A 46,081-nucleotide genomic window follows, 5' to 3' on the forward strand; every position below is an offset into this window, starting at 1 on the left:
GCTTCATGCACCACCCCGACTTCTGCCAGGCCGTGGAGAGCCTCGCTCAGCTTCGTCTCATCGAGACGGAGGATCCACGCCATATCTTCTACGGGCGGTAGTACACCATCGTTCCCGTTCCTGCCCGCAAGCAAGAACAGCTCTATGGCACGCCGGAATAACCAGTCTGGCATACGTCCCATTTTGGGATCGTCAAGTATCTCAATGTATAACTTTATCCATCGCCTCATATCACCCGCCTACACCACCCAAACCTGACCGGGCAGAACCTTGCGGTTCTTGATCACGATTACCGCCAGCTGCTTTGCGCGCGTGTAAATTTCTTTAGATACATCCTGCGCGAGCAGAACCATCTGCGGCTTCCCGTACCGCTCGCGGTGCATTACCAGCACCGCTTCGATGTTCCCGTCAGGTATGTCATAGACCCGCCAGATCGGCGTGATCATCCCGACAGATAATCCATTGTTACCGGAATTTATCGCACTTCCGCCGCCGCGGCCGTGCCGTTCGGTCTGCCTGACCCGGCGGCTGCGGCTTTTCTGTGCCGCACCACGGCACTGCGGCCCCAAACCGGCGGCTATCGAGACGGGATCGGTGAGCGGTTTTCCGCAGCGTTTGCAGCGCGGTTTGCTCATAGCAACCTCATCTGAAAACTGTCCCCAAAGATGCGCTCGGCTGATTGATCCATCGCCCGTAAGGTCTCGCTCATATCGGCGATCTTGGCGGCAAATTCCATCTTGCGGAATTCTTGATATTCCTCCAGCGTGTCCGCCCAGTAATAACCGCCGTCCTCGCCGGGTGCAGAGCAGATCAGGTATCCCTTCCGGCGCAATTGCTTGATCATTTCACGCACCTGCCGCTCGCTGGCCGGCTGCCCCAGCCGGCGCACCATCGCCGTCAACTCATTGCGCCCGATGGCGTTTCGCCGCCCGCGCCGCGATTCGAGCACGCGTAAGATAGCGCGCTCAAGACCGGGCGGCATTTTTTCGATAATTTCATCGTACTTCATTTCGGCAGTACTCCGATTCCACTTACGCCCATCCGGCTCATTTTCAGCATGGCTACTTTTTCGCGGTCGATGTAGCGAATAATGGCCGTTACGATCATCCGCTCCAGCCGGCCTTTAGGGACCGGCAGCGCGTAATAGATATCATTGAGCATAATGGCGCGCATGGCCATGTCTGCTTCGTCAAACGCCTGCTTGCGCCGCAACACGATCCAAACCGCCACCAGCATCCAGAGCGGCAGGTAGAACACGGCAAAAAGCGATTTCATTGCTGCACCTCCTCAAACCCCGGCAGGGGTTTATCGAAATCGAGAATATCCGCAGGAATAAGAATGGGGGTAATCAATGACCGGCTTCCGTGTGCAACCGCCGCCATCATCTCACTCAACAATACCGTGGTGATATTGACCGGCAGTGTCTTCGGGTCCACTTGCCGGAAGCCGTTGGCTTCCATCCACTTGATCAGGTCACTCATCCGGAAAACATTCACGCCGTTCGCGTTGACCATCCGCAGCAGATCGTCCACAACGTCGCCGGAGCGGTTGATCACCGCAAAAGCATACTGCCCGCGGTGCGGCCAGATCATCACGTAGAGGTTATGCCCCTCATAAACTGCCGTCCCGCTGCGCCCCGCTGCTGCTGCCCGCATACCCGCTACGGTGGAGTAAAAATCGAGTGGATAAACGCTGGCACAGGCAAGCGAGATCAACGCAAGCAGCAATACAAAAATAGATAACCGTTTCATTTGTTTTGCTCCTTTCTGTTTTTGTGGTTGGGGGCTGGCTTTCTACCAGCCCCCTGCTGCCCCGCCGGCCGAGGAGGGCGGCCGGCAGTAACAACCTCGATTTGTTCGGGCTCATATGCCCACAACACCCAGATGCCCCCGTGGGACAAGGCGCGCATTTCCTCCGGCAGCTGCGGGTCGTGCGGATCGTGGCTGACCAGTATCCGCCCCGGCAGGCCGTCTTTTTCCACCAGCCTGCCCTGCACCAGCCCCGGGCCGTTTGGGGTGCGCACTATGGAAAGAAATTGAATTTTAGGTTTATCGGTCATGATTGCTCCGTTTTGGGGGCGGAAGTCGCTTATACCGCTAATTGCCGCAACGCGCCTCCGCCCCCGGGAGGTGGGGTTCACCGGTGGGGGGGACACCGGCTAATTGGCGGGGCAGGATTCGAACCTGATTTGCTGGTCTGGTCTGCGGCCCCACCAGTTTGCTCATTTCAACAACTCCTGCTCACTCTCTGGATCGATTTCTTCCTCGTTCTGTTTTTCAAGGGCGTTAGCAATCCGATAAAGCGCAACCGCAATCGCCTCCAGAGCCCATTCGATAGCAATGCTGCCACTGTTTGAGTGTGTATTTTCGATTAATATTTCGTTCAACTCACGATTGATTTCCATCTTTCCTCCTCATCTCAAGATAACTTACAAAAACAACAATTGCCAGGGATGCCGCCGGCAGGCTGCACAGCGCCGCGGTAAAAGCTACCCACTCGTTCATGATTCAACCTCCGCCCGTCTCTCCGGGCCGTCACACCACTTCAAACACCGCAGGTGTCGCGCGGGAGGCGTCCCTTGCCCTGTCCGCCTGGTCAAGCGTTCTTTCCGCTTTGTCCCCCGCCATTGCAGGCGGAGTTGTAGTCCAGCCGGGCGGGACTTGCACCCGCCCAGGCCACTCTGGCGGCTGGATCGAAAGGAGGAGAAGATGAACGGAGTGTCTGGCACACCACCCCGCGCCGTTAGTCCCGGTTGCGCGACAAGATCGCCTCGATCTCGTCGAGGGCTTCCATATTCTCCGCCAGTGCCGTTCCGGCTTTTGCCACCAGGTTGGCCGCCCGCTGGTGCGGAAATTCCTCCACCAGCCGTTTGAGCGATTCGCGGATCACCCGGTTTGCCAGCCGCGCACGGCTCAATTCTTGTCGGAATACATAACCGCCGATTTTCTTTTCGGTCATAAACACCTCCGCTTGTCTGCCAAGTGCGCGCTTGATCAAACAAACGGCGTCTAGCCGCCCCGTCGCACAGCCGGTCGAGGTTCTGCCCGACTGCCGCCCGCTGTGCAAATTCACCCATTTTGCCTCCCGATTCAATCCTGTACTTGATTCGCAATGGCTAACCAATCACAATAAGCGTGATGATCATTGCGATTAAGCCAAAAACCGCGAGAAACCAGTTTTCCCAGTCCTCGCGGAATGAATATTTATTCGACTTCATGAGTGACCGCCTCGCCCTCAACCGGGCTGGTATTCCCGTGCCGGCGCAGCCATTCAAGCCGGATCAGCCGCCGCACCCATGCCGAACGATTGTCGTAAGCATCCTCCACCATCATCCGGTCGATCATGCGGGCGTCTTCCTCAGTTACATTCACATTGACCTGCACGAATTCGGGCATGTTGACTCCTTTCTACAAAATCACAAAGCGGTGATGTCCGGCATAAAAAACAACGCGCCAGCGGTAGGTCTTCCAAATAACCAATACCAGCGCTCCGATCTTCAACTGCATGATTTTTTCTATTGGGTTGATAAAAATATCGGTGTTCATGTTTTCTCCAAAAGTTAGAATTTTCTAAATAAACGTCAGATACATCTAACATTATAGCACCTTATATGAAAATGTCAAGCGTATCTTACAATAAATCAGGAAATTCTTGCATCGTTGATGACATAATGTTAGGTGTGGATTACAATTTTTCCGAATGGTTGTTGAATCAGTTAAATTCACGTGGGTGGACACAAGCAGAACTGGCTCGCAGAGCAGGCGTTAGCCGAACAGCAATAAGTGATGTAATCTCTGACAAACACTCTGCTGGATTTGAACTTTGTCTTGCCATTTCTCGTGCGCTGAATCTGCCGCCCGAAACCGTCTTCCGTGCCGCCGGTCTCTTGCCGCCGGTTTCGCCGGCAATTGCACTCTCCGAAGAGGTAATGTATCTGCTGCAAAAGTTACCGGTGGAAGAACAAGAGCGTTTTCTTGCATTGTTAAGGTTTGAGGTGGAAAGACAAGCAAAAAAACCTCCAACAAAACCGCCAAAGAAAACATCGCCAACGAGCCGGGCAGAAAAACCGGCTCGAAGTGCGTTAAAAGAAGAATAGAACACAAATTCTATAAATTTGAGGGAAAAGCATTATAATGAATGTAAATATTCTCCACTGGAAGTAAACCATGAAAGACAAAGTTTCCCTCACCCTTAATGGTGAAATTCCTGTCAATCTTTTTGCAGAAGCTATATCCGGCTTATCCGGTTTGCTTCATGCTCTTACTGAAGAGATCGCCGCTGGCAAAACTATTGAGTGGCAGATTATAGAGCTCAGCGCCGGCAGCGCCACGGCTGTCATTCAAGGAATTGCTGATACCGCCGAAGACGTGGAAAAAATTACTACCGCATATGCTTTCATTGGTCGGCAGTTGCAAATTGGCAATACGATTCCTTATTCTCCAAAAGTTATTCAATCTGCAAGAAAGATTGCCAGCATTCTTGACGGAAAAGTTTCTTCCATCGAATTCGGCATTGATGGCGAAATCTATCACATAACCCAATCTGGTTTTCAAGAAAAACCAATGACCAAAGCCTATTCTTACGGCGTTATTACGGGAAAGGTAGAAAACCTGATTGGACATAAAACACTAAAATTTACTCTTTACGATAATCTTTTCAATCGTGGTGTTACCTGTTATGTAGAAGAGGAAAAACGCGAGTTATTAAGAAATATCTGGGGTAAAACCGTATCGGTTACCGGCTATATATACCGTGACATTATTACAGGTCGCCCTCTTGAAATTCACGACATTGAAACTGTTGAAATTGTTCCTATGAGAGAACCTGGTGCTTATAAAAAAGCTCGAGGCGCTCTTTCCTGGAAACCCGGTGACGAAACTGCAGATCAAACCATACGGCGATTGAGAGATGACAATTAGTAGACAAAATCTATACTGGGATTCTTGTGTGTTTCTTAGATACATCAATAACGAATTAGATAGTACCATTATTGAAGAATTGATGAGACGAGCCGAATCGAAACAAGTCAACATTTTTACATCCACAATTACTATAGCCGAGGTAACCCACGCAGCCCAGGAAAGAAATCAATCTGCCCTGAATTCAGTCATTGAAGATGTATTACAAAATCTGTTCGGTCCTCCTATCAAACTGGTAGATTATTCAATAACCATTGGTTATGAAACCAGAGATTTCATTCGCACTGCGATGACTCATTCTAAAAAGATCAAGCCAATAGACGGTATTCACCTTACTACTGCATCCTGGATTGATCGTTACATTGCTCGGTTGGACGAATTCAACACTTATGATCAAGTCCTCAAGTCGCTCTATCCCGATATCATATCCATCAAAATTATTGAACCACATGTTGATCAATTACCTTTATTCAACAATCCGCTCCCATAACCTAATCAAGCCGGTATTGGATCTAAACCTGGCTTACTGGCAAGAGCGGGAGGCGCTTTCAGAACAAATCAAGCTCCTGGAAGAAGATTGAGATTGAATTTATCTAAATCCTTTGTTCAATGATGCAGGTCTTGTTTTATATGACTGCCAATAATAAAAACCCCCAAAAGGTGACCTATGACAGAACCCTATTACGACAACAAAGCACAATATGACCGCATCCGCGGTTACATCATTCCCGGCGAAACCATCTTTGCCGTTTATGACTGCAAAGGCGGCGGCACGGGGTTTGTCGGCATTACGGATCGGCGCATCATCTTTTACGATCAGGCCTTCCTGACCAAAAAGAAATCAATGGTTTCGATCCCCTACAATCAGATCATCGGCATTGCCTCGGTGGATGAAGGAGTCATCTTTCAGACCAGCGAAATTACCCTGCTCACCGCCGCCGGCAATTACACTTTCCAGTTCCGCGGCGCCGATAAAGCCCACAATGCCTACAGCTTCATCATGAATCAACTGCTTGGACAGGCACATCCCCAATTGAAGGGATAACCTATCCCCCCAGCCCCATGATCATATCTCTAACGTCATCACTGACGAGCTTCCCGTAAATCCCGTCAGTGATACCCATATTGGAGTGCATCAGATTCTGGCTGATCGCCTTCATCTGCGCCGGCGTCCTGGCCTGCTTGAGCGCGTAAACCGCGTGCCCGTGCCGGAATTTGTGCGGCGATTTATAAGCCACACCCGCGCGCTCACATAAGACTTTTAGATCATCCCGCAGACTGTGGCGCACCTCAAGCCGCTTGCCGGTCGGCTTCTCGGTGGTGATCTCGCCGAAGCGGTCCAGATGGGCATACCAGTACGCCTCCGGCGGCAAGCGTTTCCGTAGAAACGCATCCCATTCCTGCACCACTTCAAGCAAGTCGGGAATGTTCAGCAGAAACGTGACCGCCGCCTTGCTGTTTTTGGTGTGCACGCCCTTTGCCGGCAGCTGCAACACGCGGAGGTTAGCCAGGTCCACGCACTCCAGCGGCAGGGTCACGAATGCCCCAACCCGCATCCCGGAAAGAAACAGAAACGCAACCGCCGCCCGCATCCGGCGCTGGGCGGTCGTATCTGCCGGGCAGCTAACCAGCTTGCGCACCTCTTCCAGGGTATAAAGCTCGCGCGATTCCAGCTGAGCCTGCTCACTGCGCCCCCGCGACGGGCGCAGACTCTCCACCCAGCGCGCGTCCATGTTTTTGTAGCGCCGCGGGTACTCGCTTTTGGCCCAGTTCAGGAACGCCCGGCAGGTTTTCATCATCGCGTTGAGATGCGCCGCCGAGAGCGGCTTTTTATTTTTGCCGATCAGCGCCTCGCAATAAACCGGAAAGGCCGGCCTGATTCGGCCGCACTTGCTGAACGGCTTTTCATCTGCCCATTCCAGCAGGTGGCGCAGACGCGACCAGAGCGTGTTGATCGTCCCCGGTGAGAGCTGGCGCACGCTGGCCTGGAAGTCCAGGTAGGCTTTCACATCGAGGTAATTCTGTCTGTGGATCATGAAGACTTAATGAAGCGGTGGATTTTACCGCCGCACTCCGGGCATGTGCCGCTGAGTTGGACCACATTCTGGCGCCGGCTGTGTGGGCGCATCTTCGGCGACTGCACCATCACCACGCGGTTGCAGCGCATGCAATACGCGTGCCCGGCCGGCATGGGGGGCTTGCTTTTGCCGCGCCGGGTGGTGGTCAGGTAGTCGCGCGCCCATTGCGCAAACTGCCGTCCGTTGATCCACACCTTCCCGCCGGCGTCCAGTACCACCGGGGCACCGGCCGGTATATACGAGCGATAGACCGTATCGTGAGAGACCCCCAGTTCCTCTGCCAGTTCGGCAGGTTTATAGAGCATATTGAGCAGCCGTTCCAAAGCGGCCGCCTTCGATCGGTTCAGTCGTGGCGCTGGCACACCACACCTCCGTAGGATGTATTTTAGATCGCCCTGTGCGCGCAGCGGCGATTCATGATAAAATTATAGCACGCACGGCAAAAAAAGCCACTTAAAAGTGGTGATTAACAGGCTAGATATTCCAATCCGTGAGGTTCGGGGGTTCGAGCCCCTCCGCGCCCACCTTCACAGGGATTCCATCCCTGTACTCCGCAACGCACCTGATGGATCCCTGGGTGCGTTTTGTGTTTTCAGCAGGAAGGTCAGATATGGTTACACTCCCCACATTTCTACCCGTTGCCGAAGCCGCCCGCAAGTACGGGCTGGATGAGGCCCGCTTGCGCGCTCTGATTGAGAAAGGTAAAATCAGGGCTGGAGTGGTTGCGGGAGAAATGGTCGTGAGCGAAGAAGAAGTACGAGGACAAGCCATTGAGGAGAAAGGTCTCCACAAAGAGGATTTGCCGGAGTATCAGAAACATGCGCATTTGAAAGGGCAGGCAATTTGGATTAGAGAAGCAGAAAGAAGTTACGGAGTACCAGCAGAAACTTTATCCACATGGGCTAAAAAGGGATATATTAGAATAGTTGGTAAAAAAGGAAACAAAGTTTTGCTGGATGAAGCGGATGTTGCTTATTGTTCAGATGTATACAGAAAATCAGGCAAGCAAGGACGCATTCTGTTCAATCCAGATGGAACTCCTTATAAACCTAAAACAACTTCACTTGTGATGTAACTTAATTAAGAGCGCAGTTTTGATCTGCAATATTTATTTTCTTAATTGTCAGAAGTTATTGACGCTTCTGACAATTAATGCTATACTCCTCATAGCACTTTTACAAACCAGCGTCCCGCTGAATGCCTCAAACACAACGCCCCGGCGAAAGGGCGTTGTGCGCCCGACCGGGGCGTTCCGTGAGCCGTGCGGTAACACGCTCACGGTTGAGGCAAGCAGACCGTGACTGCTCACCCCATCCGCGATTGTAGCATGAGATGACAGCCCTCTGCAAGCCTCTCACAAGGAATGTGATTTGCAGAGGGCTTTGTGTTTCCCGTGCGGTGTTGGCTCAAGGCCTTTCAGGCGGCAGGTGCGTTGTGGCGGGTTCAAGTCCCGCCCGCCTGAATTCCGGTTTTGCCATGCTAACGTCGGCTGAGCAGGGAGGTGGGAGCGGGGCTGAGTCATCAGCACCCGGCGGGGTAAGGGACGGGGAGCCCTTGCCTGACGGTGCGGCAGGTGAGACCATCGGAAGCCTGCCGGGGGACGTGACAGCCGGGAGAGACCGGCAAGCACCTTGACAAGCGACATGGTAATCCTCTGTTTCCAACCGCCATAGACGGGCAGGATGATCCCCGATCCTGCGGTGGGTGCAAGTCCCGCCCGGTTGGACTGCCAAACCTGTCGGTGTCGTTGCACCATCAACGGACAGGTGCAGCCCGGCACACCCTAACCAGTGTCGGGAAACAGGCAGGGTGACGGCCCGGAGAGACGGGCGCGAGGGCAATCCCTCTCACTTGATCAAGCGGGAGTAGCTCAACGGAAGAGCGGCGGCGTCATGAGCCGCAGGGTGAAGGTTCAAATCCTTCTTCCCGTTCTGTGAAAACGAGGTTTCTCATGTGTGAGCATCGAAGGAAAGTTGGCGACAATTACGGACTGACCTGCCTGGACTGCGGCGAGGTGTTGGAAGGCTACGGCTATTGGGGACAGACCGATACCTGCCGTCACGTCTGGATGAAAAGCGAAGGCGGCTATGAGTGCCTGTACTGCCAAGAATGGCTGAACGAGGAAACCCGGCAGATGTTTCATGGGGGTGAGCAACCATGAAAATCAGAATGCCGTTAGAAGAAGCCGAACGAATTGCGCTGAAATACGCCGAAATGCTTGCGCCGAAATGCGAGCGTATTGAGATCGCCGGGAGTATTCGGCGGCGTAAGCCAATGGTAGGCGACATTGAGATTGTGGCAAAGCCGCTGATGTCCACAGACTTGTTCGGCTTTTCCACCGGTCATCAAGACCTAACGCTGCCCTTGCCAACAAGTAAAAACGGGCAGAGGTACAAACAATATCTTCTGCCGGAAGGTGTAATGCTTGATTTGTTCATTGTCCTGCCACCTGCCCAGTGGGGCGTGATTTTCGCCATCCGCACGGGTGGGGCGGAGTTTTCCCGCAAACTTGTCACGGCGAAACGATACGGTGGTTACCTGCCGTCTGCTTACGTGGTGAGAGACGGCGCGGTTCATCGTGTTGATACCGGGGAGATGATCCTTACCCCCGAAGAAATTGATTTTTTCAATCTCTGTGAACTGGACTGGATCAAACCCGAAGAAAGGAATTGAACATGCTCGAAGTACAACTGATCGGCAATCTGGGCAAAGACCCGGAAGCGCGCTACACCCCGGACGGCGTGCTGGTGTGCAGTTTTCCGGTAGCGGTCAAAACCCGCAAGGATGAAACGGTGTGGGTGGAAGTGAGCGCATGGCGGGAGTTGGGCGAACGCTGCCACCAGTACCTGACGAAAGGGCGGCAGGTGTTCGTGCGGGGCGTTCCGGCGGTGGAAGCCTTCACCCGCAGAAACGGCGAGCCGGGAGCCAGCCTGAAAGTGACCGCCCAGGTGGTGCAGTTTCTGGGCGGTGGCAAGACGGATGAGAACGGCGGCGAAGAGATGCCGTTCTAGTGGTTGCAGACAATTCAATCTCGATCAACCGGTTCGACCGATGTCGAAAGGGCGGAGCGTGGGCGATGAAATGTGAAAACTGCGGTGAAGTCATCGAAGGCAAAGCGGTATGGCTGAAAGAGGCGGACGGGACGCCGCTGTGCGTCTGTCGGGACTGCGCCAACCCGGACTTTGGCGGGCTGACCGATGAAGAACTGGACAACCTGATTGCCCTCGAAGCCGAAGTACGGGAGCGAGAAGAGCGCAAGTTTGAAATCCTCTTCCGCTTGGAAGGGCTGAGGGCGGATGATCCGCTGTGGGCGGAACTGGCGGAACGCCTGGGGGTGAGGTGAGGCATGACCCGCCGTATCTGGCAAGCCCCGCCGGGCTACTACTGGAAAGTTATCGTTGACCCGACCCGCACGGGAGACGAACCGGGCATGTTCTACGGCGGACATTTCCGCTGGACGGACATCGTTCTGCCGGGCTGGGACGAGGAGAGCAAGCGCATCCCCTGCCCGTGGCCAAGCGGGACGGTGTTCGAGAACGTCAAGACCGGCGAGCGGGTGGTCGTACGCAAGGGCAGGGTCATCCGGCTGGAACAGAACCGCACGATGGAGATGGTGAGATGGACGGCTGTATCCTCGGACTGATTTTGTTTCTGGCGGTGGTACTGTATTTCACGCTTGGACTGCGGGTGACGGCGGAGTTGACCCCACCGGCGGAGCGGCATGTGGACGCCCGCAGCAATGACCCGGCGGAGACCTACCGCAGGGTGATGGGCGTGGCGGATGAGGTACACAGCCGCTGGTACGAGGGCAAACACCCTGATGAGGTGATTCACCTGCACCTGCCCAACCGTGCGGAGATGGCGAAGCACGACACGGACGTGCGGATCAATTTTCGCTGGCTGGAACGGGACGCCGGGGATGTGGATGTGGTACTGCACTATGAGGGTGAACCCGCCGTTGACCGGCGAGTACGCTGGGACAGGGTGGAGCGCAGCGCAGACGGCAGTATCCGGCGTGCCGAATGGCGGCACAGAGTACCCCGAATGGGGCACAAAGAGGCGGGCTGTCTGCCGCTGCTGGTTGTGGCGGTGTTGGTGGTCGTGGTGGGAGTTGTTCTGTGGTGAAGCGGATGACGGTTGTCGTGTTCCTGTTGCTGTGCGGGTGCGTGAGCGCACCGGCGCAGATTGTCCCGCCCGACCCGGCGGCGTTGCGGGCAACCGCCCAGGCTGCCGAGGCGTTAGCCGGGCAGGTGGAAGAACAGGCACGGGCAACCCAATCTGCCCAGGAGACCTACCTGCGGCAGACCGCCGAAGCGGTGAGCATCGAAGCCACCCGGCAGGCGGTCAGCGTGGAAGCCACCAAACAGGCGTTACTGGTCGCCGAGCAGACCTACCGGATGACGGCAACCGCCCATGCGGTGGAGCGGGAGGCGGAGCGGGAAGAGCAAGCCCGCCGTCAGGAGGGTGTGCTGCACCTGCTGGCGCTGGTCGTCCTGCTGCTGACCCTCTTATCCCTCGGCGGGGTGTTGGTGCTGCTGGTGTGGAAAGCGGGCAACGAGTGGATTGGCTGGCAGTCGCGGCGCAGGCAGTTGGTGGAGAGCCGGGCGGGGACGCTGCTGCTGGTGGCGGAGAACGGCCCGCCGGTGCGGGTGCAGGTCATTCAACCGGCGTTACCGGCGAGGCTGCCGGTGGTCGAGGACGAGGAGACCGAGACCGAGCCGATCCCGTACTCGGTGGACGGGGAACTGGTGGGCTTCATCCAGCGCAGGGGAGACCCGCAGCGGAGGCTGGTGTTGAGACTGCTGCGGGAGAGCATCCAGGCGGTTGGAGCGAGAAGCAGCCGCTTCCCGGCTGGCGGGAGTTGGGATGGAGTGCGGAAGTGTGGACGCAGGCGGTGCGACTGCTGTGGCGGTATGTCGAAACCCAGCCGGGCAAGGGTACATACCTGACGGGGGAGTACCCGACCTTGCAGGAGTTGTACTATGCGGTAGGAGAGAAGCGGGCAATCCTCTCCCCTGCCCCGCAGGAGGTTGATTGATTGTTCGGCGAACAGAACGGCGAACAGAACAGAACAGGATGGAACAGAGCAGAACAGGGCAGAACGATGGAACTGGATAACGAACTGGTCAAATTCAATCCGTACCGCTGCAAGGCGTTAGGCTTGACGGAAGTCGAGGCACGCTGTTTGAACTTCGTCCGCATTCACACACCGCTCACGGCACGGCTGAAGCAGAGTTTTCCGGTCGTGTACGAGAAGTTAGAACGGCGTGGGCTGATCGAGAACATCGGCGGCGAGTGGCGGCTGACCGAAGCCGGGCGGAGCAAGATACGGGTACTTTTGATGGGCAAATGAGCGATGCGGCGGTTTGTGTTGATACGGGAGAGCGATCCCAGCGGCGTGAGCGGGACGGGTATCGTGGCGGAAGGGGTGGAGTTTTCGGATGGGATGGCGGTACTGCACTGGCGGCGAGAGCCGTATGGGTTGAATGTGTACCTACGGGTTGAAGATTTACTCGCCGTACATGGACACGGCGGGATGAGTTATATCCGGTGGATAGACGGAGATGGACATGGACAAGAGCGAATGGAGAGTATATCGAATCGAGGACAAAGAGGATTGGGAAGCGGCGATAGCGTTGTACGCCAAACGCAAGGGGGTGAAGCCTCGCTATGCACGGGTGAGTGAGAAAGCACCGGCGTGGCTGCTGTCGCTTCTGGAAGAAGCTGACGGGTTGGAGATTGAACGGGCAAGCAATCTGCTGCCGCTGGATGTCTGGCTGACGCATGAGAAGAAGGCGGAGCCGCAGATGAGTCTGTTCGGGGAGGCGGGATGAAGGTCTTTTCGTTCATCAACCAGAAAGGCGGGGTAGGCAAGACGACCTCGGCGATCACGCTGGGGCATGGATTGGCAATTGGGGGATACAGGGTGTTGTTGATTGATGGGGACAAACAGGGTCATGTCGAAAGGCATTTGAAAATACCCAAAGCGGGGGGTTTTCGGCGCTGGTTTTATGAAGAAGAACCGATGGAGAAACACATCGTTGAGGCGCGTCCGAATCTGTGGGTATTACCGGGTGACAAGAGTACCAATCTGGTGATTGGAAAGTTGAGGGATGAACCGCTAGCAACGCCGTTGTTCGTGCGGCGGATTCGACAGGAAGCGGAAAGTTTAGGGATGCAAGTATGTTTGATTGACTTGGGGCCGGGGCTGGATCACTTACAAACGGCGGCGATGATGGCATCGGATTATGTGGTGATACCGGTATCGCCGCGCTTTCTGGACATGGATGGGGTGGCCGAAGTAACCAGCACGATGGCAGAGTTGAATTACAGCAAAGGGAAGAGTTGGGAGCGGTTCATAATCTTACCGACCATGTATGTACGGGTATGGCGGGAAAGTGGGACGCGGCTGAAGGAGTTGGTGGACACTTTTGGGTCATTGGTTTGGCCGCCGATACCGAATGATCCGCGGGTGGTGGAGTCGGCTGGGCGTGGGATGACGCTGTGGGAATATGCAGCGGAAACGAAGGCGGTAAAGGGTATCGAAGCAGGCGGAAAACGGATTGGCGGGTACGAGGAAGCCTTGCGGCGAATGAGAAGGTTGTTGGAGGAAGGATGAGCAAACGGAAGAAAGACGATCAAGTTCTTTCTGCATTTGAGGGATACGATGAAGGGCTACGGTTGTTGATGGAAGAGACCGAGCGGCGAGCAGAAGAGAGTCGGTTATCGCCGGAAGAGCGGAAGAAATTAGCCCAAATGCGCAAGCGGGAAGAGGAAAAGAAACGCAAAGAAAAAGCCCGTGCAATGGCTCGGGAGAAAAACCGTGTCACAACTTACCTGCCAACGAATTTACGGGAAAGGATTGAACGAATTGCAGAAAAAGAAAACGTAAGCATGTCGCAGGTGATCACCTTCTTCCTGTTTGAAGCGGTGGAACGGTATGACAAAGGTGAGATTGGTTTTTGGGGCTTCAAGCATCCCTCAGAATCACCGCGTTACAACTGGATTCTGGTTCATCCGCAGGATGTAGAAAGGACAGAAAAAATTGAGTCGCGGAAAAGTAAAAAATCGTGGTGAAAAACAAAACTATAGAACGTTCCAATGGTTTTCAAGGAACGTTCCATTACAACGTTCCTTGAAAAGTAAAGGAACGCTATTATGGAACGTTCCTTCAAAAAATCAAGAACGTTTCTTGTCGCGTTTAGAAGCCCTACAAGCCCTCTATTTTTCATGGGTGGCTATGTCAATATGGGTTGTTTGAAAAGGTGGCTGAAAATGGCTAATTTCGATTGTTTCAGAAACAACCAAAATCCAGTTTTGGAGGTGAAAAATGAGCAGTGAAATCATGGCAAGAGTATGGCAAAACAGCCAGGCGGGGGGCGACAAACTGTTGTTGCTGCTGGCGTTGGCAGATGGGGCGGACGGCGATGGTCTGGTCATTGTGAACAAGCCGCTGCTGGCGGACAAGTGTCGTCGAAGCGTGAAAGGGATCGAGCGGGCGTTGGAGGAGTTGGAGCGAGCGAACGAACTGGTGCGCAGGGGAAACCTGGCGGTCATTCTGGCAGGGCGGGATCGGGACGAGGGTGAAACCGTCCTGCGCCGTTGGGAGGTGGGGAATGAGTAATGATTTGCAAGGCGTGATCAACCTGATTCGGGCGATAGCGGCGAATATACGGATTTAGACAATTTAGCGGGAGGGAAGAGGTGATGAGTGAAAACGACGATTTCGGCCCGATACTGGACGGGATCAGCATACCGGACACGGTGGTGCTGCCGCCGGAGGTGGTGATGCTCTTGCCGTGGCTGAGCCTGGCGGAGTTGAAGGTGGTGATTGCGGCGGTTGCCCGGCTGATGCAGGTGGGGGGCGCCGAGCCGATCACCCTGTCGGAGTTTCAGGAGTTGACCGGCTTATCGCGCCCGGCGGTGCTGGACGGCATTGAACGGGCGATGAAACGGGGGCTGCTGATGCGCTTCGAGATGACCGGTTATCGTGGTCACACCATGCACGTGTACGAGTTGAAACCGAGGGCTATCGGTGGGAATTTTCCACCGATTGGCGGCTCAATCGGTAAAGATTTTATCGGTAAAAAATTTTTACCGATTACGCCTATTAAAGCAAAGCAAAGTAAAGATGTTGTTAATGATCTAGATTTAACAACAACAAACTTTGCTTTGCTTAACTTAAGCGAGCGCGAAAAAATTTTTTCAAAAAAAACGCCCGAAAACGAGGCAAAAAACGGGCTTTTTGCGCGGTTGCGCAAAATCGGAATTTACGCCAAAACAGCAAGATTTTTGCTGGATCACTTCCCCCTGGAGCGGATCGAAAAGTGTTTGGGGTTGTACCCATTGGCGGTCAAAGCGGGAAGAGCGGATGGTCCCGGCTGGCTGGTCAAAGCGGTGAGCGATGCGACCTGGGATTTGGACATCGAGCAAGCCGACCTGCAGGAGCGGGTTGAAGCGCAAACGGCAGAACAAGGCAAATCGAACGGACGCCGAAAACCGACCAAACCACAGTTGCCCAAGAGCATGGCGGAGGGGCTGCAAGAAATCGGCTGGAACGGGAACCCAGCGGAGTTGGCGGAGTATTACCGCGCCGACCGCAAAGCGTTCAAGGCGTGGTTGGAATGGGCTTTGACGCAGCCGAGGGAATATGCTGCCGCCCGCTTTCTGACCGGGCTGCGTTCCGGGCTGCTGCCGCCCAAAAAACAAACCGATGACCGCCGCCGGTATGTCGAGGGTGAGTATGCGGACTTCATCGAGCATTAGGCAGTTGCAGGAGCAATTGGGCGGCGAGTTGGTCATCGAGTTAGTGCGGGACTTACCCACCGCCGAACTGCAAGCCGCCTTTCTGGACGAGAATCACCCGCTGGCCAAAGATTTGCGGACGGCGGTCATAGCAGCGGTGGATGCCGGGCGCAATCATGCGCGGCAGATCGTGGTCACGGCGTTGGAGAAGGTTTTACAGGAGCGGTTGGATGAACGATAAATTTCTGCCGATTGTGGGCAAGATCATCCGCCATGCCCGGCGGGTGCAGCGGGAGTTGGGACCGGGACATGCCGAACTGGTGTATCATCGGGCGTTGCTGCTGGAATTGCGCTCCGCCGGTGAAGAAGTGTTTTACCAGCCGCGCCTGAAAGTGCGCTATGACGGGCAGGCAGTGGGTGAGGTGGTGCCGGACTTGCTGGTGCGCAAGGGCAACGCTTCGGTGTTGATCGAGTGCAAGGCAACGGGGCGGTTCGAGCAGGCGGACTTCGACCAGTTGCGCCGCTACCTGCGGGCGTATCAGGGCGATGCGGTGGGGCTGCTGCTGGGCTTTAGCGGCGAGCGGTTGGAGTTCCGGCGGGTGTGGCGGGAAGAGCGGGTAAAATCTTGAAAAACCGGGAGGTTTGATGAAACGGTACAATCAGGTGATTCTGGACGGGCAGATGAGCCTGAGGCGGGTGTACGCCATCCGGGGCGTGCTGGCGGTAGAAGCCGTCCTGTCCACCGATTTGGCGGTGCTGGGCGGCAGTCATCGGGTGGTGTGTGAGAACGACCTGGCGCTGGAAACGCTGGCGTTCGTCCTGACCAGCCGGGCGCATCGGGAAGCCCTGCACGCCACCGTCCACGGCTGGCTGTGGTCTGCGGATGAGCGGGCGCATGTGGTTGCCCGTGAAGTGGTCTTTCATGTCCCGCCGCTTCTGCGGGAGCAGGCGGTCAATGTCATCAAGCAGTTGCGGAAATCGCAGCCCGGCTTGCCGGAGCGAGTAGCGGTGAACGGCTGGCAGGTGAATGTGCGGGAGATCCTGGCGGATGTGGAGATGGACGGCGCGCCGGTCTAGCGACCGGCAAGGGCAGCCTGGCGGCTGGGCGTGCGGCACAAAGCGCCTTGCGCCCCGTCACCGCTGGACGCCTAGCGGCGTCTGCGCTCTTGGCGTAGCCGCCTGCGTTCGGGGGCGCACCGGCGCAGGTGTGCCTTGTGCGGGCTACCGCCCGCTGAATCTTTGCGGAGGCGCAGCATGGACTACCTGATGCGGTTTTTCAGAAATGTGCTGGTTTTGTTTTTGGTCGTGGGCGGGATGCTGCTGGTCTTGCTGCTCACCGGTCAGGGTGAGGCTTTGAACGTGTTTGGCTCGATGTTCGAGGTCTATGATGCACTGGGCATATTGCCGTATGTGTTGATTTTGCTGATATTGGCTGTTTTACCGAAACGGCGGAGGTAAAGGGCTGAACGAGGTGGTATGGCGTTTCGACATCACAAAACGAACCGGCAAATTTTGCCGCTTCGTTTTTGGGACGTGCGGGGAGGAGTGAGGCATGAATGCCCTGGATTTGTTCTGCGGTGGTGGTGGGGCTGGTCTGGCGATGGCACGCTTGGGGCTTGAGCCGCTGGGGGTGGATCGGGATGAGAGCGCACTGGAGGTTTACCGGCATGTGGGTACAACAGTGCGGGGAGATGGGGCGCATCTCGACCCGCTTGCTGTGTGGGAGGAGAATCTACCGCCCTGGTTGATCTGGGCGTCTCCACCCTGTCAGCCGTGGAGCGAAGGGAGGCGCAATCGGGGCTTGCTGTGGGGCTTTGAGACGACCGGCGGTAAACTCCTGTTGGAGCCCTTGCGTTGGGCAGAGGCACTTAAGCCGGAGTGGGTGGTGGTGGAGAACGTGGATGGATTGCCGGATGAGCAAATCGTGCCGCTCACGGATGGGCTGGCCAGGCAGTTTGCCTTTGTCAGCATCCTGCGCTTGAACGCACGGGACTGGCTTCCGCAGAAACGAGGGCATGTGTTTGTGATTGGCGGTCCCGCTCCGGTGGTTGAACCGGCGGGAGCGGGTGGAAAACGCTTTGGTGATATTCTGGATGGACATGACGCCGAACCGGTGAAAGCCAATCACCTGCGCTACGCCCTGCGCAAGCGATTCGATGTGCCGATTGTGACACTGGATGACGTACTGCCAACGGTGACGACCCGACCGTACAGCCAGCGGTGGACGGCGTTCGTGATGACCGAGCGGGGTAAACTGCGCTTCCCAACGTTTCTGGAAGCGGCACGGGCGCAGGGTTTCCCGGATGAGCATCCTCTTCATGACCTGTACCGAAGGCATCCACAAGTTGCCTGGCGTTTACTGGGCAACGCTGTGCCGGTGCCTCTGGCAGAGTCAGTATTGCGGGTACTCATTGGAGCGGGCGATGAGGGTGGTGGGGGGTAATTGCATGGCGAAACAAATCGGAATTGTTTGGGAGCGAAAATGAGTTACGCCTTTCGCAAACACGACTACAACCTGGACGACTTTGACCGTTGCCCGGAACACGGCTGTGTGATGATGCAGGTACAGGACTTGCCGCCGGTGTGTTTGATTGAGTGGCTGGTCAAGAACGCTGCCGAGCGCAGGGTGCGGGACGTGATTCCGCGTGAGCCGGTCAATCCGGTGGAGGCGGGACTGCCGGGGGTGGTACTGGACAACGGCTTTCTGCTGCCGGTGCGCAAGGCGGTGGATGTGGCATCGAGGAGACCGGACGGCGAGGTGAACGAGAGCATCGTGGGCTGGCGGGTGACGGACATTCTCTACATGCGGGGGGAGAATCAAGAGTTGGTGGGGGTAGAACTGCTGCCGGACGGGACGGTGGTGGACGAGGATCCGGGTTTTCTGCTGTATCTGGACATGCAGATACTGCTCTACCTGCTGTTCGATGAGGAAATCCGCAAGTGTGAGCCGTGAGGTAAAATGACCGTACCCGGAAACTGGCGGAACGGATTGCTTGCCGTAAAATCCGGCGGGGATACCGCTTTTCGGCAGGGTGAGGGCAGGGTTGCGGGAAAAATCTTATCCGTACCATTGTGCCAGGAAAAAATAGGGGGGTTGCAGGCACAAGGGTACGCTTGTGGTAAGGTAGCGGAAGGGTACGCTTGTAATATACTGACATATCCCGCTTATGCAAAAAGTGAGACCAATTCGTAGTGACTTGTGGAGACGTGTCGAAAATGCCTTGCAAATTCTGGCGGAGGGAGTTTCCCTGCGGGTTGAGGTGGAGTACCGCATGGGAATACACGGCGGGGCTTCTAAACGCCTGTTCGATACCCTGATTGCGGAGGGATTTGTCGAGCAGTGGCTTTTGCCAATGAACCGCTTTACTTACGGTGTCGTTCGCCTTACAGAGTTAGGAGCCGACTTCACCATGCGGGAGTACGGCATCGCAATAAACCCTTCCGAGTGGGATGTTCTTGTCCAAAAACACAACGCCGAAGAACACGCCAATCACGCCTTTGCCATCCTGTTGTTTGCCTACCATGCTCGCAGACGGGGCTGGCGGGTGGAAGTGTGTCCGCCGGTGGACAATCCGCTGGTCGAGCCGGATGTGCTGGTCGAGAAGGGCAGCGATCGGATTTATGTCGAAGTGGAAGTTTTACGCAATCCCCGCAAACTCCGAGACGGTGCAGATAACACCTGGGTACGCAAGTGGCGCAATCAGCGGAATTTTCAAGGGCGGGTGGCGGTATGCACCCTGACGCCCAAACGGATGCAGGGAATACTCCGCTATCTCAAACTGCGCTATCCGGGAGTGGCCACCGAACTGACCACGCTGGCAAAGCAGCCGGATAGTGACCTGTGGCTGGAACGCTGGAACTGGCCAAACGAGTTTTCGATGCGAGGGTATCGGTAGGGGGTTGACAAATTGTGTAATATTGTGTATCTTGTAAGCAAGATTGTGTATTAGCGAGGTTATCTCATGGAACGCTATCAGGTCTTGCTGGAACCGGAACAGAAAGAGCGCATTCAGCGTCTGGCTGCGCTGCAACGGCGGTCTGCTGCCAGCGTGCTGCGTCAGGCTTTGGACATTGGGCTGGATGCACTGGAAGGCAACGATGAGGTGTGGGAGCGGCGGATGGAAATTCTGTCCAAGAACCGCAAACGCATGAAGAACCTGCCGCTGATTGAACTGGATTTGGTCAACGATGCCCGGCAGGAACGGGAGGAGGAGATTGAGCAAACATGGCGGTTGTGATTGACGCAAACATTGCCCTGGCTTTGTTCCTGCACCTGCCGTACACCGAACAGGCTTACCGCCTGATGGATCGTCTGCGGGAACGGCGGAGCGCCGTTCTGTCGCCGGTGTTGTGGGAGTACGAATGTTTGAGCGGTTTTCATCGAGCGGCGCAGTTAGGAGCAATCCGCCCCGAAGATGCGCGGGAGTTTATGGCTGACCTGCTGGCGTTGGAGATTGAGCGAGTAACGCCGACTGTTGAAAGTCATCATGCCGCCCTGCGCTGGGCGGAACGAATGGGACAGAGCAAAGCCTACGATGCCCAGTATGCAGCCCTGGCGGAGCAGTACGGGACGGAGTTGTGGAGCGCAGACCAGCGGCTGGTCAACACCCTGCAAGCACAGGGAGCAGGTTGGGCGCATTGGATTGGGGAGGTGTGAGGTGGCAGTCGTTACACGCAAAGGTTTGAAACTGGCAGCCCGCAACCTGGCAGCCTTGCCGTTCAGGGTTTTGCTGTTTGCGTTTGAGTGGGTGTTGCGCCTGACGATCATCGCCGTACTGGTCTTTGTGCTGGCTGTTGGCGGGGTGGGCTGGTACTTCTACGCCGTCAAAGCCAATCAGCCGATGCAGATTGACCCGCGCTTTGCCCGGACACTGCCGCCGGAAGGGATGACCTTCGGGAGTTCTGGCAAGACCGCTTTGCCGGGTGGGAGAAGATTGACGAACTCCGCTATGATATGGGGGTATCAAAAAGCGATGATAATTGTCGCTTTGTAGGGTTTGTCTTATTTCCCGCCTATCAAATCCTGGCTCCCTCCCTGCGGGTGTATTTCGTGCGCACCCAGCCCTGAACAGCCGAAGCCGAATCGTGGATTCGGGGGATAAAAGGCATCATTGCGCCGGAGGATTTGCCATTTCTCGATGCCTGGAGGTGGCAGATCGAGAACGAGTCATGGTGGTAGTGGGTTGACCATCAGGCTATCTGTAAACTGCCTCCACCGCAAAGACCGGCGGCAACTCCCTGACCTTGCAATTTTGTAAGGAACTGGAAAATACCACTTGCGAACGGAAAAATAACTTTACATGAGTTCAGGATAAGGGGCTCCCTGGCGTAGACTTGGATTTACCAAAACAAGCCTTCCAAGGAGCCCCCGATGGATAGTCAAATTGAATCGTTCTCTGAGCTCGATGATTTTTGCCAATCTTTTCTGCCTGTCTGGCGAAAACAATTGTTGAGCGCAGGTGAAATTCAGCGGCAGCGTGAAAGAAGCCTGAGCATGAGTAAGGTCATGACTATTTTGATCCATTTTCATCAATCACACTATCGTAATTTCAAAGCGTACTACACCGAATATGTGCTGGAACGCCTGCGCGCTGAATTTCCTGGTCTGGTCAGTTATAACCGTTTTGTCGAGTTTATTCCTTCCGTCCTGGTTCCGTTGTGTGTGTACCTGCGCACACGCTGTCTGGGAACTTGTACAGGCATTTCGTTTATCAATTCAACCGCTTTGGCGGTCTGCAAAAATCCCAGAATCCACTCTCATAAGGTCTTTGCTGGACTGGCAGCGCGTGGCAAAACCTCCACCGGCTGGTTTTTTGGCTTCAAACTTCATCTGGTTTTCAACGACCGCGGCGAATTACTCAATTTGATGCTCACTCCGGGCAATGTGGATGACCATAAACCTGTTCCTAAGTTGGCTCAGCGCCTATTTGGTAAGCTGTTTGGAGACAAGGGTTACGTCTCCCAACAGCTGGCGCAACAATTGCGTGAGATGTTCAATGTGCAGCTCATTACTAAGCTGCGCGCCAACATGAAGAACCAACTCATGCTGCTCACAGCGACCGGCTGCTCCTGCGTCGTCGCGCGATCATCGAGACGATCATCGATCAGTTGAAAAACATCTCGCAGATTGAGCATTCCCGGCATCGCAGTGTCACTAATTTCTTTGTCAATGTGCTGTGTGGTTTGATTGCTTATTGCCGTCGACCCATCAAGCCGTCGCAGGGCTTGGACAGTTATCTGCCCTTGCCCGTCTAACCCGAACTCACGTTACCATAACAAATTTCGAGCCGTCAATGCATTCCGTCTTTGAAACCACTTGTAACACCTGAAAACTTTATGTCGAACTTGATCTGGCGATTATTTTTGAAACACTGTCTAATGTCCCTAATTGTTTCACTCAAACAGAATTACGGAAAATATCCGCACGATTTGCATTTTGGCTGATTTAGGTAGTATTAAGTCTAAAAGGGTATAGCTGGCCTTGTAACCAATGCAAGTATTCAGATCAAGTGTATATATCGGTGCCTGGAAATTTAGCTATGGGCAAAAGCGCTTTGTTGTCAATACATATTAACCTGCTTGTTGAAGTAAAATTCGTTTGAGTACAACCCAAAACATTTTCGTATCATCAATATTTTTTAAAAAATCTGAAATGAAGCGCCAGGTTCAATCTTAACGCTATAATTCTAATTGTGAAACCTTTACCATTGATTGCAACCAAATTTTTCCCGCTGCCATCGCCCGGGAAACAATTGAAGCGGCAGGGTCTTATCTCTCGCATGGAAGAGGGTTTGGCGGCGCGCCACCCACTGATTTTGATTTCGGCTCCCGCCGGCTATGGGAAAAGTACTCTCGTTGCGGAGTGGCGGGAGAGCACCCAACGAACAATCACCTGGCTTTCTCTGGATGATTCCGATAATGAACCTTCGCGTTTTCTTGTTTACTTGATTGCAGCACTTCAAAATGCGGACAAATCGATCGGGATGGAATTGATGACCATGCTGGAAGCCAATCAACTCCCGCCTCGCGAAACGATCATAGCATTGTTAACTGAAGACTTGTTGGCTTCTAGGAATTCGTTGGTGTGCGTATTAGATGACTTCCAGGTGATCCAGGACCCCAATGTCCTCGACATTCTGCAAGACCTCATCGTTCATCCCCTTCCGTTACAATTCGCCATTGTCACCCGGGAAGATCCCGCCCTGCCTTTGGGTCGCTTGCGCGCAAACGACCGGTTAACCGAGATCCGCGCTTTGGATTTACGCTTTACGAAGGAAGAAACGGCAGCATTCTTTCGAGAGGTGATGAACATTCCACTTACCGAGCGTGACCTTTCGCTTTTGCTGGAACGCACCGAAGGTTGGGTGGCGGGGCTTCAGCTGGCTGGTCTTTCCATGCAGGGAGGAAAAGACCCATCTGAGGTAATTGCCTCCCTGAGCGGGAATAACCGCCATATTCTCAGTTATCTCACCGAGGAAGTTCTCAAGCAACAAGAAACTTCCGTACAGGAATTTCTTCTATATACCTCGATCCTCTCAAAATTTAATGCGGATCTATGTAATGCCGTTACCCAACGAAGTGATTCGGCTGTCCTGCTGGAAGCAATGCTGGCTTCCAACCTCTTCTTGATCCCATTGGATGACGAAGGATTCTGGTATCGTTACCACCATCTTTTTGCGGAATTGCTTTTCAGTTATCTGCTCCGTTCCCAGCCAGGCCTGCTGAAAGAATTACATCATCGCGCCGCAGAGTGGTTTGAGAGCCAATCCATGCCAGCGGAAGCTATCGACCACGCTCTGGCTGCAAGAGATTTCGCCCGCGCTGCGACCCTGCTTGAAATAAATACCTGGACATTGTTGAATCAAGGATATGTTCGCCGTATCGAAGCCTGGATGCAATCCCTGCCTGTCGAGTGGCGTACCCAAAGCCCACGGACAAACCTCAGCTTTGCCTGGATGTATCTCCTGCGGGGAAATTTCATCAAAGTAGTACCCCATCTCCAGGAGGCTGAAACTGCGCTGGAGAACGCACCGGAGGCAGATGACTTGAGAGCAGAGTGCCATGCATTGAGAGCTAACCTCTTACAATCCCAGGGTGAGATTCCTGCCGCAATTGAAAACGCCAAAGAGGCTATAAAGATCGTCTCTCCGGGAAATGTTCGCCTGTTAGGGTTGGCGAATCTGGGATTGGGAGCAGGGTATCGACAAGCGGTGCAGTTTGATCTGGCAGTAAATGCCCTGCAGCAAGCAATTCGTTTCAGCCGTGAATCAGGCGACTCTGTCACGGGTGCATTAGCAGCCACGCATCTCATCCTGATGAGTCTCCAGCATGGGCGATTGAATCTTGCAGAAGCAGTGTCTTCGCAGATGATCGAACTAATGGAGTGCATCGGGGAGGCGGTGCCACCCATCATCGGCGCAATCTATGGGGCGTTAGGGTTAGTCTATTACGAGCGAAATCAGATCGAGCAGGCGCGTGACCATTATTTACGGGGAATTCATTAAGGAACCTTTCTCGGACATCATGCCTCCCTGGTCTATACAAAACTCAATTTTGCTCGCTTGTTAATGGCTGAAGATAATTTCATTGACGCGAAAAAGAATCTGCAAGATGCCGAGGTATTGGTCCAGGCAGGTGCCCCAGACTGGTTGAGACCCGGTCTGATTGCGCATCAGGTTCAATATTTTCTTGCAACCGGCAATTTGCCGGAAGCAGAAGCAATATTACGGCAGAGTGGCGTCACACCAGACGGGCGAATCACTCATGCCACAGATGAGATTTATCTTGCTTTTCTACGCATCAAGTTGACGCGTGGAAAAGAAGCAGACCTCCGTGAAGGAGCAGAACTTGCGGGGAGGATTCTCACACTAGCAGAAAGTGGCCAACGGAACAAAACAACCATATTGGCTTCCATGTTGGGAGCTTTGTTTCACGAACGATTAGGAGATACAAGATCTGCCTCTATGTGGCTCGAACATGCACTGGTATTAGCTGAACCTGAAGGATATGTACGCCTTTTTGTGGACGAGGGAATGGAAATTGTTGCATTGCTAAAGCGATTAACACCGACGGATTATATTCGGACCCTGCTGGCGGCGTTCCCTGCGGTAGAGAGATCTGTCGTTAGACCTCGGCCGGTAGATGGAATCATCGAACCACTCAGTGAGCGTGAAGTGGAAGTATTGCGATTGTTGGCGCAAGGGATGAAATATGCCGAGATTGCAGAGTATTTGTTCGTGAGTATGAATACAGTACGTTTTCACGTCAAGAGCATTTACGGAAAGCTAAATGTCGATAAACGGGTTAAAGCGGTTGAGCGGGCAAGGGAACTAAAACTGATCGAGTAACCCCAAAACCACATCAATTACACCTAACGGGCTACATCTTTGTGTAGTCCGTTTTTGTTTGATGCAAGATAAACTGCAAACATACGAGGAAACATGATGCAATCCAATCCCGACACAACTCTGAGCGCAATTCGCACGTATACCCTGATTATAGACGGGGAACTTGATGTAGATTTTGCTGCCGCCTTTTGTCCACCTGATACCATGCTTGAGCATGACGGGAAAACCCTCAGGTTGACTAACCTGCGCGTGGACCAGTCCGGCCTGCTGGGCATCATCCGCAGCCTGCACAACCTGGGCTGCGTCCTTGTTTCTTTATCCATCGATACCGGAGAAATATCATGAGTCCGCGAAATATGTCGCGCCGCGAGTTTTTGAAATTCACCGGATTGACGTTGGACGCAGCGGCCGTCGCCTGCTCCGGGCTGGGCTACGCCGCCACCCGTTCCCCCAGAACTGCCGACCCGAAAATCAAATTTGAAAAGGACCCTGCCGTGAATAAAAGAGTATTAATCGCTTAGGCCACCCGCGCCGGTTCCACCACGGAGATTGCCGCGGTAATTGGCGAAACCCTCGCCGGGCGTGGTTTTGGCGTGGACGTCAAACCCGCCAAAGACAATCCATCCCTCCAGGAGTACGACGCGGTGATCCTGGGCAGCGCTGTTCGCATGGCAAACTGGCTGCCAGAGATGGTGGATTTCATCAAGAAAAACCAGGCAGAGCTTGGAAGAAAACCCGTGGCGCTGTTCACCGTTCACATACTCAACCTTGGCGATAATGAGGCCAGCCGTGAGGCGCGGCATGCGTATTTGAATTCTCTTCATCCATGCTTGAACCCAATCGATGAAGCGTTTTTCCCGGGGAAAATCGACCTGGAATCCCTATCCTTTGTGGATCGCCTGATGGTGAAGATGGTTAAATCGCCTATTGGCGATTTCCGAGATTGGAAGCAGATTCGAGCCTGGTCACCAGTCATTTTTTGGGAATAAGTATTATTGTCTGAAAAACGAAAGAAAAAAGATGAAAAATCAAGTTGCATTGGTAATTCTCATCCCGTTAATATTTATCCTTGCGTTCATTGCTGCAGGTATGGGGCTCATTAGTCAGACACCTGGAGAACCTTTTCCTGTGACCACTCTACACGGCGAGCAAGTAACCATCAATGCGCACGGGCTGTACTACTGGGACACGGTCAGTTCCGCCACCCAGATGCAAGCCAACGACATGGTGACGCTCATACTTGGACTGCCCCTGTTGGCGGTTTCGTTCTGGCTAACGTTGCGCAATTCCTTACGCGGACGGCTGCTTCTGGCTGGCACGCTCGGCTTCATCCTCTACACCTACGTCACCATGTGCTTTGGGGCAGCTTACAACGCCCTGTTTATGATCTATGTCGCCCTGTTTAGCCTGAGCCTGTTTGCCTTTGTGTTGGTGATGATGTCCTTCGACCTGACGACCCTGCCCGCGCATTTTTCCGACAAACTGCCGCGCGGCTGGATTGCGGGCTTGCTCTTCTTCACCGCCGTCTTCATTTCGCTCGCCTGGCTGTGGCGCATCGCCCCGACTTTTACTCCGGGGTCAATCCCCGCCCTTGAAAACACGACCAGTATGTTCATTCAGGCGATGGATTTGGGACTTATCGTCCCGCTATGTGTGTTATCGGGCGTCCTGCTTTTGTACCGAAAGCCTTGGGGCTACCTACTGGCTTCGGTGGTGTTGATAAAGTTCCTGACGATGGGAACGGCCGTCAGCCTGATGGCGCTCAACATGGCGCGCCTGGGTGTGTCCGTCAGCGCGGTGGAATTGGTGGTTTTTCCCGCCATGGCCATTGCCAACCTGGTCATGGTGTCGTTGCTGCTTCGGAATATCAAGAATTAGAACAAAGGAGGAACAAATGGATAAAAAATTTGGTTTCATAATCATCTTGGGAGCGCTGATAGGCGCGGTTTTCGGTGTGTCTTTTACGCCAGTCATCGAGAGCGACATGTTTGCCGTCTTGGGCGGAGCGCTCGCAGGGATTTTCATCGCCTGGTTCATCGCCACCGCTCTTCGCCAGAAGTCTGCCCGCCAGTGGCCTCAAAGCGAGAAAAGGGACGAACAGTAAAATATGCATCACCATCTGTATCTAATCGGCTTGAGTGCATCACGACCAGATTAAGATTTTGAACGGAATTTATTAGGAGACTATCCAATGACTGATTTTAAACCCGCAATAAGTAACGCTTTTCAACTATTCCTGAGCGAAGCACCTCAACATGCTGAGGCTTGGATGACATTAGTTCAAGGATTGGATAACGCGAGTGCCCTGGAGAAGAAAACTGAAGAATTGGCATATTTAGCCGTTTTGGCAGCCTTACGAATGGAAAGCGGTGTTCCCTTTCATGTGCAGTCAGCCAAAAATGCAGGTGCTTCACGTGAAGAAGTGATTAGTGCTGTTCTTATCGGTTTGCCTGCCGCGGGTCACTGCGTGACCCAAGTTCTGCCGGCGGCCATAGCCGCTTATGACGAAAGTCAATCATAGCACAAACCTAAGAGAACCTGGCGATAACAGACAGCGCATAAAGAAAAAGCATTTGGCAGGTAAGAAACAACAAATAATTATGAAACTCACCATTTCCCAACTCTCCAAACAATATCCGCGCAGCGTCTGGGGATTGCGCGACTTCGACTTGGAACTCGTCCCTGGCGTGATTGGCTTACTGGGACCGAACGGCGCAGGTAAATCCACGCTCATGCAAATCCTGGCGACGGTAGTCCTGCCCAGCGCAGGGACGGTCAAATGGAACGATGCCGACATCCTCAAATCGCCAGACACCCTGCGCGCCGTGCTCGGATATTTGCCGCAGGATTTTGGCGTCTACCCCAATCTGACTGCCGTTGAATTTCTCGAATACATGGCTGCTATCAAAGGCATGGATGCCAAATCCGCCCGCAGCCGCATCGAAGAATTGCTCGTTGTGCTCAATCTCACCCTTGCAGCGAAGCGCCCGCTGGGTGGATATTCTGGCGGAATGAAACAGCGCGTTGGTATTGCCCAGGCTTTGCTCAATGATCCACAACTGCTCATTGTGGATGAGCCCACCGTTGGTCTGGACCCCGAAGAGAGAGTTTATTTTCGCAGTTTGCTTTCCGATTTATCAGGTGAGCGCATCATCATTCTCTCGACACACATTGTATCGGATGTGGAAGCTGCCGCCACTGAAATCGTCCTCATCAACCAAGGACGCAAAATTCAACACGCCGCGCCTGAAAACCTACTGGCGCAGTTGGACGGCAAAGTTTGGCAATGGACGATTCCATCCTATGAGTTGCCCACCCTCAAGCAGAAGTATCTTGTCAGCGGCATTATTCGCCGCGAGAATTTGATTCAGGTTCGCGTGGTTAGCGATGCGTCTCCATCGCCGGAAGCTCAAGCCTTATCGCCAAGCCTTGAAGATGCCTATCTCCATCTTATGCAAAACGGGGACAAATCATGAACGCCCTGCGTGTCCTCTATCATTTGACGCGCGCCGATTTTTTGGAGCGCGTCCGCCGCTACAGTTTTCTCATCACCCTGGGGTTGGCGTTGTTTCTGGGTTACAGCATCGCCAGTGGACAACTGACGCTGGTAGTCGGACAACACTATCGCGGGATGCTTAACTCTGCCTGGGTGGGTGGATTGATGTCGGCGATGGTCAACTTTTTCCTGGGGCTGTTCGGCTTTTATCTGGTCAAAGGCTCGGTCAGCCGGGATTACAAAACAGGTGTGGGGCAAATCATGGCGGCGACTCAGCTCAAACGTCCGATTTACACGGTAGCGAAATGGATGAGTAACTTTGCCGTGCTGGGTGCCATGGTGGTCGTATTGATGGCTGTTGCTGTGGTTATGCAAACCCTTTTCCGCGAAGCCCCAGTGATCCAGTGGTGGGCATTGCTGACGCCGTTTTTGTGGCTGGTTCTGCCATTCATGGCGTTCACAGCCGCACTGGCTGTACTGTTTGAAACCATCGCAGGACTGCGCGGCGGTGTTGGCAATGTGTTTTATTTTTTCTCCTTCATCATTGTCGTCACAGCGCTCAGCGCCGCCGTCTGGCTGGGAGCCAGCCCAGCCCTCGACCTGATGGGGATGGGTATCTTGAGCCGCAGCATGGGGCAGGCGGCGCAAGCCGTTTACCCAAATTACGATGGCAGTTTTCGCATCACCTGGCTTGTTCCACAGTTCCAGATTTTCCGCTGGGATGGCATAGACTGGACGCCCGAAATCATCCTCTCGCGCCTGGCGCTGATTTTTGTCTCCATCGGGATTGCCGCGCTGTCTGCCCTTTTCTTTGACCGCTTCGCCCCCGCGCGGAGTCAACCCTCCAGGCGGATGGAGAACGCTTCGGACTCCCCCGCGCCTGCTCCCGCGCTCGAAGCGGCTCCCCGCTCGAACCTGGTCCTGACCCCGCTGCCCGCCGCCCGCGCCCGCTTCCGTTTCGGCGCCTTGTTCGCCGCCGAATTGAAACTGCTCCTGAAGGGACAGCGCTGGTGGTGGTATCTCGTCGCCGCGGGACTGCTGCTGGCGCAGTTATGCGCGCCATTGAAGTCCGTCCATTCGCTGCTGATTGCTTCCTGGCTTTGGCATCTCCTGCGCCTCAGCAAACTTGGTTGCCGCGAGACCGTTTACAACACCCGCCAGATGATTTTTTCCGCGCCGCGCCCGTTGGCGAATCAACTGCCAGCCGCCTGGCTCTCCGCTTTTGCGGTCACCGCCCTGCTGGGTTCAGGCGCATTGATGCGCTTTCTCCTCGCGGGTGAGACGTTCAGTCTGCTCGGCTGGCTGACGGGCGCGCTTTTCATCCCCTCGCTGGCGCTTGCCCTCGGCGCGCTGACGGGCAGCAGCAAAGCCTTTGAAGCGCTTTACGTGCTATGGATGTACCTGCTCAGCCAAAAAGTCCCTGCCTTCGATTTCATCGGTCTAACGCCCCAAAGCCCGCTGAGCGCTTACGTTTTGCTATCGCTGCTCTTGCTTTGCCTGGCTTTCATCAGCAGGTCCACAATGAAAATCAAAACTATGCGATGATTGAATGAACAATGAGGAGAAAGAATGACTCACATTTTGAAATGCCACGACAATATAGCCAAAAATCTTGTGCGCGGAGAGAATTGTTATCTATACGATGATCAGGGAAGGCGTTACATCGATTTTGAATCGGGAATTTGGTGTACAGTTCTCGGTCACAGCCACCCACGGATCAGCCAGGTTGTTGCAAAGCAGGCTGCAACATTAATGCATTTGGGAACTCGTTATCCAAATTCTATTACCGAAGACGCAGCTTTGGCTGTGTTGGGTATTGTTGGGCTGGATAATGGTAAGTGCATGTTTCTGAGTTCGGGCAGTGAGGCTGTTGAGTTTGGTGCTCAAACAATCCGAAAAGTGACCGGTAAAAACCTTTTATTGACTTTTTCTAATTCCTATCTGGCAGCTTATGGATCAGCCGGAAGAAAAAATATTGATGAATGGTATCTTTTCGATTGGGATTCAGACTCAGAATCAAATCAATCCCTGATTCAAATTCCATTTGAGCACATTGGCGGTTTTATTTTTGAGCCTGGAGGCAGCGGTTCGGGATATGTCCGGTTTCCACCGCAACCTGTGGTCACCAAAATTATTCAAAAAATCCGTGAGGCAGGCGGCCTCGTCATGTCAAATGAAGTCACAACTGGGATGGGGCGAACAGGAAAGTGGTTTGGTTTTCAGCATTATGATTTTCAGCCTGATATTGTTGCTCTTGGAAAAGGTCTTGGTAATGGCTATCCAGTCAGCGCAATTGCTATGAGCATGGATGTGGCCAAAAAACTTGAGGACAGTGGGTTACGATATGCTCAATCCCATCAAAATGACCCATTGGGTTGCGCCGTGGCAAAGGAAGTCATCGCTGTTCTGCGCGACGAAAGCCTGATTGAACATGGTGCAGCGCTCGGAAAATATTTTTTGGATAGATTGCAAACTTTGGTCGATGAGTTTGCCATTGTAAAACAAGCGCGTGGTCGCGGAATGTTGTTGGGATTGGCATTTTACCCGAATGAAAGATTCTCTGCTGAAACAGCCTTTCATGCTTTGCTGGAACAAGGTTTACTTGTTGGATGTTATCCAGGTGGAAATATGTTACGTTTTGACCCTGCTCTGGTCATTGAAAAACAATGTATTAACCGTCTTTTTGACTGTCTTGAAAAAGTTTTACAGGGACTCAAGCCCCAACCGTCTTTAGGATAATGCGCGAAGAAAGAAGCTATGCTGTCATGAGTCAATCGTTGAATTTTTCTCCTGCCCTTGTCCAATACCTGCCTGAAACCTGTACCTTGCTTCAGTCTGCCAACCTGGTCGTTCACCCCACCGTCGTACGGGTAGTTCTGCATGGTTCGCGCGGCCTGGGAGGCGGCGCTCGTCCAGATTCAGATATTGACCTGAGTCTGATTGTGGATTTGCCTGTCAACTTGGAAGCAACGCAACTTGAGCCGCTTTTGCATGTTGTTTTCCAAACCACGTTCAACGCCTGGCAATCTGAGATTGAGCCAGATCTGGCTGTGATATTTAAGACTCGCGCCTGCGCGCTGGACTGTTTCACTCAAACAAACTGGCAGGATGATATGTGTTCCATCGGTGGATACGACTGTTTTGGCTTGTACAAAGTCCAAAAAGGTTTCAGCGGTCTTGTTACTCACGCCGGGATTGAGATCAGGCGCATGGTCCCCTGCCTGGAAATCTGGAGACGAGCCATCTGTTGACCCCGTTGCAGATGGCAAAATATTCGCCTTAGAAATTTTAATTGAAAACTAATACAAGGAGAAAATAAAAAATGAACAACAATTCAACTTCCCAATCTCAGAGAAATCGCCGCAAGCAAATTGCAGCCAGCTTGGGGCTTGGCGTTGCCCTGGGCATAGCACTTGGTGCCGCACTGGGAAACGTTGCGCTGGGTCTGGTGATTGGCATCCTGATCGGGGGTTTGGGAGCCGCTGTTCGAGCCAAGAGATCATAATGAAGAAATCTCGTTGGCTGGGTTTCGCTATTCTGCTCGCTATAGCAGCGATTTCGTTCGCTGCGCTTTTTCCCCACCATCAGCCTTTGGCTGTGAGTGGAGCTTATGCTGTTCGAACAGAGCGTTACACCTACATGGACGACCAGCGCACGGAACCATATACCAACAGCAGCGAATTTCGACAGATCAATGTGACCTTTTGGTATCCCCAAAATGAGAGCGATGGCGAAATCTTCCCGCTGGTTATCTTTTCACATGGCGGGCTTGGCTCGGAAAACAGCAATGAGTCTCTGTACCGCGAGTTAGCGAGTCATGGCTATGTGGTCTGTTCGATTGGTCATCCCCACCACGCCTTGTGGACAAAAAGCAAAGATGGACACTTGACTTTCGTAAGCCTGGAATACTTTGGCGAGCTCCAACGAGAGGATGCCCATGCCGACAAAGAGCAAAGTTACCGCTACTACCAGAAGTGGATGAATATCCGCACGGCAGACATCAACTTTGTGGTGGATACCCTCCTGACAAAAGCCGCGGAAGGCACAAGCGGCGTGTACACCCTCATAGACGGCACAAAAATCGGCGTGATGGGGCATTCCCTGGGCGGCTCGGCAGCGCTGGCTATCCCAAGGCAGCGAGAGGATATTGACGCAGTCATTGCGCTGGAATCTCCTTTTCTCTACGACATCGTTGGCGTGGAAAATGGTGAGTTCATCTGGCTGGACGAAGAATATCCCGTCCCCGTCCTCAATATCTACTCGGACAGCTCCTGGAGTCATCTCGCCGAATGGCCGCAATATGCCCGTAATGCATCGCTGCTGACCAATGCTCCGGCGACCGCTATCAGCCTTTACCTGCCTGGCAGGGGACATTTCTCGCTGACTGACCTCTCGCTTGCCAGCCCGCTGCTGACAAGAATACTCGATAGCGGGAGACCAGCGCGCGATAGCGTAGAATATCTGCGCGAGGTCAATCAGACCTGTCTGGAATTTTTCGACCGCTATTTGAAAAATCAATAGGTGGAGATAAAGCGATGACTCTAAACGAGTGTCAACGTGAAATGCGTTTCAACTTTCTGGGCGGGTTTGCCGGGCAGCTGGTTTCCGGAATCATCTGGTTGGCCGCGGCGGCGCTCGGAACCTGGCTCTCGCCTGGCGCGGGCATGGCTGTGCTCTTTTTCGGCAGCATGGGTATCTTTCCGCTCACCCGGTTGTTGGTGCGCCTGATGGGGCGTCCCGGCAAAGTCAGTCCGGATAATGGGTTATGGCAGTTGGGTTCCCAAGCGGCATTTACAGTACCGCTCAATTTCCTGTTGGTCGGTGCGATAACGCTTAACCGTGAAAACTGTTTTTTTCCGGCGGCGATGATTGTGGTCGGCACGCATTACCTTCCCTTCATCACCTTGTACGGCATGAAAATGTTCGGCATTCTAGCTGGTTTGCTGGTTAGCCTCGGTGCAGGGCTGGCGCTGTACGGACCGGATATGTTCAGCCTGGGCGGCTGGGTCACTGCCGCCCTTCTGATTGCTTTTGCCTTCCTGGGGCGATCTCTGGTTTTGCTGGAGGAAAAACGATGAATCCAAGTTATCCGATTCTCGAAAACGATACCGTTTCCGCGTCCAAACTCGAACCATCGCGCATCATTGCGCCGCGCGATGTACCTGAGCACTGCGTGATTTCGTTTTTTCGCGAAGTGAATGAAAAAGTGACAACTGAAAAGCAAGCCAAAGTCGCTGTCGCCAACCGCTGGGAGGATGGTGAACATCCCCTTTACGAAATCGAGCACCGCGGCCGGCGGCTGGCATTTTTTCACCCCGGCGTGGGCGCGCCGCTTGCCGCCGGATTGCTGGAAGAGGTCATTGCATTCGGCTGCAAGAGATTTGTCGTGATTGGTGGCGCGGGGGTGTTGGAGAAGGGACTGACGGTCGGCAAACTCATTCTGGTCGAGAGCGCCGTGCGGGATGAAGGCGTTTCATATCACTATCTCGCGCCGGACCGCGAAATTCAGGCGCCGCAACCGGCACTGGCAGCGATTCGCGCCGCGCTCGAAACGCGCCGCGTTCCGTTTGTGAGCGGCAAGACCTGGACAACCGATGCCCCCTACCGGGAAACCCAGGCGGTGATCGCTGCCCGCCGCGCCGAGGGTTGCCTGACGGTCGAGATGGAAGCCGCCGCGCTGCTGGCGGTGGCGCAATTCAGAAAGGTTTTGCTGGGGCAAATCCTGTATGCGGGCGATGACCTGAGCGGTGAATACTGGGACAATCGCGGCTGGCAATCGCGCCGTGAAGTGCGGGAGAGTCTGTTCTGGCTGGCCGCCGATGCCTGTTTGGAGATGTGAACGTGAAACATAAATACACTGTCCTCATCCTTTTAATCACGGCGGTTGGGATGATCTTCATCACGCGCGCCTGGCTGGCTGTTCACACGGCTGCGCCGCGCACTTTTGAAATTTTTGATATCCTGACGGTGGTCAGTGCGGTTATTCTTTTATTGAAAGGCGGCCGCAGCTTGCGGTGGGGAGATTGGGCGGCCGCTCTGGTCCTGGGCGCAGTGGTTACCGCAGGAATGCTGTTTGCCACGCTATTCTCCCCCTATCCTTTCTTGGGGTTCATTAAAAGCAACGCCGAACAGGCTGTCATTCGCGGAACATTCACAACCCTGGCGGCATTGGGCGGGCTGGTGGTGATGCGCCGGGGCGGACCGGTGCAATTTCACGCGGCTGCGGGCAACTGGCGGGCGATAAGCAAAGGCATATTGTTGGGACTGGTGATTGGTTTACCGTTGGCCGTTCTCAATGTTTTTGCCTTAAAGTTCACGCAGGGGCATCCCATTCAATGGCAAAGTCCCGGTGCGGCGCTGCTGGACGCCCTGCAGCCCGGGATTGGAGAGGAAGTCATCTACCGCTTTGCTTTGTGGGGTTTGCTGTGGCTGATGCTGCGAAAAAGCCTTCCGGAAAAGGCACACGGGATATCCGGGCTGCTGGCGATGCTGATCCACAATTATTCGCACTTCGACGACCTGTTTATCCAATCGCCGCTGACGGCGCTGGGGTTAGGCGCCGTGCTGGCGCTGGTGTGGGGGTTACCGCCCCTCCTCCTTGCCCGCCGGCGCGGACTTGAATCCGCCATTGGATTCCATTGGATTCAAGATGCGGCCCGTTTTCTGGCCGGTTATTAGGTTTGACAATTCGCTTCGTACCAAGAACGGCACAAATCAAATATCTTGAGGCGGCATGTATTTTGAGATGAACACAACTGACGACAACCTTAATCAACTCCTTTCAAACTCTTATATCCTGGCTGGTTCACCCTGCTGCGGAAAAAGCACGCTGGCAGAACGACTAAAGGATGAATTTCATTTCCAATGGTATACCGTGGACGACCACCAGGATTTGCATCTCAAACAATGTACGCCTGAGAGACACCCAACTTTGTGCTGCTACGCATCCATGTCCTGGAATGAAAGATGGAGCCGCCCCGTAAACGTTCAGGTGCAAGAGGTGTTTGCCATTAGCCGCGAACGGTTTGAGATGATTCTTCAAGATCTGGAACCATTTGATCCGGCAAAGCCGCTAGTCCTCGAGGGGACGGCATTTCTGCCAGAATGGCTGGCAGCCCACCGGGTCGACCCCGGACGTGTGATTTTTTTTGCACCCACACCGGAATTTCAACGCCGCCAGTACGGCAAACGCTTATGGATCAGGGATATATTGAAAGAATGCGAAGATCCGGAACAGGCATTTGAGAATTGGATGCTGCGTGACCAGGCCTTTGGAAGGGAAATACTCCGCCAGGCTGTGGAGAGGCAGTATCGGACGCTGTGGGTTGACGGCCGGCAAACCATAGACGAACGATATCATGAGGTCAAAGGAATGCTGGCTATCTGACAGTCTATGAAGGATATCGGGGTGGTTGACGGATGAAAACCAAGGAGAGTTTTTCCCAAGGAAAATTCGTACCAGTGACTCATCAGGTCGATCGTCGTCAATGACCATCCCTCTCATGCGATAGCGCTGAATTTGATCCCAGATGGATAGAACTGGTTTGAGAAAAAGATCAACCTCGGTGAGCATGCAAAGTAGAGGCGCGGTGGGTACAATTGATAAGATTATCCCCAGAATTCTCAAGGCAACAAAATCAATTTGGGGATTAATTATTTGTGTATTGTACTGATCTAAAATTACATCCATAGACCGACTGCTTCCCCACCATAGTCCAGGATAATCTTTCAATCGTATTCCACCAAATGCCAGGCATTTCATACCACTTAGCATTTGCGACTTCCTTAGGGATATCTGGATCTGGGGCGGTGCCTCGCGCAAGAGCTCCATCCGGATGGATACCAACCTCCGTATAAACAAATGAATAAATTGGACCCAGGGTGGCTAAAGATAACATCATACCCCACCCGCACCGGGAAGGTTCTGCCGTTTTTGCGGCATCAATCCGATCAGCAACGAATTCAAAGTAAGTCATCCCCTTCGGAGCTTCAGGAACCTGCATAGGCTGGTTTCCCTTGTAGGCAACGAATAAAATACTGGAGCAAATCGCCAGGATGACAGTAGTTTTGACAACCCATCCAATCAACTTAAGAATAACTACGATGAATTTCATTTTCTCCTTAATTCTCTTGATTCATCTGATACTGATCCTCAGGTCGGGCACCTTCTCGTAGGACCCGGTTATAACGAATCTCCTCGCGATACATTCGATCAAGAGCAACCTCAATCACATCGCTTTCACTCCGTCCCATAACGCTTGCCATCGCTCTTAATTGACTCACGCCTTCTGGGCTAATTCGAAAAGATCGTACTGGTTTTTTCGCGGAATTTGTTTTCGGCATGCTCGTTTTCCTTATCGGTTAGTTTATCTATAATGTAATACTCTAGTATTTCTTTGTCAAGTTAATTTCCACTTTTTTCCTAATTTCGTCAAATATGTCCCCCTAGGATAGGTGCTTTCTTCTTGCTATGATTAGAGTCACAACCAAATATCTGTTCGGTCGCTGATAATCATCAGCTGTTCCAAAGAATCCTTGGAGCGACCATCAGCTTCTTCCCTATCTACACAACTTACGTGCGTGTAAATATGCGTTGAGATCTAGATGGTCGCTTTTGTTTTAACTTACTTTCGAACCCGTTAACCGGAAAAGGAGAAAAAATTGAAAGAAATTCCAGTCTCAAAACGTAATCTGATCATTGCCGTCATCTTGGCAGTTGTCGTTGCTTTAGGTATCCTGGTGATCGAAAACTGGCCACTTCATACGGAGCAAGGTTCAGCAGCAGCAACCAACGAAGATCGTCTGGTTTCTACTGCAGCGGTCAATGCTATCGAGCAGGTCTTCCAGGTGAACTATCAGGAAGGAAAAGAAGCCTGGCTTGAGCGTATCTGCGAGGTAAGCACTCCCGCTGGATGTGAGCTGTTTTCGGCCGGCGCAGACCGTATGTGGGAAAAATACGTGGATGCCAAATCTGTGGTCACAGCTGCCTCTCAGGCAGCAGAAAAAGTAGCAGACAATGGTTTTGAGCAAGTCTGGAAGATGACCATCACGCTATCTTCTCCCCTACCAGGCAGCAATAAAACCCAGGATACAGCATATGTTGTTCTCGCGAAAACAGAAAGTGGTTGGAAGTTTGATCGTTTCCTGATGGAAGAAGAAATCAATGCCATTCTCGCTCGGGGAAAAACTCCCACCACAACTGTAGAAGAAGGAAAGAAGTAGTGAAAAGAATCTTCCTGATCATTGTCGTTATGACCTTGCTCATACCATCTGCTGTTTATGCTCAGGGCACTGATCCCTGGTCAGAAGTTTTTCAGCCGGATGGAAATCTGAATCCTGATTTGATTGATCTGGGAGTTACCACAGATCACCCCGATTGGATGTCAATTGAACTGCCTTTTGGCCAGTCCATTGATCTTGATGCTAATTATCACCGCTATCAAACGCCTAGCGGGAATATCGTCGTCTTACCCTCTGCCTCGACGTTATTTTTTATGGCCATGAACTCCCAAGAAAGCGGTTTGACCGGCTCTTATGGATCACTGGGAAATGGTTACGGCAGCCTGATCTCTTTTCTTGGGCTTGTTGCCGGCGATAATCTGGATTGGAGCAAGGTACAGGCGGAACATCCAGAGTACACCAGCCCGGATCAATTCTGGGGAGCGGTTCTCAATGGGCAGCAAGATGTATGGACCTATTTCTCCGGGTGGGGATTCATCACAACCCTGCTTCAAATGACTTGGAATGATGGCGCTCTTCGCTCATTGTATTTGTTGTATCTGAATGGTTCACAAAACTGTGCGGCCATTCCAGGGGGGTGCTCGGGAATTGTCACCCCACCTCCTCCCCCAAGGGAGTGTCCTGATCCAACGGTTTCTATACAACAACCTGTCCTCGTTATTCAAAAAACTGCGCCGAACAATCCCCTGGTTGTGGGACAAGATACCGAAAATCGCCGCGGTGCAGATATCCAGGTCAGGGTGACAGTTCCTCCAGTGATCTTCACCTGGTATGAGCCGATTTATGAAGAAAGAGATGTTTGCCGCTCAGCCAGTTCCGGAGAAACCGCCAATTGTAATACCGGAGCTGGATCAGCTATGAATGATGGTGTTTCAGATACAGAAATGGTATTCAAGGAATGCCGGACACATGTAGAACATCTACCGGATGCGGTAGCATCACTGCAAGCTACTGCAGCATTGGATGGTGCCAGCCAGGATTGGATCACAGGTAGATTAGGGCAAACCCATTATGAAGCCTTCGTCCACCAGGCAAATTTCACCCTGATTCCCGGAATTGGTTCATGGACAGGCGGATGTGATGGCGGCGGCACCTGCACTGCTACTGGCCAGGCACTCCGTGTTCCATTTGCAGATCCAGGAACCTTCAACTTGCGAATGGACGTAGTGACCACGGGGACTCGCTTCCGCGGAGTTCCAATCACCCAACCGAGGCGAGTAGGGATTGATGGAACGATGCAAGTATATGTGGCTCTTCCGGCGCTGGTGCCTTAAAAGGTCAAAGTGCAGATTTTATCGATTGCGGTCGGTGTGTTGCTGACAGTCGTCCTGGGTTTCATGGCCGTCATCTATTTACTACTGGTGATTGGGTTGTGGTGTCCACGAAACGATTATGACAAGTAAGGAGGCATTGGTTCATGACAGATTATTTTGTCGTCTTTGGAGATTTTCTCACTGCTCTGCCTACTTACCTGTTGAACGGCGTCCTCGCAACCGTTTACTGGCTTGGCGAATCTGGAGCTGCTCTAGTAAGTATTCTTTGCGCAGGGTTGATCATCCGTTTCGTGGATCAACGTGTGCAATCCAGAGCAGCTTTCCGACCAGGACGAAGTGGGCGGGAGGCTGCTACTCCGGATTTATACACAGCTCAAATCACAACGGCGATTATTCTGGTGCTTTGGGTAATCAGCCAATGGGGGATGGGAGCACCGGTTCCCTGGCTGGGTGCAGCAATGTGGATCGCTGGCACAGTCATCCTTTTACTGGTGCACATGCAGGAACATACCCTTTTGTGGAATATGAAATCGGGAATTGCGATTTATTCCCTGGCCGTCATCGGAAGCCGGCTCTACCTGGCATACACCGCTCAATTATCAGCAGATCAATGGGCTGCACTGATAGGGACATCTGAAAGCGCATCAGCAGTGATTGCGAATACACGCGGAAATGTAACTACGATTATTCTTTGGGCTTTATGGTTGGTGATCCCGTTAGGTTATTTTGCCATGTTGCTGCAGCAAGTTCTGATCAATCCGATGTCGTTGGTCAATCCATTGGCAGGCGCCAGCGAGTTGATCAATCGCTATCGAACCAGAAGATAGGGTGATAGATGAAACCAGCACACAAAATCGTGGGCTTGCTTGATTTATCCCAAAGGGACGCTTCGCGTACTCAACCTTTTTAGGTGAGAGTCTTATGAACGTCGGAAATTCTTGATTAACGCCAGATTCTATTTCAACGATTGGAGGTCAATATGTCACAACTGATGGATTTGCTGCGCGGACCTGCTTTAGGCGTGATTGTCATGATCATCCTGATGGCAGGCGTTCTCATCATCACTGCATTTGCGGCGCTGATTGCCCAGATGAGTCTCTTGTTCCGGCTTCGACCTTGGAATACTTCCGAAAAGAGAAGTGAAAAAGGGAATGAAGGTTACCCACAAGAAACATTTGAGCAACGTTCCGCAACTCGTGAAGGCCAGCGAGCATCATCTCCCCATCGCCAGAGTTCACCATCGGAACATCCCCGCAGGGGACAGGTGGTGGTTGTCGAACCAAATACGAATGAGGTGGTTGATGCAATCTGGTGGGAAACAGTGAAGCAATAGCAATCCAGGGCTTCTCTTGCGCAAGTAAGAGCAGCCTCATGAATTTACCAGCTGGTCAAGTTGGCGAATTGATGAGGCAGAACGCCAAGTACGGAGAAAAGAGAACGATGATTATTGGAAAACTGACCGAAAAAATACCCTGGCTGAGAACGAAGGACTCTCTATCCATTCCAAATGACCTGGAAGTGGAAGGCACAGAGCTACATTTCAACGACCGAAATGAGCTGGACTATCTGGTCTTTCGTGTCAAAGAGCGGGAAGGCCCGCGGGAATATCAGGGATACCGGGCGGTCCGGCTGCTGCAATTACGCTACATCTCTCTGGAAGCTCGCCGGGATGCCGGGCTGCTACAAAAGATGCTTACGGTCTCGCGTGGTTTGTATGGCGCTCAAGTGGATCTGGTTTATCTGGCTGCCGGCGTTTTTAAGAACCCCAATGTTGGAATTGTTCAATGCTATGGAGTCGCTGCGTTTTCGCCAAAGAAAGATGAAGCTATCCAGCGTTCTTTACGTGATCTGTCTGCCTTACGAGCCGGATTGGTGGGTGCTTACCGTCAAATCCGCCTTGAACCACTTTCAACTGAAGTGGCTCAATGGTTAGCGCGTGCTCTGGAGCAGATGCCTTATGCCATTGTGGCTGTCGGGCATCCAGATCCACGTGAAAACGCCCACGGGGGTGATTCTTCGATGCGTGACCCATTAGTGTCTGGAAGTCAGGGTGCACAACAATATTCCATTCAACAGAGTGAACTGCTCTTTCGCGGTATGAGCAGCCTGAAAGAAGAATTCTTGTTGATGCTGCTCACAAATCATGTTCGTCTTGAAGATATTACTCGAATGTTGGCCGGTATGTTGGAAGACACCTCCGTTTACGCTTCCCGTCAGTTGGGAACCCGGGCTGTTTCGTTTGGAATCAGCCCGCCGGCCATTTTGACTGGGGGACTTGCTGAAAACGCATCCAGGTCTTATGGCACAAACCATTCGAGCGGCGTCACCCAGGGTGAAGCTGCCACAGATGGCGTCGCAAATTCAGAAGGCCAGGCGCACACCACGGGTCATGCCAGCACTCGCGGTTGGGCGCACACGGTTGGAATCTCCGAAACCGATACGATTGGTTTATCTTCCACGGTTGGAACTGCAGTCAGTCAAGGGACAGCTCATACCGAAGGAACAGCAGTAACCGATGGAACGTCCCACTCAGATTCGTCCGGTGTAGCGAACTCCCATACGGATAGCTCTTCCTATGGCGTGAATGGCGGTGTGAGTGGGAGCATTGCTCCGGCCGGCGTAGGTTTATCGGCTAACGTGTTAGCATATGGCAACCGGCCAGCCGGGGCACCCTGCTGAGTGCGGGGCGCCTTTCGCATTCCAGGTTTTAGGGGTAGTACCCCTGGTGGTTGAGTGAACGGGGACGCTGCCCCCGGGTGCGTGGCGTTTGGGCAGGCCGTCTTCGCGTATGGGAAGTCCTTGGACATGCCCGCTCTCGCGTTTGGCCGCCCGTTCGATTCCGCTCACCTGAGATCGGTCAGGCTACCACCCTGATCCAAGCTCGAAACTGTGTGTGATGCCATGCCCAATCTGGAACGCGCCCGGACCGGCTGGCCGGTGCTTGCCAGCACACATCCAAAGGAGGCTGGACATATGCTGCCATCTGATTCTACACCAAAGCGCAGCGAAGCTGCGCACCGTTTCGTGGGACTGGACGTCCACAAGCACTACCTGGTGGCCATCGGCATCGACCGCCAGGGGACCCAGGTCTTTGGACCTCACCACGTGCCCATCCCCAGGCTGGAAGAGTGGATCGCCAAGCACCTCACCCGTCAGGACGCGGTGGTACTGGAGATGACTACCAACACCTGGAAGATGCACGACCTCTTGGCTCCGCACGTGTTTTCGGTGACAGTGGTGCATCCGCCGCACGTGGCGCTGATTGTGCGCGCCCAGGTCAAGACGGACAAGAAGGCTGCCCTCACCCTGGCGCAGCTCCACGCTGCCGGACTCTTGCCGGGTGTCTGGGTGCCGCCTCAGGAGGTGCGTGAGCTGCGGGCGCTGGTTGCCCAACGCCACAAGATGGTGCGCCTGGGAGCGACCACCAAGAACCGCCTGCACGCCCTGCTGCATGCCAGGCACATCCAACCCCCAGAAGGTACAAAACTGTTCGATCCCGAGACGCGCTCCTGGTGGGAGAACTTGCCACTCTCAGCGCTGGAGCTGTACCGCCTGCAATCCGACCTGGACGCGCTGGACTTCGCCAAAGAGCAGGTAAAACGCCTGGAGCGCTGCCTGGCCGAGTTCGCCGCCAGAGACCCGCGCATGCCGCTGTTGGTGCAGTTGCCGGGCATCGGCCTGATCAACGGCGTGACCATCCTGGCCGCCATCGGTGACATCACTCGCTTTCCGGATGCCAAAAGCCTGGTGGGTTATGCCGGGCTGGGCGCACGGGTTCACCTGAGCGGAAATCTGCACGTCACCGGGCGCATCACCAAAGCTGGAAGGCGTGACCTGCGCCGGTCGATGGTGGAAGCCGCCCATCACGCGGTCGAGTGCAGTCCGCATTGGAAGGCCGAGTTCGAGCGGTTGGAGAAACGCAAGGGGCGCTCCAAGTCGGTGGTGGCGGTGGCCAGGATGCTGCTGGTTGCCCTGTGGCACATCCTCACTAAGGCAGAAGCCGACCGGCACGCCGCACCGCAGCAGGTGGCGACTTCGCTCTTTACCCTGGCGCACCGGGTGCGGGTGCAGAACTTGCCGGATGGGCAAACTGCCTTGCAGTTCACCCGCAACCAGCTCGATCGCCTGGTCATTGGGCAAGAGGTGACCCACATCCCGTGGGGCTCGAAGCGCTTCAAGCTGCCGCCGAGTAAGTTGAAGTAGCGCGCCTGGGTGACAAACGAAACTCGCTTGCGCGTTTCGCCCTCTCGCGAAGCGTTAGGTTCACGCGCGCCTTTTTATGAAATTGTTAAAGTTCCGATCGAGATTGAGTTTATCGCTTTCTGATCCATTGCCAGGGCAAGAAGAAAACGCAAAATATTAGCTATTCTTGTTGGCTGGGAGCTGGTATAATCCAGACAACCCCCAGAGAGCGGAACAGGCCCATTCCGATGGCTTGTTTCGTTTTCATTTAGGGAATGGCCTATTTGTCATGTTCGAATTTGTCCAGGTAGACGTCTATCTCCACTTCAACTAAAGGAATTAGTTGTACATTGGTGACTTTGGATTTTTTTAGGAGATTGCGCACTTTCTGGGTGACGACAATTCCATGATTGCGAATCAGGAAAATATCACTGCCGTCCCAATCGGCTTCGTCGAAATATAAACCTCTATATACCTGAAAGGGTTCGCCCCCTGGCACAGCCTGACGGGTAAGAATCTGGCTGCGGCTGCGATCTCTCTGACATTCGCTGCCCGTCACGGCAAAACCATGATAGCCGGGCAGCGGCTCGCCTTTCCGTCCGTGTACCTCTACCGGATATGTCGCCCAGCCGGTGATGTTATTCATTCGCAAGAGTTCTACTACTCGCTCTGATATGCAGACCAGCGGTATTAGACCCGACCAGAGAAAATCGGTGACCTGCCCACCCCGATAAGCGCCCAATCTCAAGGGAGTATCCAGTTTCAACCTCCCGCGAAACAGTTCTATCGCCTGCCCTTTGGTAAGCCAGTCACTATAGCCTTCGTCACTCAACCGGAAAGGCCTTGACGCCAGTGGATCGTCCAGACGATATAATTTGTTGTAATCAAGGATTGCCAAAGTGGACATCGAATCCATACTCCTTAGACAACCGTCTGGCAAAGTTCAGGATTTCTTCTTTTGTGCGTTCCGACTTAAAGAATTCTTTCCACTTCGCATTGTAAGCATAACTCCATCCTCGATGGGCCGTCGCATCCACCCAACTGCCAAACACAGGATCATAGATATTGATGCCTGCTTTTACAAAATCCTGGGCAAACTCCTGTGGCAAGACGTGGTGGGCTTCCATCCCCACAATATCATCCAGCCCTTTTCCTGTCAACCGCTACAAGTTCTCGCGGAAGTTCCAGCTGGCGAAGGACTTGAAAGCCTGTTCACCCGCTTCCTCGCCTGCCTCTTTGCCCAGCGTGACCAGCCCCCTCCGGGCAAGATCGTCCAACGGAAGCGAGACGGGCAGCAAATCATCCGGTTCGGCGGCTTCAAATCCTGCAGTCAGCGCCAGGTTTACAGCAGCAGCATCTTTGGCTTCCTGGGAAGCATTCGGATCCGCCAATACCCGCCCTGATTGCCAGGCGTCATACGCCGTCCAGCCATAATCGATAACTTTCAGCGCTACAATCGCAATGGCAATAATCGCAGGAATTGGTATATGGCCATCTGGGTCAATATACTTGACAGGGTTGCCATAACTGTAGGCATACCGATCCCACGCCAGCGGGTTGCCTGCCCCCGGCACGATACTATCCGGCTGGATGAAGCGTCCCAGCAGGGGGTCGTAGAAACGGGTGCGGTAGTCATACAGGCTCAAGGCGGCTTCCTCGCGTTGGGCGGTGAATTTGTAGCGCACGGAATACTCACCTGTAGTATAGCGCAATTCGCCCCAAGGTTTGTAGAGATAGCGAGAGCGGATTGTGCCGCCGATGTCGGTGACTACGCTGGTCGAACCCAGATGATCACCGAACAGGAAATAGACACTGCTGGTTGTGGCAGTGTATTCCCTCACAGCAATCCGCTGGCTGCCGATGAATATGTAGTTGCGCCAGGTCTGCCAGGCTGAGGGCATCTAACCCCAGTGCAGCCCAGTCTCCCCAGCCAACGGCACAGCCGCGCCTGGCCTTATCGGCAATCATGTAAAGGTCAAAGCCCAACATGGCTACATCGAAGAGCGTCTCGATGAACTCCCCGCTGGAGTCGTACCAAAAACCATCATGAAATAGGACTATGGGGAGGTTTTGTATAAATTTATAAAGGTGCTTGGATTATTTTAAGTGAGAAAGTAATTGAGAAAGTTATGACTTGAAATTTCGGGGAGTAAACCTGTTGTAAAGGATCAGGTCTTTATAAGGGAAAGGATATTCGCCGGTTTCAATGCGATGCATCACATCATAAGGACTCCAAACCATCAGGTATTCTTTGGTTTTGTATTCATCGGGTAAGATAGGACCAAGGCGTATGGATTTCTCTCCGTCCCAGTAATACCAGATGGTGGCTTCACCAGTTTTTTGATTATATAAGGTAGATACAAACCCCGGATATTGAAGATTCTCAACCCTTCTTGATCCAATGATGGTCCAAAGTCCTGTCCTTACTGCGGCAAATAGTCCCGTAATTACTGGAGGAAATAATTCACCGGAATTTACAATTAAGTCCAGATCTGGCTTCTCAATTCCAATGTGTTTGAATACTTTAATGATAGGCCCCATTCTATCTCTAATGATGTGTTGAGCGTATGCTTTTCTTTGATTGGATAAAGAAATTTCAACAATATTACCAATACGGATCATGACTCGTTCCTCATTTGTGCCCAATGATTCTTAGAATCTCCAACCCACGCGGATTACGCAACCTTTTTTCTGTAAATTCGAGTCAGAAATATCCATCGTTCTTTAACAATCAAATGACTTGCCAGAGCAATAATGTTTGCCGATCTGCCACTCTTCTGAGATCTCCATCAAGAGGGCT

71 protein-coding genes, 1 tRNA gene and 3 pseudogenes (1 of these 75 cut by a window edge) are annotated in these 46,081 nt (G+C 53.3%); 55 read left to right on the top strand and 20 right to left on the bottom strand.

Features of this window, described 5'->3' with window-relative positions:
- The 11 genes from AC812_RS17635 to AC812_RS17640 form a co-directional block, all read right to left on the bottom strand.
- Nucleotides 1-173, bottom strand: the start of a protein-coding gene (locus tag AC812_RS17635) for a hypothetical protein (RefSeq protein ID WP_148667154.1). Its footprint begins 556 nt before the window's first position; 173 of the gene's 729 nt are visible here — the first part of the coding sequence; it begins with the start codon at nucleotides 171-173; the stop codon falls past the left edge of the window.
- 66 nt (nucleotides 174-239) lie between these two features.
- Nucleotides 240-635, bottom strand: a complete 396-nt coding sequence (locus AC812_RS12270) for a DUF6011 domain-containing protein (RefSeq protein WP_061918880.1) — start codon at nucleotides 633-635, stop codon at nucleotides 240-242.
- A complete protein-coding gene (locus tag AC812_RS12275; RefSeq protein WP_061918882.1) occupies nucleotides 632-1,009 on the bottom strand; it encodes a hypothetical protein in 378 nt (125 codons plus the stop codon). The genes AC812_RS12270 and AC812_RS12275 overlap by 4 nt, the downstream gene beginning before the upstream one ends.
- Complete coding sequence (locus AC812_RS12280) at nucleotides 1,006-1,275, bottom strand: hypothetical protein (protein ID WP_061918884.1); 270 nt, start codon at nucleotides 1,273-1,275, stop codon at nucleotides 1,006-1,008. Before AC812_RS12280 ends, AC812_RS12275 begins: the two co-directional genes overlap by 4 nt.
- Nucleotides 1,272-1,751, bottom strand: a complete 480-nt coding sequence (locus AC812_RS12285; protein WP_061918886.1) for a hypothetical protein — start codon at nucleotides 1,749-1,751, stop codon at nucleotides 1,272-1,274. Before AC812_RS12285 ends, AC812_RS12280 begins: the two co-directional genes overlap by 4 nt.
- Nucleotides 1,748-2,059, bottom strand: coding sequence for a hypothetical protein (locus AC812_RS12290; protein ID WP_061918888.1), 312 nt, complete (start codon nucleotides 2,057-2,059; stop codon nucleotides 1,748-1,750). Before AC812_RS12290 ends, AC812_RS12285 begins: the two co-directional genes overlap by 4 nt.
- A 37-nt stretch (nucleotides 2,060-2,096) precedes the next feature.
- The gene (locus tag AC812_RS18295; RefSeq protein ID WP_282955636.1) at nucleotides 2,097-2,225 is read right to left on the bottom strand and encodes a hypothetical protein; all 129 of its coding nucleotides are present in this window, start codon (nucleotides 2,223-2,225) and stop codon (nucleotides 2,097-2,099) included.
- Nucleotides 2,222-2,404: a hypothetical protein gene (locus AC812_RS12295; RefSeq protein ID WP_061918890.1), complete on the bottom strand. Its 183-nt coding sequence runs from the start codon at nucleotides 2,402-2,404 to the stop codon at nucleotides 2,222-2,224. Before AC812_RS12295 ends, AC812_RS18295 begins: the two co-directional genes overlap by 4 nt.
- 338 nt (nucleotides 2,405-2,742) lie before the next feature.
- Nucleotides 2,743-2,958, bottom strand: coding sequence for a hypothetical protein (locus AC812_RS12300; RefSeq protein ID WP_061918892.1), 216 nt, complete (start codon nucleotides 2,956-2,958; stop codon nucleotides 2,743-2,745).
- Nucleotides 2,959-3,203: 245 nt separating this feature from the next.
- On the bottom strand, nucleotides 3,204-3,395 hold the full coding sequence (locus AC812_RS12305; protein ID WP_061918894.1) for a ribbon-helix-helix domain-containing protein: 192 nt from the start codon (nucleotides 3,393-3,395) through the stop codon (nucleotides 3,204-3,206).
- A gap of 12 nt (nucleotides 3,396-3,407) precedes the next feature.
- Nucleotides 3,408-3,545 carry a hypothetical protein gene (locus tag AC812_RS17640; protein ID WP_157235466.1) on the bottom strand — a complete coding sequence of 46 codons (138 nt, stop codon included), beginning with the start codon at nucleotides 3,543-3,545 and terminating at the stop codon, nucleotides 3,408-3,410.
- Nucleotides 3,546-3,670: 125 nt separating this feature from the next.
- On the opposite strand from AC812_RS17640, the gene AC812_RS12310 reads away from it, so the two are divergent.
- The 4 genes from AC812_RS12310 to AC812_RS12325 all read left to right on the top strand — a co-directional run bounded on the left by AC812_RS12310 (nucleotide 3,671) and on the right by AC812_RS12325 (nucleotide 5,964).
- Nucleotides 3,671-4,096: a helix-turn-helix transcriptional regulator gene (locus AC812_RS12310; protein ID WP_061918896.1), complete on the top strand. Its 426-nt coding sequence runs from the start codon at nucleotides 3,671-3,673 to the stop codon at nucleotides 4,094-4,096.
- Nucleotides 4,097-4,166: 70 nt separating this feature from the next.
- The gene (locus AC812_RS12315; RefSeq protein ID WP_061918898.1) at nucleotides 4,167-4,919 is read left to right on the top strand and encodes a hypothetical protein; all 753 of its coding nucleotides are present in this window, start codon (nucleotides 4,167-4,169) and stop codon (nucleotides 4,917-4,919) included.
- Nucleotides 4,909-5,409: a type II toxin-antitoxin system VapC family toxin gene (locus tag AC812_RS12320; protein WP_082149198.1), complete on the top strand. Its 501-nt coding sequence runs from the start codon at nucleotides 4,909-4,911 to the stop codon at nucleotides 5,407-5,409. Before AC812_RS12315 ends, AC812_RS12320 begins: the two co-directional genes overlap by 11 nt.
- A 177-nt stretch (nucleotides 5,410-5,586) precedes the next feature.
- Entirely contained in the window at nucleotides 5,587-5,964 is a 378-nt protein-coding gene (locus AC812_RS12325; protein WP_061918902.1) for a PH domain-containing protein, read from the top strand.
- A gap of 1 nt (nucleotide 5,965) precedes the next feature.
- Here the strand turns inward: AC812_RS12325 and AC812_RS12330 are convergent, their stop codons facing one another.
- Nucleotides 5,966-6,928: a tyrosine-type recombinase/integrase gene (locus AC812_RS12330; RefSeq protein WP_169787308.1), complete on the bottom strand. Its 963-nt coding sequence runs from the start codon at nucleotides 6,926-6,928 to the stop codon at nucleotides 5,966-5,968.
- 23 nt (nucleotides 6,929-6,951) lie between these two features.
- Nucleotides 6,952-7,359: a hypothetical protein gene (locus tag AC812_RS12335; protein WP_061918906.1), complete on the bottom strand. Its 408-nt coding sequence runs from the start codon at nucleotides 7,357-7,359 to the stop codon at nucleotides 6,952-6,954.
- 248 nt (nucleotides 7,360-7,607) lie between these two features.
- On the opposite strand from AC812_RS12335, the gene AC812_RS12340 reads away from it, so the two are divergent.
- A complete protein-coding gene (locus tag AC812_RS12340; protein WP_061918908.1) occupies nucleotides 7,608-8,072 on the top strand; it encodes a MerR family transcriptional regulator in 465 nt (154 codons plus the stop codon).
- 279 nt (nucleotides 8,073-8,351) lie between these two features.
- Here AC812_RS12340 and AC812_RS17645 read toward each other — a convergent pair whose 3' ends face one another.
- A complete protein-coding gene (locus AC812_RS17645; protein WP_169787309.1) occupies nucleotides 8,352-8,642 on the bottom strand; it encodes a hypothetical protein in 291 nt (96 codons plus the stop codon).
- Nucleotides 8,643-8,856: 214 nt separating this feature from the next.
- Between AC812_RS17645 and AC812_RS12345 the strand changes: the two genes are divergently transcribed.
- The 44 genes and pseudogenes from AC812_RS12345 (at nucleotide 8,857) to AC812_RS12555 (ending at nucleotide 35,972) form a co-directional block, all read left to right on the top strand.
- Nucleotides 8,857-8,928: transfer RNA gene (locus AC812_RS12345), tRNA-Met, on the top strand.
- 20 nt (nucleotides 8,929-8,948) lie between these two features.
- Nucleotides 8,949-9,158: a hypothetical protein gene (locus AC812_RS12350; RefSeq protein WP_061918910.1), complete on the top strand. Its 210-nt coding sequence runs from the start codon at nucleotides 8,949-8,951 to the stop codon at nucleotides 9,156-9,158.
- The gene (locus AC812_RS12355) at nucleotides 9,155-9,670 is read left to right on the top strand and encodes a nucleotidyltransferase family protein (RefSeq protein WP_061918912.1); all 516 of its coding nucleotides are present in this window, start codon (nucleotides 9,155-9,157) and stop codon (nucleotides 9,668-9,670) included. Before AC812_RS12350 ends, AC812_RS12355 begins: the two co-directional genes overlap by 4 nt.
- A gap of 2 nt (nucleotides 9,671-9,672) precedes the next feature.
- A complete protein-coding gene (locus tag AC812_RS12360; RefSeq protein ID WP_061918914.1) occupies nucleotides 9,673-10,008 on the top strand; it encodes a single-stranded DNA-binding protein in 336 nt (111 codons plus the stop codon).
- Between the two features lie 65 nt (nucleotides 10,009-10,073).
- Nucleotides 10,074-10,340 (top strand): hypothetical protein, encoded by a 267-nt coding sequence (locus AC812_RS12365; RefSeq protein WP_061918916.1) that lies wholly within the window; start codon nucleotides 10,074-10,076, stop codon nucleotides 10,338-10,340.
- A 3-nt stretch (nucleotides 10,341-10,343) separates the two neighbouring features.
- Nucleotides 10,344-10,640 (top strand): hypothetical protein, encoded by a 297-nt coding sequence (locus AC812_RS12370; protein ID WP_061918918.1) that lies wholly within the window; start codon nucleotides 10,344-10,346, stop codon nucleotides 10,638-10,640.
- Nucleotides 10,616-11,122 (top strand): hypothetical protein, encoded by a 507-nt coding sequence (locus AC812_RS12375; RefSeq protein ID WP_061918920.1) that lies wholly within the window; start codon nucleotides 10,616-10,618, stop codon nucleotides 11,120-11,122. Before AC812_RS12370 ends, AC812_RS12375 begins: the two co-directional genes overlap by 25 nt.
- Before the next feature lie 5 nt (nucleotides 11,123-11,127).
- The gene (locus AC812_RS12380) at nucleotides 11,128-11,946 is read left to right on the top strand and encodes a hypothetical protein (RefSeq protein WP_061918921.1); all 819 of its coding nucleotides are present in this window, start codon (nucleotides 11,128-11,130) and stop codon (nucleotides 11,944-11,946) included.
- Between the two features lie 89 nt (nucleotides 11,947-12,035).
- A complete protein-coding gene (locus tag AC812_RS12385; protein ID WP_061918923.1) occupies nucleotides 12,036-12,350 on the top strand; it encodes a helix-turn-helix domain-containing protein in 315 nt (104 codons plus the stop codon).
- 217 nt (nucleotides 12,351-12,567) lie between these two features.
- The gene (locus AC812_RS17650; RefSeq protein WP_061918925.1) at nucleotides 12,568-12,831 is read left to right on the top strand and encodes a hypothetical protein; all 264 of its coding nucleotides are present in this window, start codon (nucleotides 12,568-12,570) and stop codon (nucleotides 12,829-12,831) included.
- Nucleotides 12,828-13,616 (top strand): ParA family protein, encoded by a 789-nt coding sequence (locus AC812_RS12395; protein WP_061918927.1) that lies wholly within the window; start codon nucleotides 12,828-12,830, stop codon nucleotides 13,614-13,616. Before AC812_RS17650 ends, AC812_RS12395 begins: the two co-directional genes overlap by 4 nt.
- A complete protein-coding gene (locus tag AC812_RS12400) occupies nucleotides 13,613-14,074 on the top strand; it encodes a ribbon-helix-helix domain-containing protein (protein ID WP_061918929.1) in 462 nt (153 codons plus the stop codon). Before AC812_RS12395 ends, AC812_RS12400 begins: the two co-directional genes overlap by 4 nt.
- A gap of 253 nt (nucleotides 14,075-14,327) precedes the next feature.
- Nucleotides 14,328-14,621: a hypothetical protein gene (locus AC812_RS12405; RefSeq protein ID WP_061918931.1), complete on the top strand. Its 294-nt coding sequence runs from the start codon at nucleotides 14,328-14,330 to the stop codon at nucleotides 14,619-14,621.
- 83 nt (nucleotides 14,622-14,704) lie between these two features.
- Nucleotides 14,705-15,763 (top strand): hypothetical protein, encoded by a 1,059-nt coding sequence (locus AC812_RS12410; protein ID WP_061918933.1) that lies wholly within the window; start codon nucleotides 14,705-14,707, stop codon nucleotides 15,761-15,763.
- A complete protein-coding gene (locus AC812_RS12415) occupies nucleotides 15,741-15,983 on the top strand; it encodes a hypothetical protein (protein ID WP_236839274.1) in 243 nt (80 codons plus the stop codon). The genes AC812_RS12410 and AC812_RS12415 overlap by 23 nt, the downstream gene beginning before the upstream one ends.
- The gene (locus AC812_RS12420; protein ID WP_061918937.1) at nucleotides 15,973-16,371 is read left to right on the top strand and encodes a GxxExxY protein; all 399 of its coding nucleotides are present in this window, start codon (nucleotides 15,973-15,975) and stop codon (nucleotides 16,369-16,371) included. Before AC812_RS12415 ends, AC812_RS12420 begins: the two co-directional genes overlap by 11 nt.
- Nucleotides 16,372-16,387: 16 nt before the next feature.
- Nucleotides 16,388-16,819, top strand: coding sequence for a hypothetical protein (locus AC812_RS12425; protein WP_061918939.1), 432 nt, complete (start codon nucleotides 16,388-16,390; stop codon nucleotides 16,817-16,819).
- A complete protein-coding gene (locus AC812_RS17655) occupies nucleotides 16,791-17,009 on the top strand; it encodes a hypothetical protein (protein ID WP_145962583.1) in 219 nt (72 codons plus the stop codon). The genes AC812_RS12425 and AC812_RS17655 overlap by 29 nt, the downstream gene beginning before the upstream one ends.
- On the top strand, nucleotides 16,997-17,200 hold the full coding sequence (locus AC812_RS12430) for a hypothetical protein (protein WP_061918941.1): 204 nt from the start codon (nucleotides 16,997-16,999) through the stop codon (nucleotides 17,198-17,200). Before AC812_RS17655 ends, AC812_RS12430 begins: the two co-directional genes overlap by 13 nt.
- Nucleotides 17,201-17,294: 94 nt before the next feature.
- Nucleotides 17,295-18,185 carry a DNA cytosine methyltransferase gene (locus tag AC812_RS12435; protein ID WP_061918943.1) on the top strand — a complete coding sequence of 297 codons (891 nt, stop codon included), beginning with the start codon at nucleotides 17,295-17,297 and terminating at the stop codon, nucleotides 18,183-18,185.
- Nucleotides 18,186-18,224: 39 nt separating this feature from the next.
- Nucleotides 18,225-18,695 carry a hypothetical protein gene (locus AC812_RS12440; RefSeq protein ID WP_061918945.1) on the top strand — a complete coding sequence of 157 codons (471 nt, stop codon included), beginning with the start codon at nucleotides 18,225-18,227 and terminating at the stop codon, nucleotides 18,693-18,695.
- A gap of 214 nt (nucleotides 18,696-18,909) precedes the next feature.
- Complete coding sequence (locus AC812_RS12450) at nucleotides 18,910-19,638, top strand: hypothetical protein (RefSeq protein ID WP_145962584.1); 729 nt, start codon at nucleotides 18,910-18,912, stop codon at nucleotides 19,636-19,638.
- Between the two features lie 66 nt (nucleotides 19,639-19,704).
- Nucleotides 19,705-19,980: a hypothetical protein gene (locus AC812_RS12455; RefSeq protein WP_061918951.1), complete on the top strand. Its 276-nt coding sequence runs from the start codon at nucleotides 19,705-19,707 to the stop codon at nucleotides 19,978-19,980.
- Nucleotides 19,968-20,399, top strand: a complete 432-nt coding sequence (locus AC812_RS12460) for a type II toxin-antitoxin system VapC family toxin (RefSeq protein ID WP_061918952.1) — start codon at nucleotides 19,968-19,970, stop codon at nucleotides 20,397-20,399. Before AC812_RS12455 ends, AC812_RS12460 begins: the two co-directional genes overlap by 13 nt.
- Nucleotide 20,400: 1 nt before the next feature.
- Nucleotides 20,401-20,736 carry a hypothetical protein gene (locus AC812_RS12465; protein WP_061918954.1) on the top strand — a complete coding sequence of 112 codons (336 nt, stop codon included), beginning with the start codon at nucleotides 20,401-20,403 and terminating at the stop codon, nucleotides 20,734-20,736.
- Between the two features lie 377 nt (nucleotides 20,737-21,113).
- Nucleotides 21,114-21,997 (top strand): annotated as a pseudogene (locus AC812_RS12470) (IS982 family transposase).
- A 1,139-nt stretch (nucleotides 21,998-23,136) separates the two neighbouring features.
- Nucleotides 23,137-24,795, top strand: a pseudogene (locus AC812_RS18170) (winged helix-turn-helix domain-containing protein); the annotation flags it as partial.
- Entirely contained in the window at nucleotides 24,775-25,089 is a 315-nt protein-coding gene (locus AC812_RS18300; protein WP_114676152.1) for a response regulator transcription factor, read from the top strand. The pseudogene AC812_RS18170 and the gene AC812_RS18300, both read left to right, overlap by 21 nt.
- Nucleotides 25,090-25,182: 93 nt before the next feature.
- A complete protein-coding gene (locus AC812_RS12485) occupies nucleotides 25,183-25,434 on the top strand; it encodes a hypothetical protein (RefSeq protein ID WP_145962586.1) in 252 nt (83 codons plus the stop codon).
- Nucleotides 25,431-25,610 (top strand): twin-arginine translocation signal domain-containing protein, encoded by a 180-nt coding sequence (locus AC812_RS18010; protein WP_201797731.1) that lies wholly within the window; start codon nucleotides 25,431-25,433, stop codon nucleotides 25,608-25,610. The genes AC812_RS12485 and AC812_RS18010 overlap by 4 nt, the downstream gene beginning before the upstream one ends.
- Before the next feature lie 15 nt (nucleotides 25,611-25,625).
- Nucleotides 25,626-26,078: pseudogene (locus tag AC812_RS12490) on the top strand (flavodoxin domain-containing protein); the annotation flags it as partial.
- A 139-nt stretch (nucleotides 26,079-26,217) separates the two neighbouring features.
- Nucleotides 26,218-26,967, top strand: a complete 750-nt coding sequence (locus AC812_RS12495) for a TMEM70/TMEM186/TMEM223 family protein (RefSeq protein WP_145962587.1) — start codon at nucleotides 26,218-26,220, stop codon at nucleotides 26,965-26,967.
- A 16-nt stretch (nucleotides 26,968-26,983) separates the two neighbouring features.
- Nucleotides 26,984-27,193 (top strand): hypothetical protein, encoded by a 210-nt coding sequence (locus tag AC812_RS12500; RefSeq protein WP_061918962.1) that lies wholly within the window; start codon nucleotides 26,984-26,986, stop codon nucleotides 27,191-27,193.
- 87 nt (nucleotides 27,194-27,280) lie between these two features.
- Nucleotides 27,281-27,610 carry a carboxymuconolactone decarboxylase family protein gene (locus AC812_RS12505; protein ID WP_061918964.1) on the top strand — a complete coding sequence of 110 codons (330 nt, stop codon included), beginning with the start codon at nucleotides 27,281-27,283 and terminating at the stop codon, nucleotides 27,608-27,610.
- A 79-nt stretch (nucleotides 27,611-27,689) separates the two neighbouring features.
- Nucleotides 27,690-28,565, top strand: coding sequence for an ABC transporter ATP-binding protein (locus AC812_RS12510; protein WP_061918966.1), 876 nt, complete (start codon nucleotides 27,690-27,692; stop codon nucleotides 28,563-28,565).
- Nucleotides 28,562-30,130 carry a hypothetical protein gene (locus AC812_RS12515; RefSeq protein ID WP_061918968.1) on the top strand — a complete coding sequence of 523 codons (1,569 nt, stop codon included), beginning with the start codon at nucleotides 28,562-28,564 and terminating at the stop codon, nucleotides 30,128-30,130. Before AC812_RS12510 ends, AC812_RS12515 begins: the two co-directional genes overlap by 4 nt.
- A 24-nt stretch (nucleotides 30,131-30,154) precedes the next feature.
- Nucleotides 30,155-31,324: a class-III pyridoxal-phosphate-dependent aminotransferase gene (locus AC812_RS12520; RefSeq protein ID WP_061918970.1), complete on the top strand. Its 1,170-nt coding sequence runs from the start codon at nucleotides 30,155-30,157 to the stop codon at nucleotides 31,322-31,324.
- A gap of 26 nt (nucleotides 31,325-31,350) precedes the next feature.
- The gene (locus tag AC812_RS12525) at nucleotides 31,351-31,836 is read left to right on the top strand and encodes a nucleotidyltransferase family protein (protein ID WP_061918972.1); all 486 of its coding nucleotides are present in this window, start codon (nucleotides 31,351-31,353) and stop codon (nucleotides 31,834-31,836) included.
- A gap of 71 nt (nucleotides 31,837-31,907) precedes the next feature.
- Nucleotides 31,908-32,090, top strand: coding sequence for a hypothetical protein (locus tag AC812_RS12530; protein ID WP_061918974.1), 183 nt, complete (start codon nucleotides 31,908-31,910; stop codon nucleotides 32,088-32,090).
- On the top strand, nucleotides 32,090-33,106 hold the full coding sequence (locus AC812_RS12535; RefSeq protein ID WP_061918977.1) for an alpha/beta hydrolase family protein: 1,017 nt from the start codon (nucleotides 32,090-32,092) through the stop codon (nucleotides 33,104-33,106). The genes AC812_RS12530 and AC812_RS12535 overlap by 1 nt, the downstream gene beginning before the upstream one ends.
- A 14-nt stretch (nucleotides 33,107-33,120) precedes the next feature.
- On the top strand, nucleotides 33,121-33,663 hold the full coding sequence (locus AC812_RS12540) for a DUF7010 family protein (RefSeq protein WP_062158920.1): 543 nt from the start codon (nucleotides 33,121-33,123) through the stop codon (nucleotides 33,661-33,663).
- The gene (locus AC812_RS12545; protein WP_114676124.1) at nucleotides 33,660-34,424 is read left to right on the top strand and encodes a nucleoside phosphorylase; all 765 of its coding nucleotides are present in this window, start codon (nucleotides 33,660-33,662) and stop codon (nucleotides 34,422-34,424) included. The genes AC812_RS12540 and AC812_RS12545 overlap by 4 nt, the downstream gene beginning before the upstream one ends.
- A gap of 2 nt (nucleotides 34,425-34,426) precedes the next feature.
- Entirely contained in the window at nucleotides 34,427-35,263 is an 837-nt protein-coding gene (locus AC812_RS12550) for a CPBP family glutamic-type intramembrane protease (RefSeq protein ID WP_061918981.1), read from the top strand.
- Nucleotides 35,264-35,330: 67 nt separating this feature from the next.
- Nucleotides 35,331-35,972: a DEAD/DEAH box helicase family protein gene (locus AC812_RS12555; protein ID WP_061919032.1), complete on the top strand. Its 642-nt coding sequence runs from the start codon at nucleotides 35,331-35,333 to the stop codon at nucleotides 35,970-35,972.
- A gap of 262 nt (nucleotides 35,973-36,234) precedes the next feature.
- Here AC812_RS12555 and AC812_RS12560 read toward each other — a convergent pair whose 3' ends face one another.
- A complete protein-coding gene (locus AC812_RS12560) occupies nucleotides 36,235-36,699 on the bottom strand; it encodes a hypothetical protein (protein WP_061918983.1) in 465 nt (154 codons plus the stop codon).
- Nucleotides 36,700-36,706: 7 nt separating this feature from the next.
- Nucleotides 36,707-36,928: a ribbon-helix-helix domain-containing protein gene (locus AC812_RS12565; protein ID WP_061918985.1), complete on the bottom strand. Its 222-nt coding sequence runs from the start codon at nucleotides 36,926-36,928 to the stop codon at nucleotides 36,707-36,709.
- Nucleotides 36,929-37,246: 318 nt separating this feature from the next.
- On the opposite strand from AC812_RS12565, the gene AC812_RS12570 reads away from it, so the two are divergent.
- The 6 genes from AC812_RS12570 (at nucleotide 37,247) to AC812_RS12595 (ending at nucleotide 43,302) form a co-directional block, all read left to right on the top strand.
- On the top strand, nucleotides 37,247-37,807 hold the full coding sequence (locus AC812_RS12570) for a hypothetical protein (protein WP_061918987.1): 561 nt from the start codon (nucleotides 37,247-37,249) through the stop codon (nucleotides 37,805-37,807).
- Nucleotides 37,807-39,099, top strand: coding sequence for a hypothetical protein (locus tag AC812_RS12575; protein ID WP_061918989.1), 1,293 nt, complete (start codon nucleotides 37,807-37,809; stop codon nucleotides 39,097-39,099). Before AC812_RS12570 ends, AC812_RS12575 begins: the two co-directional genes overlap by 1 nt.
- A 143-nt stretch (nucleotides 39,100-39,242) precedes the next feature.
- Nucleotides 39,243-39,926, top strand: coding sequence for a hypothetical protein (locus tag AC812_RS12580; RefSeq protein WP_061918990.1), 684 nt, complete (start codon nucleotides 39,243-39,245; stop codon nucleotides 39,924-39,926).
- A gap of 152 nt (nucleotides 39,927-40,078) precedes the next feature.
- Nucleotides 40,079-40,432 (top strand): hypothetical protein, encoded by a 354-nt coding sequence (locus tag AC812_RS12585; protein ID WP_061918992.1) that lies wholly within the window; start codon nucleotides 40,079-40,081, stop codon nucleotides 40,430-40,432.
- A 38-nt stretch (nucleotides 40,433-40,470) separates the two neighbouring features.
- Entirely contained in the window at nucleotides 40,471-41,778 is a 1,308-nt protein-coding gene (locus AC812_RS12590) for a serine-rich family protein (RefSeq protein WP_145962588.1), read from the top strand.
- A 294-nt stretch (nucleotides 41,779-42,072) separates the two neighbouring features.
- Nucleotides 42,073-43,302, top strand: coding sequence for an IS110 family RNA-guided transposase (locus AC812_RS12595; protein ID WP_062158922.1), 1,230 nt, complete (start codon nucleotides 42,073-42,075; stop codon nucleotides 43,300-43,302).
- Between the two features lie 259 nt (nucleotides 43,303-43,561).
- Here AC812_RS12595 and AC812_RS12600 read toward each other — a convergent pair whose 3' ends face one another.
- The 4 genes from AC812_RS12600 to AC812_RS12615 all read right to left on the bottom strand — a co-directional run bounded on the left by AC812_RS12600 (nucleotide 43,562) and on the right by AC812_RS12615 (nucleotide 45,903).
- On the bottom strand, nucleotides 43,562-44,188 hold the full coding sequence (locus tag AC812_RS12600; protein ID WP_061918998.1) for an imm11 family protein: 627 nt from the start codon (nucleotides 44,186-44,188) through the stop codon (nucleotides 43,562-43,564).
- The gene (locus AC812_RS12605) at nucleotides 44,166-44,408 is read right to left on the bottom strand and encodes a hypothetical protein (RefSeq protein WP_061919000.1); all 243 of its coding nucleotides are present in this window, start codon (nucleotides 44,406-44,408) and stop codon (nucleotides 44,166-44,168) included. The genes AC812_RS12600 and AC812_RS12605 overlap by 23 nt, the downstream gene beginning before the upstream one ends.
- Nucleotides 44,409-44,444: 36 nt before the next feature.
- Nucleotides 44,445-45,182: an RHS repeat-associated core domain-containing protein gene (locus AC812_RS12610; protein WP_061919002.1), complete on the bottom strand. Its 738-nt coding sequence runs from the start codon at nucleotides 45,180-45,182 to the stop codon at nucleotides 44,445-44,447.
- Nucleotides 45,183-45,408: 226 nt separating this feature from the next.
- Nucleotides 45,409-45,903, bottom strand: a complete 495-nt coding sequence (locus AC812_RS12615; protein WP_061919004.1) for an Imm26 family immunity protein — start codon at nucleotides 45,901-45,903, stop codon at nucleotides 45,409-45,411.
- Nucleotides 45,904-46,081: the final 178 nt, after the last annotated feature.

Origin of the sequence: Bellilinea caldifistulae (assembly GCF_001306055.1) — a bacterium.
GTDB classification, from domain to species: domain Bacteria; phylum Chloroflexota; class Anaerolineae; order Anaerolineales; family Anaerolineaceae; genus Bellilinea; species Bellilinea caldifistulae.

What these genes read in the sequence shown, in the direction of transcription:
- AC812_RS12270 (WP_061918880.1), bottom strand. Translation starts at nt 635, where the DNA reads ATGAGCAAACCGCGCTGCAAACGCTGCGGAAAACCGCTCACCGATCCC.
- AC812_RS12275 (WP_061918882.1), bottom strand. Translation starts at nt 1,009, where the DNA reads ATGAAGTACGATGAAATTATCGAAAAAATGCCGCCCGGTCTTGAGCGC.
- AC812_RS12280 (WP_061918884.1), bottom strand. Translation starts at nt 1,275, where the DNA reads ATGAAATCGCTTTTTGCCGTGTTCTACCTGCCGCTCTGGATGCTGGTG.
- AC812_RS12285 (WP_061918886.1), bottom strand. Translation starts at nt 1,751, where the DNA reads ATGAAACGGTTATCTATTTTTGTATTGCTGCTTGCGTTGATCTCGCTT.
- AC812_RS12290 (WP_061918888.1), bottom strand. Translation starts at nt 2,059, where the DNA reads ATGACCGATAAACCTAAAATTCAATTTCTTTCCATAGTGCGCACCCCA.
- AC812_RS18295 (WP_282955636.1), bottom strand. Translation starts at nt 2,225, where the DNA reads ATGAGCAAACTGGTGGGGCCGCAGACCAGACCAGCAAATCAGGTTCGA.
- AC812_RS12295 (WP_061918890.1), bottom strand. Translation starts at nt 2,404, where the DNA reads ATGGAAATCAATCGTGAGTTGAACGAAATATTAATCGAAAATACACAC.
- AC812_RS12300 (WP_061918892.1), bottom strand. Translation starts at nt 2,958, where the DNA reads ATGACCGAAAAGAAAATCGGCGGTTATGTATTCCGACAAGAATTGAGC.
- AC812_RS12305 (WP_061918894.1), bottom strand. Translation starts at nt 3,395, where the DNA reads ATGCCCGAATTCGTGCAGGTCAATGTGAATGTAACTGAGGAAGACGCC.
- AC812_RS17640 (WP_157235466.1), bottom strand. Translation starts at nt 3,545, where the DNA reads ATGAACACCGATATTTTTATCAACCCAATAGAAAAAATCATGCAGTTG.
- AC812_RS12310 (WP_061918896.1), top strand. Translation starts at nt 3,671, where the DNA reads ATGTTAGGTGTGGATTACAATTTTTCCGAATGGTTGTTGAATCAGTTA.
- AC812_RS12315 (WP_061918898.1), top strand. Translation starts at nt 4,167, where the DNA reads ATGAAAGACAAAGTTTCCCTCACCCTTAATGGTGAAATTCCTGTCAAT.
- AC812_RS12320 (WP_082149198.1), top strand. Translation starts at nt 4,909, where the DNA reads ATGACAATTAGTAGACAAAATCTATACTGGGATTCTTGTGTGTTTCTT.
- AC812_RS12325 (WP_061918902.1), top strand. Translation starts at nt 5,587, where the DNA reads ATGACAGAACCCTATTACGACAACAAAGCACAATATGACCGCATCCGC.
- AC812_RS12340 (WP_061918908.1), top strand. Translation starts at nt 7,608, where the DNA reads ATGGTTACACTCCCCACATTTCTACCCGTTGCCGAAGCCGCCCGCAAG.
- AC812_RS17645 (WP_169787309.1), bottom strand. Translation starts at nt 8,642, where the DNA reads ATGTCGCTTGTCAAGGTGCTTGCCGGTCTCTCCCGGCTGTCACGTCCC.
- AC812_RS12350 (WP_061918910.1), top strand. Translation starts at nt 8,949, where the DNA reads ATGTGTGAGCATCGAAGGAAAGTTGGCGACAATTACGGACTGACCTGC.
- AC812_RS12355 (WP_061918912.1), top strand. Translation starts at nt 9,155, where the DNA reads ATGAAAATCAGAATGCCGTTAGAAGAAGCCGAACGAATTGCGCTGAAA.
- AC812_RS12360 (WP_061918914.1), top strand. Translation starts at nt 9,673, where the DNA reads ATGCTCGAAGTACAACTGATCGGCAATCTGGGCAAAGACCCGGAAGCG.
- AC812_RS12365 (WP_061918916.1), top strand. Translation starts at nt 10,074, where the DNA reads ATGAAATGTGAAAACTGCGGTGAAGTCATCGAAGGCAAAGCGGTATGG.
- AC812_RS12370 (WP_061918918.1), top strand. Translation starts at nt 10,344, where the DNA reads ATGACCCGCCGTATCTGGCAAGCCCCGCCGGGCTACTACTGGAAAGTT.
- AC812_RS12375 (WP_061918920.1), top strand. Translation starts at nt 10,616, where the DNA reads ATGGACGGCTGTATCCTCGGACTGATTTTGTTTCTGGCGGTGGTACTG.
- AC812_RS12380 (WP_061918921.1), top strand. Translation starts at nt 11,128, where the DNA reads ATGACGGTTGTCGTGTTCCTGTTGCTGTGCGGGTGCGTGAGCGCACCG.
- AC812_RS17650 (WP_061918925.1), top strand. Translation starts at nt 12,568, where the DNA reads ATGGACAAGAGCGAATGGAGAGTATATCGAATCGAGGACAAAGAGGAT.
- AC812_RS12395 (WP_061918927.1), top strand. Translation starts at nt 12,828, where the DNA reads ATGAAGGTCTTTTCGTTCATCAACCAGAAAGGCGGGGTAGGCAAGACG.
- AC812_RS12400 (WP_061918929.1), top strand. Translation starts at nt 13,613, where the DNA reads ATGAGCAAACGGAAGAAAGACGATCAAGTTCTTTCTGCATTTGAGGGA.
- AC812_RS12405 (WP_061918931.1), top strand. Translation starts at nt 14,328, where the DNA reads ATGAGCAGTGAAATCATGGCAAGAGTATGGCAAAACAGCCAGGCGGGG.
- AC812_RS12410 (WP_061918933.1), top strand. Translation starts at nt 14,705, where the DNA reads ATGAGTGAAAACGACGATTTCGGCCCGATACTGGACGGGATCAGCATA.
- AC812_RS12415 (WP_236839274.1), top strand. Translation starts at nt 15,741, where the DNA reads ATGCGGACTTCATCGAGCATTAGGCAGTTGCAGGAGCAATTGGGCGGC.
- AC812_RS12420 (WP_061918937.1), top strand. Translation starts at nt 15,973, where the DNA reads ATGAACGATAAATTTCTGCCGATTGTGGGCAAGATCATCCGCCATGCC.
- AC812_RS12425 (WP_061918939.1), top strand. Translation starts at nt 16,388, where the DNA reads ATGAAACGGTACAATCAGGTGATTCTGGACGGGCAGATGAGCCTGAGG.
- AC812_RS17655 (WP_145962583.1), top strand. Translation starts at nt 16,791, where the DNA reads ATGTGGAGATGGACGGCGCGCCGGTCTAGCGACCGGCAAGGGCAGCCT.
- AC812_RS12430 (WP_061918941.1), top strand. Translation starts at nt 16,997, where the DNA reads ATGGACTACCTGATGCGGTTTTTCAGAAATGTGCTGGTTTTGTTTTTG.
- AC812_RS12435 (WP_061918943.1), top strand. Translation starts at nt 17,295, where the DNA reads ATGAATGCCCTGGATTTGTTCTGCGGTGGTGGTGGGGCTGGTCTGGCG.
- AC812_RS12440 (WP_061918945.1), top strand. Translation starts at nt 18,225, where the DNA reads ATGAGTTACGCCTTTCGCAAACACGACTACAACCTGGACGACTTTGAC.
- AC812_RS12450 (WP_145962584.1), top strand. Translation starts at nt 18,910, where the DNA reads ATGCAAAAAGTGAGACCAATTCGTAGTGACTTGTGGAGACGTGTCGAA.
- AC812_RS12455 (WP_061918951.1), top strand. Translation starts at nt 19,705, where the DNA reads ATGGAACGCTATCAGGTCTTGCTGGAACCGGAACAGAAAGAGCGCATT.
- AC812_RS12460 (WP_061918952.1), top strand. Translation starts at nt 19,968, where the DNA reads ATGGCGGTTGTGATTGACGCAAACATTGCCCTGGCTTTGTTCCTGCAC.
- AC812_RS18300 (WP_114676152.1), top strand. Translation starts at nt 24,775, where the DNA reads ATGGAAATTGTTGCATTGCTAAAGCGATTAACACCGACGGATTATATT.
- AC812_RS12485 (WP_145962586.1), top strand. Translation starts at nt 25,183, where the DNA reads ATGATGCAATCCAATCCCGACACAACTCTGAGCGCAATTCGCACGTAT.
- AC812_RS18010 (WP_201797731.1), top strand. Translation starts at nt 25,431, where the DNA reads ATGAGTCCGCGAAATATGTCGCGCCGCGAGTTTTTGAAATTCACCGGA.
- AC812_RS12500 (WP_061918962.1), top strand. Translation starts at nt 26,984, where the DNA reads ATGGATAAAAAATTTGGTTTCATAATCATCTTGGGAGCGCTGATAGGC.
- AC812_RS12505 (WP_061918964.1), top strand. Translation starts at nt 27,281, where the DNA reads ATGACTGATTTTAAACCCGCAATAAGTAACGCTTTTCAACTATTCCTG.
- AC812_RS12510 (WP_061918966.1), top strand. Translation starts at nt 27,690, where the DNA reads ATGAAACTCACCATTTCCCAACTCTCCAAACAATATCCGCGCAGCGTC.
- AC812_RS12515 (WP_061918968.1), top strand. Translation starts at nt 28,562, where the DNA reads ATGAACGCCCTGCGTGTCCTCTATCATTTGACGCGCGCCGATTTTTTG.
- AC812_RS12520 (WP_061918970.1), top strand. Translation starts at nt 30,155, where the DNA reads ATGACTCACATTTTGAAATGCCACGACAATATAGCCAAAAATCTTGTG.
- AC812_RS12525 (WP_061918972.1), top strand. Translation starts at nt 31,351, where the DNA reads ATGAGTCAATCGTTGAATTTTTCTCCTGCCCTTGTCCAATACCTGCCT.
- AC812_RS12530 (WP_061918974.1), top strand. Translation starts at nt 31,908, where the DNA reads ATGAACAACAATTCAACTTCCCAATCTCAGAGAAATCGCCGCAAGCAA.
- AC812_RS12535 (WP_061918977.1), top strand. Translation starts at nt 32,090, where the DNA reads ATGAAGAAATCTCGTTGGCTGGGTTTCGCTATTCTGCTCGCTATAGCA.
- AC812_RS12540 (WP_062158920.1), top strand. Translation starts at nt 33,121, where the DNA reads ATGACTCTAAACGAGTGTCAACGTGAAATGCGTTTCAACTTTCTGGGC.
- AC812_RS12545 (WP_114676124.1), top strand. Translation starts at nt 33,660, where the DNA reads ATGAATCCAAGTTATCCGATTCTCGAAAACGATACCGTTTCCGCGTCC.
- AC812_RS12555 (WP_061919032.1), top strand. Translation starts at nt 35,331, where the DNA reads ATGAACACAACTGACGACAACCTTAATCAACTCCTTTCAAACTCTTAT.
- AC812_RS12560 (WP_061918983.1), bottom strand. Translation starts at nt 36,699, where the DNA reads ATGAAATTCATCGTAGTTATTCTTAAGTTGATTGGATGGGTTGTCAAA.
- AC812_RS12565 (WP_061918985.1), bottom strand. Translation starts at nt 36,928, where the DNA reads ATGCCGAAAACAAATTCCGCGAAAAAACCAGTACGATCTTTTCGAATT.
- AC812_RS12580 (WP_061918990.1), top strand. Translation starts at nt 39,243, where the DNA reads ATGACAGATTATTTTGTCGTCTTTGGAGATTTTCTCACTGCTCTGCCT.
- AC812_RS12585 (WP_061918992.1), top strand. Translation starts at nt 40,079, where the DNA reads ATGTCACAACTGATGGATTTGCTGCGCGGACCTGCTTTAGGCGTGATT.
- AC812_RS12590 (WP_145962588.1), top strand. Translation starts at nt 40,471, where the DNA reads ATGAATTTACCAGCTGGTCAAGTTGGCGAATTGATGAGGCAGAACGCC.
- AC812_RS12595 (WP_062158922.1), top strand. Translation starts at nt 42,073, where the DNA reads ATGCTGCCATCTGATTCTACACCAAAGCGCAGCGAAGCTGCGCACCGT.
- AC812_RS12600 (WP_061918998.1), bottom strand. Translation starts at nt 44,188, where the DNA reads ATGTCCACTTTGGCAATCCTTGATTACAACAAATTATATCGTCTGGAC.
- AC812_RS12605 (WP_061919000.1), bottom strand. Translation starts at nt 44,408, where the DNA reads ATGGAAGCCCACCACGTCTTGCCACAGGAGTTTGCCCAGGATTTTGTA.
- AC812_RS12610 (WP_061919002.1), bottom strand. Translation starts at nt 45,182, where the DNA reads ATGCCCTCAGCCTGGCAGACCTGGCGCAACTACATATTCATCGGCAGC.
- AC812_RS12615 (WP_061919004.1), bottom strand. Translation starts at nt 45,903, where the DNA reads ATGATCCGTATTGGTAATATTGTTGAAATTTCTTTATCCAATCAAAGA.